Annotated in this window: 56 protein-coding genes, 1 tRNA gene and 1 pseudogene (1 of these 58 cut by a window edge); 49 read left to right on the top strand and 9 right to left on the bottom strand. The window is 62.9% G+C overall.

What is annotated here, in order from left to right:
* The 22 genes and pseudogenes from F3J15_RS37765 to tatC form a co-directional block, all read left to right on the top strand.
* Positions 1 to 163 (top strand): annotated as a pseudogene (locus F3J15_RS37765) (VacJ family lipoprotein); the annotation flags it as partial.
* Between the two features lie 111 nt (positions 164 to 274).
* A complete protein-coding gene (locus F3J15_RS15565) occupies positions 275 to 904 on the top strand; it encodes an ABC transporter substrate-binding protein (protein WP_050013177.1) in 630 nt (209 codons plus the stop codon).
* Positions 901 to 1176, top strand: a complete 276-nt coding sequence (locus F3J15_RS15570; protein ID WP_089424333.1) for an STAS domain-containing protein — start codon at positions 901 to 903, stop codon at positions 1174 to 1176. The genes F3J15_RS15565 and F3J15_RS15570 overlap by 4 nt, the downstream gene beginning before the upstream one ends.
* Before the next feature lie 192 nt (positions 1177 to 1368).
* Positions 1369 to 2295 (top strand): ABC transporter ATP-binding protein, encoded by a 927-nt coding sequence (locus tag F3J15_RS15575; protein WP_059522281.1) that lies wholly within the window; start codon positions 1369 to 1371, stop codon positions 2293 to 2295.
* Positions 2292 to 3047, top strand: a complete 756-nt coding sequence (locus F3J15_RS15580; protein ID WP_011350723.1) for an ABC transporter permease — start codon at positions 2292 to 2294, stop codon at positions 3045 to 3047. Before F3J15_RS15575 ends, F3J15_RS15580 begins: the two co-directional genes overlap by 4 nt.
* Positions 3048 to 3103: 56 nt before the next feature.
* Positions 3104 to 3343 (top strand): BolA family protein, encoded by a 240-nt coding sequence (locus F3J15_RS15585; RefSeq protein WP_006477131.1) that lies wholly within the window; start codon positions 3104 to 3106, stop codon positions 3341 to 3343.
* Between the two features lie 14 nt (positions 3344 to 3357).
* Positions 3358 to 4707 carry a UDP-N-acetylglucosamine 1-carboxyvinyltransferase gene (murA, locus tag F3J15_RS15590; protein WP_069246963.1) on the top strand — a complete coding sequence of 450 codons (1350 nt, stop codon included), beginning with the start codon at positions 3358 to 3360 and terminating at the stop codon, positions 4705 to 4707.
* Positions 4704 to 5357: an ATP phosphoribosyltransferase gene (gene hisG / locus F3J15_RS15595; RefSeq protein WP_011350725.1), complete on the top strand. Its 654-nt coding sequence runs from the start codon at positions 4704 to 4706 to the stop codon at positions 5355 to 5357. Before murA ends, hisG begins: the two co-directional genes overlap by 4 nt.
* Before the next feature lie 24 nt (positions 5358 to 5381).
* The gene (hisD, locus tag F3J15_RS15600; RefSeq protein ID WP_166892288.1) at positions 5382 to 6698 is read left to right on the top strand and encodes a histidinol dehydrogenase; all 1317 of its coding nucleotides are present in this window, start codon (positions 5382 to 5384) and stop codon (positions 6696 to 6698) included.
* Positions 6699 to 6841: 143 nt separating this feature from the next.
* Positions 6842 to 7915, top strand: coding sequence for a histidinol-phosphate transaminase (gene hisC / locus F3J15_RS15605; protein WP_089444828.1), 1074 nt, complete (start codon positions 6842 to 6844; stop codon positions 7913 to 7915).
* Positions 7916 to 7980: 65 nt separating this feature from the next.
* Positions 7981 to 8568, top strand: coding sequence for an imidazoleglycerol-phosphate dehydratase HisB (hisB, locus tag F3J15_RS15610; protein ID WP_006477126.1), 588 nt, complete (start codon positions 7981 to 7983; stop codon positions 8566 to 8568).
* A 66-nt stretch (positions 8569 to 8634) separates the two neighbouring features.
* Positions 8635 to 9255, top strand: coding sequence for a YchE family NAAT transporter (locus F3J15_RS15615; protein ID WP_089444829.1), 621 nt, complete (start codon positions 8635 to 8637; stop codon positions 9253 to 9255).
* Complete coding sequence (hisH, locus tag F3J15_RS15620; RefSeq protein WP_166892291.1) at positions 9252 to 9893, top strand: imidazole glycerol phosphate synthase subunit HisH; 642 nt, start codon at positions 9252 to 9254, stop codon at positions 9891 to 9893. The genes F3J15_RS15615 and hisH overlap by 4 nt, the downstream gene beginning before the upstream one ends.
* A 164-nt stretch (positions 9894 to 10057) precedes the next feature.
* Positions 10058 to 10813: a 1-(5-phosphoribosyl)-5-[(5-phosphoribosylamino)methylideneamino]imidazole-4-carboxamide isomerase gene (gene hisA / locus F3J15_RS15625; protein ID WP_069246967.1), complete on the top strand. Its 756-nt coding sequence runs from the start codon at positions 10058 to 10060 to the stop codon at positions 10811 to 10813.
* Between the two features lie 107 nt (positions 10814 to 10920).
* Positions 10921 to 11694, top strand: coding sequence for an imidazole glycerol phosphate synthase subunit HisF (hisF, locus tag F3J15_RS15630; protein ID WP_011350732.1), 774 nt, complete (start codon positions 10921 to 10923; stop codon positions 11692 to 11694).
* Positions 11694 to 12110 carry a phosphoribosyl-AMP cyclohydrolase gene (hisI, locus tag F3J15_RS15635; RefSeq protein WP_039366640.1) on the top strand — a complete coding sequence of 139 codons (417 nt, stop codon included), beginning with the start codon at positions 11694 to 11696 and terminating at the stop codon, positions 12108 to 12110. Before hisF ends, hisI begins: the two co-directional genes overlap by 1 nt.
* Positions 12107 to 12472, top strand: a complete 366-nt coding sequence (locus F3J15_RS15640; RefSeq protein ID WP_166892294.1) for a phosphoribosyl-ATP diphosphatase — start codon at positions 12107 to 12109, stop codon at positions 12470 to 12472. The genes hisI and F3J15_RS15640 overlap by 4 nt, the downstream gene beginning before the upstream one ends.
* 69 nt (positions 12473 to 12541) lie before the next feature.
* On the top strand, positions 12542 to 12934 hold the full coding sequence (locus F3J15_RS15645) for a membrane protein (protein ID WP_046544796.1): 393 nt from the start codon (positions 12542 to 12544) through the stop codon (positions 12932 to 12934).
* 31 nt (positions 12935 to 12965) lie between these two features.
* The gene (locus F3J15_RS15650; RefSeq protein ID WP_011350735.1) at positions 12966 to 13331 is read left to right on the top strand and encodes a histidine triad nucleotide-binding protein; all 366 of its coding nucleotides are present in this window, start codon (positions 12966 to 12968) and stop codon (positions 13329 to 13331) included.
* Between the two features lie 93 nt (positions 13332 to 13424).
* Complete coding sequence (gene tatA, locus F3J15_RS15655; RefSeq protein ID WP_021161850.1) at positions 13425 to 13655, top strand: Sec-independent protein translocase subunit TatA; 231 nt, start codon at positions 13425 to 13427, stop codon at positions 13653 to 13655.
* 26 nt (positions 13656 to 13681) lie between these two features.
* Positions 13682 to 14212 (top strand): Sec-independent protein translocase protein TatB, encoded by a 531-nt coding sequence (gene tatB / locus F3J15_RS15660; RefSeq protein ID WP_166892297.1) that lies wholly within the window; start codon positions 13682 to 13684, stop codon positions 14210 to 14212.
* A 41-nt stretch (positions 14213 to 14253) separates the two neighbouring features.
* Complete coding sequence (gene tatC, locus F3J15_RS15665; protein WP_046544799.1) at positions 14254 to 15042, top strand: twin-arginine translocase subunit TatC; 789 nt, start codon at positions 14254 to 14256, stop codon at positions 15040 to 15042.
* 209 nt (positions 15043 to 15251) lie between these two features.
* On the opposite strand, the gene F3J15_RS15670 is transcribed toward tatC, so the two are convergent.
* The gene (locus F3J15_RS15670; RefSeq protein ID WP_069246970.1) at positions 15252 to 16457 is read right to left on the bottom strand and encodes a Do family serine endopeptidase; all 1206 of its coding nucleotides are present in this window, start codon (positions 16455 to 16457) and stop codon (positions 15252 to 15254) included.
* 21 nt (positions 16458 to 16478) lie between these two features.
* Here F3J15_RS15670 and F3J15_RS15675 point away from each other — a divergent pair, with 21 nt between their 5' ends.
* From F3J15_RS15675 to F3J15_RS15705, 7 genes are all read left to right on the top strand, one after another.
* Complete coding sequence (locus F3J15_RS15675) at positions 16479 to 17225, top strand: Nif3-like dinuclear metal center hexameric protein (RefSeq protein WP_166892300.1); 747 nt, start codon at positions 16479 to 16481, stop codon at positions 17223 to 17225.
* A gap of 218 nt (positions 17226 to 17443) precedes the next feature.
* Positions 17444 to 18064 carry a ubiquinol-cytochrome c reductase iron-sulfur subunit gene (gene petA / locus F3J15_RS15680; protein ID WP_166892392.1) on the top strand — a complete coding sequence of 207 codons (621 nt, stop codon included), beginning with the start codon at positions 17444 to 17446 and terminating at the stop codon, positions 18062 to 18064.
* Complete coding sequence (locus tag F3J15_RS15685; protein ID WP_069246973.1) at positions 18064 to 19446, top strand: cytochrome bc complex cytochrome b subunit; 1383 nt, start codon at positions 18064 to 18066, stop codon at positions 19444 to 19446. Before petA ends, F3J15_RS15685 begins: the two co-directional genes overlap by 1 nt.
* A gap of 21 nt (positions 19447 to 19467) precedes the next feature.
* Positions 19468 to 20226, top strand: coding sequence for a cytochrome c1 (locus tag F3J15_RS15690; protein ID WP_069246974.1), 759 nt, complete (start codon positions 19468 to 19470; stop codon positions 20224 to 20226).
* A gap of 92 nt (positions 20227 to 20318) precedes the next feature.
* Positions 20319 to 20930 carry a glutathione S-transferase N-terminal domain-containing protein gene (locus F3J15_RS15695; protein WP_006400565.1) on the top strand — a complete coding sequence of 204 codons (612 nt, stop codon included), beginning with the start codon at positions 20319 to 20321 and terminating at the stop codon, positions 20928 to 20930.
* 71 nt (positions 20931 to 21001) lie between these two features.
* Positions 21002 to 21529 (top strand): ClpXP protease specificity-enhancing factor, encoded by a 528-nt coding sequence (locus F3J15_RS15700; RefSeq protein WP_069246975.1) that lies wholly within the window; start codon positions 21002 to 21004, stop codon positions 21527 to 21529.
* An 18-nt stretch (positions 21530 to 21547) separates the two neighbouring features.
* Positions 21548 to 21623: transfer RNA gene (locus F3J15_RS15705), tRNA-Thr, on the top strand.
* A gap of 205 nt (positions 21624 to 21828) precedes the next feature.
* Here the strand turns inward: F3J15_RS15705 and F3J15_RS15710 are convergent.
* From F3J15_RS15710 to F3J15_RS37770, 4 genes are all read right to left on the bottom strand, one after another.
* The gene (locus F3J15_RS15710) at positions 21829 to 22530 is read right to left on the bottom strand and encodes a hypothetical protein (protein WP_166892304.1); all 702 of its coding nucleotides are present in this window, start codon (positions 22528 to 22530) and stop codon (positions 21829 to 21831) included.
* A gap of 16 nt (positions 22531 to 22546) precedes the next feature.
* Entirely contained in the window at positions 22547 to 27226 is a 4680-nt protein-coding gene (locus tag F3J15_RS15715) for an RHS repeat-associated core domain-containing protein (RefSeq protein WP_166892307.1), read from the bottom strand.
* A gap of 38 nt (positions 27227 to 27264) precedes the next feature.
* Entirely contained in the window at positions 27265 to 30345 is a 3081-nt protein-coding gene (locus F3J15_RS15720) for a type VI secretion system Vgr family protein (RefSeq protein WP_166892395.1), read from the bottom strand.
* 522 nt (positions 30346 to 30867) lie between these two features.
* Positions 30868 to 31197 carry a hypothetical protein gene (locus tag F3J15_RS37770; RefSeq protein WP_240158821.1) on the bottom strand — a complete coding sequence of 110 codons (330 nt, stop codon included), beginning with the start codon at positions 31195 to 31197 and terminating at the stop codon, positions 30868 to 30870.
* Positions 31198 to 31463: 266 nt separating this feature from the next.
* Here F3J15_RS37770 and F3J15_RS15730 point away from each other — a divergent pair, with 266 nt between their 5' ends.
* Positions 31464 to 31667, top strand: a complete 204-nt coding sequence (locus F3J15_RS15730) for a hypothetical protein (RefSeq protein WP_011350748.1) — start codon at positions 31464 to 31466, stop codon at positions 31665 to 31667.
* Between the two features lie 59 nt (positions 31668 to 31726).
* Here F3J15_RS15730 and F3J15_RS15735 read toward each other — a convergent pair whose 3' ends face one another.
* Positions 31727 to 32527 (bottom strand): transporter substrate-binding domain-containing protein, encoded by an 801-nt coding sequence (locus F3J15_RS15735; RefSeq protein WP_166892310.1) that lies wholly within the window; start codon positions 32525 to 32527, stop codon positions 31727 to 31729.
* Positions 32528 to 32853: 326 nt separating this feature from the next.
* Here F3J15_RS15735 and tssI point away from each other — a divergent pair, with 326 nt between their 5' ends.
* The 13 genes from tssI (at position 32854) to F3J15_RS15800 (ending at position 47820) form a co-directional block, all read left to right on the top strand.
* Positions 32854 to 36033 carry a type VI secretion system Vgr family protein gene (gene tssI, locus F3J15_RS15740; protein WP_166892313.1) on the top strand — a complete coding sequence of 1060 codons (3180 nt, stop codon included), beginning with the start codon at positions 32854 to 32856 and terminating at the stop codon, positions 36031 to 36033.
* Positions 36034 to 36070: 37 nt separating this feature from the next.
* Positions 36071 to 40708 carry an RHS repeat-associated core domain-containing protein gene (locus F3J15_RS15745; protein WP_166892316.1) on the top strand — a complete coding sequence of 1546 codons (4638 nt, stop codon included), beginning with the start codon at positions 36071 to 36073 and terminating at the stop codon, positions 40706 to 40708.
* Between the two features lies 1 nt (position 40709).
* Positions 40710 to 41093 (top strand): Imm10 family immunity protein, encoded by a 384-nt coding sequence (locus F3J15_RS15750; protein ID WP_166892319.1) that lies wholly within the window; start codon positions 40710 to 40712, stop codon positions 41091 to 41093.
* 219 nt (positions 41094 to 41312) lie between these two features.
* On the top strand, positions 41313 to 41483 hold the full coding sequence (locus tag F3J15_RS37775; protein ID WP_345891515.1) for an RHS repeat-associated core domain-containing protein: 171 nt from the start codon (positions 41313 to 41315) through the stop codon (positions 41481 to 41483).
* Between the two features lie 1592 nt (positions 41484 to 43075).
* The gene (locus F3J15_RS15760; protein WP_166892322.1) at positions 43076 to 43414 is read left to right on the top strand and encodes a hypothetical protein; all 339 of its coding nucleotides are present in this window, start codon (positions 43076 to 43078) and stop codon (positions 43412 to 43414) included.
* A gap of 264 nt (positions 43415 to 43678) precedes the next feature.
* Positions 43679 to 43996, top strand: coding sequence for a hypothetical protein (locus F3J15_RS15765; protein WP_166892325.1), 318 nt, complete (start codon positions 43679 to 43681; stop codon positions 43994 to 43996).
* Positions 43997 to 44002: 6 nt separating this feature from the next.
* Positions 44003 to 44533, top strand: a complete 531-nt coding sequence (locus F3J15_RS15770) for a hypothetical protein (protein ID WP_166892285.1) — start codon at positions 44003 to 44005, stop codon at positions 44531 to 44533.
* Positions 44530 to 45207 carry an SUKH-4 family immunity protein gene (locus F3J15_RS38105; RefSeq protein WP_166892328.1) on the top strand — a complete coding sequence of 226 codons (678 nt, stop codon included), beginning with the start codon at positions 44530 to 44532 and terminating at the stop codon, positions 45205 to 45207. The genes F3J15_RS15770 and F3J15_RS38105 overlap by 4 nt, the downstream gene beginning before the upstream one ends.
* Before the next feature lie 102 nt (positions 45208 to 45309).
* Positions 45310 to 45798, top strand: a complete 489-nt coding sequence (locus F3J15_RS15780) for a DUF4265 domain-containing protein (protein ID WP_166892331.1) — start codon at positions 45310 to 45312, stop codon at positions 45796 to 45798.
* Positions 45799 to 45923: 125 nt separating this feature from the next.
* On the top strand, positions 45924 to 46238 hold the full coding sequence (locus F3J15_RS15785; protein ID WP_166892334.1) for a hypothetical protein: 315 nt from the start codon (positions 45924 to 45926) through the stop codon (positions 46236 to 46238).
* 82 nt (positions 46239 to 46320) lie between these two features.
* Positions 46321 to 46725, top strand: a complete 405-nt coding sequence (locus tag F3J15_RS15790; protein ID WP_166892337.1) for an Imm1 family immunity protein — start codon at positions 46321 to 46323, stop codon at positions 46723 to 46725.
* Positions 46726 to 46747: 22 nt separating this feature from the next.
* The gene (locus F3J15_RS15795; protein ID WP_231937740.1) at positions 46748 to 47116 is read left to right on the top strand and encodes a hypothetical protein; all 369 of its coding nucleotides are present in this window, start codon (positions 46748 to 46750) and stop codon (positions 47114 to 47116) included.
* A complete protein-coding gene (locus F3J15_RS15800) occupies positions 47113 to 47820 on the top strand; it encodes a hypothetical protein (RefSeq protein ID WP_166892340.1) in 708 nt (235 codons plus the stop codon). Before F3J15_RS15795 ends, F3J15_RS15800 begins: the two co-directional genes overlap by 4 nt.
* 72 nt (positions 47821 to 47892) lie before the next feature.
* Here the strand turns inward: F3J15_RS15800 and icmH are convergent, their stop codons facing one another.
* The 3 genes from icmH to tssJ form a co-directional block, all read right to left on the bottom strand.
* The gene (icmH, locus tag F3J15_RS15805; RefSeq protein ID WP_166892343.1) at positions 47893 to 48675 is read right to left on the bottom strand and encodes a type IVB secretion system protein IcmH/DotU; all 783 of its coding nucleotides are present in this window, start codon (positions 48673 to 48675) and stop codon (positions 47893 to 47895) included.
* Complete coding sequence (gene tssK / locus F3J15_RS15810) at positions 48672 to 50018, bottom strand: type VI secretion system baseplate subunit TssK (RefSeq protein ID WP_039352024.1); 1347 nt, start codon at positions 50016 to 50018, stop codon at positions 48672 to 48674. Before tssK ends, icmH begins: the two co-directional genes overlap by 4 nt.
* A gap of 103 nt (positions 50019 to 50121) precedes the next feature.
* The gene (gene tssJ, locus F3J15_RS15815) at positions 50122 to 50733 is read right to left on the bottom strand and encodes a type VI secretion system lipoprotein TssJ (RefSeq protein WP_089483343.1); all 612 of its coding nucleotides are present in this window, start codon (positions 50731 to 50733) and stop codon (positions 50122 to 50124) included.
* A 376-nt stretch (positions 50734 to 51109) separates the two neighbouring features.
* On the opposite strand from tssJ, the gene F3J15_RS15820 reads away from it, so the two are divergent.
* From F3J15_RS15820 to tssF, 6 genes are all read left to right on the top strand, one after another.
* Complete coding sequence (locus F3J15_RS15820) at positions 51110 to 51748, top strand: tetratricopeptide repeat protein (protein ID WP_069246990.1); 639 nt, start codon at positions 51110 to 51112, stop codon at positions 51746 to 51748.
* 46 nt (positions 51749 to 51794) lie between these two features.
* Positions 51795 to 52310 carry a type VI secretion system contractile sheath small subunit gene (gene tssB, locus F3J15_RS15825; protein ID WP_027783377.1) on the top strand — a complete coding sequence of 172 codons (516 nt, stop codon included), beginning with the start codon at positions 51795 to 51797 and terminating at the stop codon, positions 52308 to 52310.
* A gap of 15 nt (positions 52311 to 52325) precedes the next feature.
* On the top strand, positions 52326 to 53816 hold the full coding sequence (tssC, locus tag F3J15_RS15830; RefSeq protein ID WP_011350759.1) for a type VI secretion system contractile sheath large subunit: 1491 nt from the start codon (positions 52326 to 52328) through the stop codon (positions 53814 to 53816).
* 70 nt (positions 53817 to 53886) lie between these two features.
* Entirely contained in the window at positions 53887 to 54390 is a 504-nt protein-coding gene (locus tag F3J15_RS15835) for a type VI secretion system tube protein Hcp (protein ID WP_006477093.1), read from the top strand.
* Positions 54391 to 54453: 63 nt separating this feature from the next.
* A complete protein-coding gene (gene tssE / locus F3J15_RS15840) occupies positions 54454 to 54939 on the top strand; it encodes a type VI secretion system baseplate subunit TssE (RefSeq protein ID WP_006477092.1) in 486 nt (161 codons plus the stop codon).
* A gap of 77 nt (positions 54940 to 55016) precedes the next feature.
* Positions 55017 to 56428: the 5' portion of a type VI secretion system baseplate subunit TssF gene (gene tssF, locus F3J15_RS15845; RefSeq protein WP_089483345.1), read on the top strand. Its footprint extends 424 nt past the window's final position; 1412 of the gene's 1836 nt are visible here — the first part of the coding sequence; it begins with the start codon at positions 55017 to 55019; its stop codon lies beyond the right edge, outside the window.

Below are 56428 nucleotides of genomic sequence, written 5' to 3' on the forward strand. Positions count from 1 at the left end.
CGCAGCGCCGGCGCCCGCGCCGGCATCGGGCGCGGCGGTTGCTGCGCCGGCCTCGGGCACGGCCGAATCGCCGAACCCGGCCAGCGAGACGAACGTGCCGGCGATGCAGGTGGCGCCGCCGTCGCCGGGCGGGTTCCGGTTCCCGAGTATCCGCCTGCACTGACGGATTTACATTCGTTACAGCCGGAAACGATTCAGTCGGTAGCGTATGCGAACTTGCGCGTAAGCTACCTGCTCCAACCTTCGCATCGACTCATTCATGCAGGCCACTATGATGAAAAAACTGTTCCTGATCCCTGTTTTCGCAGCGCTGTTCTCGTTCGGCAGCGCAGCCCACGCGCAAGTCGACCAGTCGAACCCGCAGGCGCTGATCAAGACGGCGACGCAGCAGGTGCTCGACGAAGTCAAGCAGCAGACGATCAAGCAGGGCGACACCAACCGCATCATCACGATCGTCAACAAGGACATCCTGCCGTACACCGATTTCCGCCGCACCACGCAGCTCGCGATGGGCCGCAACTGGCGCACGGCGACGGCCGAGCAGCAACAACAGGTTCAGGAGCAGTTCAAGCTGCTGCTGATCCGCACGTATTCGGGCGCGCTCGCGCAGCTGAAGCCGGACCAGCAGATCCAGTACCCGCCGTTCCGCGCCGATCCGGCCGATACCGATGTCGTGGTCAAGACGGTCGCGATGAACAACGGCCAGCCGGTCCAGATCGATTACCGCCTGTACAAGACGGCCAATGGCTGGAAGGTGTATGACCTGAACGTGCTCGGCGCGTGGCTGATCCAGACGTACCAGCAGCAGTTCAACGAGAAGATCCAGCAAAGCGGCGTGGAAGGCCTGATCCAGTTCCTCACGCAGCGCAACCAGCAACTTGCCGCCGGCAAGCAAGCGTCGTGAGCGGCTTCGAAGCCGGCTCCTCGCTGACCGTCGCGAGCGCGAAGTCCGCGCTCGCGGACGGTCTTGCGCGCATCGGCGCGGGCGCAACCGCCGTCGATTGCGCGGCGCTGACGCAGTTCGACTCGTCCGCGCTCGCCGTGCTGCTCGCATGGCAACGTGCCGCCAAAGCGCGCGGCGCGACCCTCGACATCCACAATCTCCCCCCGAAGCTCGCCAGCCTCGCGCGCGCCTACGGCGTCGACGCGCTCATCGACGGCACCGGGCGACATTGACCCTGTCCGACCGGAGCCTGCCGCGCCGCCCGGCGCGCGCAAGCTTCAGACCGTGTGCCTCCGGCACCGGCTCCCCCAGCCGGTTTGCCCTATAATCAAGCGTTTTGCGGGGCAGCCAATCGGCGTCCGGCCCCCATTTTCATTCGCAGCAAGCACAGAATAGGCGTCGCGGCCCTGGCGTCGCGCACAGTCATGTCAGCCATAGAAATCCGTCACGTCAAGAAGCGCTACAAGTCGCTTCAGGCGCTCAAGGGCGTCAGCCTGTCGGTCGAGGAAGGCGAGTTTTTCGGTCTGCTCGGCCCCAACGGCGCAGGCAAGACCACGCTCATCAGTATCCTCGCCGGGCTCGCCCGGGCCGACGAAGGCAGTATCTCGGTGCGTGGTCACGACGTCGTCAAGGACTTCCGTGGCGCGCGCCGCGCACTCGGCGTCGTGCCGCAGGAACTCGTGTTCGATCCGTTCTTCACCGTCCGCGAGACGCTGCGGATCCAGTCCGGCTATTTCGGGCTGCGCCGCAACGACGACTGGATCGACGAAGTGATGGCCAATCTCGACCTCACCGAGAAGGCCGACGCGAACATGCGCGCGCTGTCGGGCGGGATGAAGCGCCGCGTGCTGGTCGCGCAGGCGCTCGTGCACCGGCCGCCCGTGATCGTGCTCGACGAACCGACCGCCGGCGTCGACGTCGAATTGCGCCAGACGCTGTGGAAATTCATCTCGCGCCTGAACCGCGAAGGCCACACGATCGTGCTGACCACCCATTACCTCGAGGAAGCCGAGTCGCTGTGCGACCGCATCGCGATGTTGCGCCGTGGCGAAGTGGTCGCGCTCGACCGCACCGATGCGCTGCTGCGCCGCTTCGCGGGGCTGCAGCTCTACCTGCGCCTCGCGACCGGCGCGCTGCCGTCCGAGCTGCGCGGGCTGGAGTCCGACCCGGCCGCCCGCGCGCCGGGCGAGCACCTGCTGCGCCTGACGAGCTACGACGATGTCGAGCGCATCCTTGCGCAATGCCGCGCCGCGGGCTGCACGTTCGACGAGATCGAGGTCCGCAAGGCCGACCTCGAAGATGTGTTCGTCCAGGTGATGAACGGGGCAGAGGTCATCGAGGGATTGGCATGAGCGGGTTTCAAACGCTGTTCTACAAGGAACTGCTGCGTTTCTGGAAAGTGTCGTTCCAGACGGTGTGCGCACCGATCGTCACGGCGCTGCTGTATCTGACGATCTTCGGCCACGCGCTGTCGGGCCGCGTCGAGGTCTATCCGGGCGTCGAGTACGTGAGCTTTCTCGTACCGGGCCTCGTGATGATGAGCGTGCTGCAGAACGCGTTCGCGAACAGCTCGTCGTCGCTGATCCAGTCGAAGATCACCGGCAACCTCGTGTTCATGCTGCTGCCGCCGCTGTCGTATCGCGACATCTTCGGCGCGTACGTGCTCGCGTCCGTGGTGCGCGGCCTCGCGGTCGGCACGGGCGTGTTCGTCGTGACGATCTGGTTTATCCCGATGCATTTCGCGGCGCCGCTGTTCATCATTGCATTCGCGTTGCTCGGCTCGGCGATCCTCGGCACGCTCGGCCTGATCGCCGGGATCTGGGCCGAGAAGTTCGACCAGCTCGCCGCGTTCCAGAACTTCCTGATCATGCCGCTGACGTTCCTGTCCGGCGTGTTCTACTCGACGCACTCGCTGCCGCCCGTGTGGCGCGAGATCTCGCGTCTCAATCCGTTTTTCTACATGATCGACGGCTTTCGTTTCGGGTTCTTCGGCGCGTCCGACATCAACCCGTTCGCGAGCCTCGCGATCGTCACCGGTTTCTTCGTGCTGCTCGCGCTGATCGCGATGCGGCTGCTCGCGACCGGCTACAAACTGCGTCATTGATATCGACAGGCAGCGGCCGCCATCCGGGCGGCGCGCGCCGACAGGAGCCTTACACCATGTTGCCGACTCCCGAACAGGTCAAGCAATACATCGCCGGCGGTCTCGCCTGCACGCATCTGGAAGTCGAAGGCGACGGCCAGCATTTTTTCGCGACGATCGTGTCGGCTGCCTTCGAAGGCAAGCGGCCGATCCAGCGGCACCAGCTCGTCTATGCGGCGCTCGGCGATCGCATGAAACAGGAAATTCACGCGCTCAGCATGAAAACGCTGACGCCCGCCGAATGGCAGAACGCATAAACGGAAATCACTGAGTGCAAGTCACCGTCAACGAGCGCGACGCCGTCCAGAGCGTCGCCACGGCACACCCGGCCGCCAACGGGGAAGCGCATGGCCATGGGATGGACAAGCTCGTGATCGAAGGCGGCCACCGCCTGTCGGGCGAGATCGTCGTGTCGGGCGCGAAGAATGCCGCGCTGCCGATCCTGTGCGCGGGGCTGCTCACCGGTGACCCGGTCGATCTCGACAACGTGCCGAATCTCAAGGACGTGCGGACCACGCTGAAGGTGCTGAACCAGATGGGCGTGAAGAGCGAGACCGACGGCTGCCGCGTGCAGCTCGACGCGTCGCGCGTCGACAACCTCGTCGCGCCGTACGAGCTCGTGAAGACGATGCGTGCGTCGATCCTCGTGCTCGGGCCGCTGCTCGCGCGCTTCGGCGAGGCGAAGGTGTCGCTGCCGGGCGGCTGCGCGATCGGCGCGCGTCCGGTCGACCAGCACATCAAGGGCCTGCAGGCGATGGGCGCCGAGATCAGCATCGAGCACGGCTTCATCGAAGCCCGCGCGAAGCGCCTGAAGGGTGCGCGCATCGTGACCGACATGATCACGGTGACGGGGACGGAAAACCTGCTGATGGCCGCGACGCTCGCGGACGGCGAGACGGTGATCGAAAACGCCGCGCGCGAGCCGGAAGTGAGCGATCTCGCACACTTGCTGGTCGCGATGGGCGCGAAAATCGACGGCATCGGCACCGATCGCCTCGTGATCCAGGGCGTCGAGCGGCTGCACGGCGCGCGCCATTCGGTGATCCCCGACCGCATCGAGGCCGGCACGTTCCTGTGCGCGGTCGCGGCGGCGGGCGGCGACGTGATGCTGACGGGCGTGCGCCCGCACATCCTCGACGCGGTGATCGACAAGCTGCGCGAAGCCGGCGTGTCGATCGAGGAAGGCGACAGCTGGCTGCGCGTGAAGATGGACCGCCGCCCGTCGGCGGTGACGATCCGCACGTCGGAATACCCGGCGTTCCCGACCGACATGCAGGCGCAGTTCATGGCCCTCAATACGGTCGCGACGGGCACCGCGCAGGTCGTCGAAACCATTTTCGAGAACCGTTTCATGCACGTGCAGGAGCTGAACCGGCTCGGCGCGAACATCACGATCGACGGCAATACCGCGCTCGTGACGGGGGTCGAGAAGCTGTCGGGCGCGAACGTGATGGCGACCGACCTGCGTGCGTCGGCGAGCCTCGTGATCGCCGGGCTGCGTGCCGACGGCGAAACGCTGGTCGACCGCATCTATCACCTGGACCGCGGCTACGACCGCATGGAAGCCAAACTGACCGCCGTCGGCGCGAACGTGCGCCGCCTTTCCGGGAGCCAAGCATGACCGCGCCGCTGACCCTTGCCCTGTCGAAGGGCCGGATTTTCGAGGAAACCCTGCCGCTGCTGGCCGCGGCCGGCGTGCAGGTGACCGAGGATCCGGAAACGTCGCGCAAGCTGATCCTGCCGACGACGAACCCCGACCTGCGCGTGATCATCGTGCGCGCGAGCGACGTGCCGACCTATGTCGAATACGGCGCGGCCGATTTCGGCGTGGCCGGCAAGGACGTGCTGGTCGAGCACGGCGGCTCGGGCCTGTACCAGCCGATCGATCTGAACATTGCGCGCTGCCGGATGTCGGTGGCCGTGTCGGCCGGTTTCGACTATGCGAGCGCCGTGCGGCAGGGCGCGCGACTGCGCGTCGCGACGAAGTACGTCGAAACCGCACGCGAACACTTTGCCGCGAAGGGCGTGCACGTCGACCTGATCAAGCTGTACGGCTCGATGGAGCTTGCGCCGCTGGTCGGGCTGGCCGACGCGATCGTCGACCTCGTCAGCTCGGGCGGCACGCTGAAGGCGAACAATCTGGTCGAGGTCGAGGAGATCATGGCGATCTCGTCGCGCCTCGTCGTGAACCAGGCTGCGCTCAAGTTGAAGCGCACGGCGCTCAAGCCGATCCTCGACGCGTTCGAACGCGCGTCGCAGAATGGCGGTTGAGCGCATCACCGTAACGGAATTCCCATGTCCATCACCATCCGCAAGCTCGATTCGACGAGCGAAGGCTTCGGCGCCGAGCTGCGCGCGCTGCTCGCATTCGAGGCGAGCGAAGACGCGGCGATCGAGCAATCGGTCGCGCAGATCCTCGCCGACGTGAAGTCGCGCGGCGACGCCGCGGTGCTCGAGTACACGAACCGCTTCGACCGGCTGAACGCGAACAGCGTCGCCGCGCTGGAGCTGCCGCAGGACGCGCTGCAGACGGCGCTCGACGGCCTCGCGCCGAAGGCGCGCGCGGCGCTGGAAGCCGCTGCGGCGCGGGTGCGTGCGTACCACGAGAAGCAGAAGATCGAGTGCGGCACGCATAGCTGGCAATACACGGAAGCGGACGGCACGGTGCTCGGCCAGAAGATCACGCCGCTCGACCGCGTCGGCCTGTACGTGCCGGGCGGCAAGGCCGCGTATCCGTCGTCGGTGCTGATGAACGCGATTCCCGCGCGCGTCGCGGGCGTCGGCGAGATCGTGATGGTCGTGCCGACGCCGGACGGCGTGAAGAACGACCTCGTGCTCGCCGCGGCGCTGCTCGGCGGCGTCGATCGCGTGTTCACGATCGGCGGTGCGCAGGCGGTCGGCGCGCTCGCCTACGGCACGGCGACGGTGCCGGCCGTCGACAAGATCTGCGGCCCCGGCAACGCGTACGTCGCGTCGGCGAAGCGCCGCGTGTTCGGCACGGTCGGCATCGACATGATCGCCGGGCCGTCGGAAATCCTCGTGCTGTGCGACGGCACGACCGACCCGAACTGGGTCGCGATGGACCTGTTCTCGCAGGCCGAGCACGACGAACTCGCGCAATCGATCCTGCTGTGCCCGGACGGTGCGTTCCTCGAGCGCGTCGAAAAGGCGATCGACGAGTTGCTGCCGTCGATGCCGCGCCAGGACGTGATTCGCGCGTCGCTCGAAGGCCGCGGCGCGCTGATCAAGGTGCGCGACATGGCCGAGGCCTGCCGGATCGCGAACGACATCGCGCCCGAGCACCTGGAAATTTCCGCGCTGGAGCCGCAGCAATGGGGCCAGCAGATCCGCCATGCGGGCGCGATCTTCCTCGGCCGCTACACGAGCGAGAGCCTCGGCGACTACTGCGCGGGCCCGAACCACGTGCTGCCGACGTCGCGCACCGCACGCTTCTCGTCGCCGCTCGGCGTGTACGACTTCATCAAGCGCTCGAGCGTGATCGAGGTCAGCGCGGAAGGCGCGCAGACGCTCGGCGAGATCGCATCCGAGCTCGCGTACGGCGAAGGGCTGCAGGCGCACGCGAAGAGCGCCGAGTTCCGGATGAAGCACTGACCGCACGCTGCGCGGGGCCGCGGCGGCGCTGATGTGCGGCCCGGCCTGCCCCCGAAGGCCGGGGCTGGAGACACCTGTGCAGGGCGGCAGCCGCCGCCCTGCCGACCCATTGACGCCGGCGCGACGTACGCCGGCTTGAGACCATGACGACGCCACAAGACATCATCCGCCGCGACGTGCTCGCGATGACGAGCTACCCGGTGCCGGACGCGAGCGGGTTCGTGAAACTCGACGCGATGGAGAACCCGTACCCGCTGCCCGAACCGCTCGCCGCGGCGCTCGGCGAGCGTCTCGCGCAGGTCGCGCTGAACCGCTACCCGGCGCCGCGCCCGGCCGCGCTGCTCGACAAGCTGCGCCATGCGATGGGCGTGCCGGCCGGCTGCGACGTGCTGCTCGGCAACGGCTCGGACGAAATCATCAGCATGATGTCGATGGCCTGCGCGAAGCCGGGCGCGAAGGTGCTCGCGCCAGTGCCGGGCTTCGTGATGTACGAACTGTCCGCGAAGCTCGCACAGCTCGAATTCGTCGGCGTGCCGCTGAAGGCCGACCTGACGCTCGACGTCGACGCGATGCTCGCGGCTGTCGCCGAGCATCGTCCGGCGCTCGTCTATCTCGCGTACCCGAACAACCCGACCGGCACGCTGTACGACGATGCCGACATCGAACGGATCGTCGCGGCCGCGCGGCACAGCCTGGTCGTGATCGACGAGGCGTACCAGCCGTTCGCCGTTCGCTCGTGGCTGCCGCGCGCCGCCGAATTCGACAACGTCGTCGTGATGCGCACGGTGTCGAAGCTCGGCCTCGCGGGCATCCGCCTCGGCTATCTGGTCGGTTCGCCCGCGTGGCTGACCGAATTCGACAAGGTGCGCCCGCCGTACAACATCAACGTGCTGACCCAGGCGACCGCCGATTTCCTGCTCGACCACCTCGACGTGCTCGACGCGCAGGCGGCCGACCTGCGAGCGGAACGCACGCGTCTCGCCCAGGAAGTGGCCGCGCTGCCGGGCACGACGGTGTTCCCGAGCGCCGGCAATTTCCTGCTGGTGCGCGTGCCGGACGCGGCCGCCGTGTTCGACGCGCTGCTCACCGAGCGGGTTTTGGTCAAAAACGTGAGTAAAATGCATCCGTTGCTGGCTGAATGCGTGCGGCTGACCGTCGGTTCTCCCGACGAAAACGCGCGCCTGCTGGCCGCTTTGAAACTCGCGCTGCCCGGTTGAGCCTCTGGGCGCCGCAGCGCGAAACGATCAATCCCCATTTACATCGACTCAGTCAAGGAATTGCCATGCGTGTGGCGGAAGTCGTTCGCAATACCAGCGAAACGCAGATCCGTGTGAAGCTCGATCTCGACGGCACGGGCCAGCAGAAGCTGGCCACCGGCGTGCCGTTCCTCGACCATATGCTTGACCAGATCGCTCGACACGGTCTGGTCGATCTCGAGGTTGAAGCGCATGGCGATACGCATATCGACGACCACCACACGGTCGAAGATGTCGGCATCACGCTCGGCCAGGCCGTCGCGAAGGCGATCGGCGACCGCAAGGGCATCCGCCGCTACGGCCATTCGTACGTGCCGCTCGACGAGGCGCTGTCGCGTGTCGTGATCGACTTCTCCGGCCGGCCGGGCCTCGAATTCCACGTGCCGTTCACGCGGGCGCGGATCGGCACGTTCGACGTCGACCTGTCGATCGAATTCTTCCGCGGTTTCGTGAACCACGCGGGCGTCACGCTGCACATCGACAACCTGCGCGGGATCAACGCGCACCATCAGCTCGAAACGGTGTTCAAGGCCTTCGGCCGTGCGCTGCGTGCGGCGGTGGAACTGGACGAGCGGGCGGCGGGGCAGATCCCGTCGACGAAGGGCAGTCTCTGAACCTGAACTGACCGGACGGAGCGTCAAGGACAACCTCACGGCTTCGGCGCGCGGCGCCGGCTTGCGATGGATCTGCTCAAATCGTTCATTTCGCTGCTGGCGCTGATCAACCCGGTCGGCGCGGTGCCGTTCTTCCTGAGCCTGACGGCGCAGCAGACGGATGCCGAGCGGCGGCGCACGATCCGGATCGCGTCGGTATCGGTGTTCTGCGTGATCACGGTGACGACGCTGCTCGGGCAGCAGATCATCAACTTCTTCGGCATTTCGGTCGGGTCGCTCGAAGTGGGCGGCGGGATCATCATGCTGCTGATGGCGATCAACATGCTGAACGCGCAGATCGGCAACACGCGATCGACGCCGGAGGAGCGCCACGAGGCCGAGCTGAAGGACAACATCGCGGTCGTGCCGCTGGCGATTCCGCTGCTCACGGGCCCCGGCTCGATCAGCACGGTGATCATCTATGCGGCGAACTCGCATCACTGGTATGAGCGGGCCGGGCTGGTCGCGATCGGCGCGGCCCTGGCTTTTCTGTGTTTCGTCGCGATGCGGCTCGCCGAGCCGATCGCGAACTGGATCGGCCGCACGGGCATCAACATCGCCACGCGGCTGATGGGTCTGATGCTGTCGGCGCTGGCGGTGGAATTCATCGTCAATGGACTGAGGGCGCTACTGCCTGCACTGAGATGAAAACTTCGATTGCGATTGTGGATTATGGGATGGGCAACCTGCGCTCGGTCGCGCAGGCGCTCAAGAAGGCCGAACCGGCCGCCGACGTGGCGATCGTCGACACGCCGGCCGCGATCCGCGCGGCCGACCGGGTCGTGCTGCCCGGCCAGGGCGCGATGCCCGACTGCATGCGCAGCCTCGGCGATTCGGGCCTGCAGGAGGCCGTGATCGAGGCCTCGCGCACGAAGCCGCTGCTCGGCGTGTGCGTCGGCGAGCAGATGCTGTTCGACTGGAGCGCGGAAGGCGACACGAAGGGCCTCGGCCTGTTGCCCGGCAAGGTCGTGCGTTTCGCGCTCGACGGCCGCCTGCAGGACGACGGCTCGCGCTTCAAGGTGCCGCAGATGGGCTGGAACCGCGTGCGCCAGTCGCAGCCGCACCCGCTGTGGGACGGCGTGCCCGACGACGCGTATTTCTACTTCGTGCACAGTTATTACGTGACGCCGGACAACCCGGCGCATACGGTTGGCGAAACGGCCTACGGCGCGCCGTTTACGTCCGCGGTCGCGCGGGACAACATCTTCGCGACCCAATTCCACCCGGAGAAAAGCGCGGAGGTCGGGTTGCGTCTGTATCGCAACTTCGTACACTGGAAACCGTAAAACGTGGTGCGCGAGCCACAGTCGATCTGGCCGAACGGCCTGTCGCGCGGCGCGCTCGCGCTTAAGCGCCGAAAGAGTTGTACTAAACTAGCGAGACGGCGCGGCACCGGTTTGGCCGGTACGCGCCTGATTCTTTTCATTTTCCACGACGACACCCGATTGCTATGTTGCTGATTCCGGCCATCGACCTCAAAGACGGTCAGTGTGTGCGCCTCAAACAGGGCGATATGGACCAGGCCACGATTTTTTCCGAGGACCCGGCGGCGATGGCCCGCAAGTGGGTCGATCTCGGCGCCCGGCGGCTCCATCTCGTCGACCTGAACGGCGCATTCGCCGGCAAGCCGAAGAATCTCGAGGCGATCGAAGCGATCCTCGACGAAGTCGGCGACGAAATCCCCGTACAGCTCGGGGGCGGCATCCGCAGCCTCGAGACGATCGAGAAGTATCTCGACGCCGGCCTGTCCTACGTGATCATCGGCACGGCGGCCGTCAAGAACCCGGGCTTCCTGCAGGACGCATGCACCGCGTTCTCCGGCAACATCATCGTCGGGCTGGACGCGAAGGACGGCAAGGTCGCGACCGACGGCTGGAGCAAGCTGACCGGCCACGAAGTGATCGATCTCGCGAAGAAGTTCGAGGACTACGGCGTCGAATCGATCGTCTACACGGACATCGGCCGCGACGGGATGCTGCAGGGCATCAACATCGACGCGACCGTGAAGCTCGCGCAGGCGGTCGGCATCCCGGTGATCGCGAGCGGCGGCCTGTCGAACCTCACGGACATCGAGAGCCTGTGCGAAGTGGAAGAGCACGGCGTCGAAGGCGTGATCTGCGGCCGGGCGATCTACTCCGGCGATCTCGATTTCGCGGCCGCGCAAAAGCGCGCGGATGAACTGAACGGCGAACTCGACAACGCGTAAGCGCGGTTGTCCCGCTCGCCGGGGCTGCCTGCAGGCGGCCCCGACCGGAAGCCTCGCGCGAGGCTTTCCGCAACCGGCCGTCCCATCGCGGCATTTGGCGCAACATCATGGCTCTAGCTAAACGCATCATCCCCTGCCTGGACGTGACTGCCGGGCGTGTCGTCAAGGGCGTCAATTTCGTCGAGCTGCGCGACGCCGGCGACCCCGTCGAAATCGCCCGCCGCTACGACGACCAGGGTGCCGACGAACTGACCTTCCTCGACATCACCGCGACGTCCGACCAGCGCGACCTGATCCTGCCGATCATCGAAGCCGTCGCGTCGCAGGTGTTCATTCCGCTGACCGTCGGCGGCGGCGTGCGCGCCGTCGAGGACGTGCGGCGCCTGCTGAACGCGGGCGCGGACAAGGTCAGCATGAATTCGTCGGCGGTCGCGAACCCGCAGCTCGTGCGCGACGCGGCCGACAAGTACGGCTCGCAGTGCATCGTCGTCGCGATCGACGCGAAGCGCGTGTCGGCCGATGGCGAGACGCCGCGCTGGGAAGTGTTCACGCACGGCGGCCGCAAGAACACGGGCCTCGACGCGATCGAATGGGCGCGCAAGATGGCCGAGCTCGGCGCCGGCGAGATCCTGCTCACGAGCATGGACCGCGACGGCACCAAGTCGGGCTTCGACCTCGCGCTCACGCGCGGTGTGTCGGATGCCGTGCCGGTGCCGGTGATCGCGTCGGGCGGTGTCGGCTCGCTGCAGCACCTGGCTGACGGCATCAAGGACGGCCGCGCCGATGCGGTGCTGGCCGCGAGTATCTTCCACTACGGCGAGCACACGGTCGGCGAGGCGAAGCGCTTCATGGCCGACCAGGGCATCCCGGTGAGGCTGTGATGAATACGGAAACGAATGCATTGCCCGCGTGGCTCGACAAGGTCCGCTGGGACGACAACGGCCTCGTGCCGGTGATCGCGCAGGAGGCGTCGACGAACGACGTGCTGATGTTCGCGTGGATGAACCGCGAGGCGCTGGCGAAGACGATCGAGACGCAGCGCGCGGTCTACTATTCGCGCTCGCGCAAGCGCCTGTGGTTCAAAGGCGAGGAGTCGGGCCACGTGCAGCACGTGCACGAGGTGCGGCTCGACTGCGACGAGGACGTCGTGCTGCTGAAGGTCGAGCAGGTGTCGGGCATCGCGTGCCACACCGGCCGGCATTCGTGCTTCTTCCAGAAATTCGAAGGCACCGTCGACAGCGGCGACTGGGTCGCGGTCGAACCGGTGCTGAAAGATCCCGAACACATCTACAAATGACGCAATTGACCGAAGACACGCTGCTGCGCCTCGCGGCCGTGATCGATAGCCGCAAGGGCGGCGATCCCGATCAATCGTACGTATCGCGCCTGTTCCACAAGGGCGACGACGCGGTGCTGAAGAAGATCGGCGAAGAGGCGACGGAAGTCGTGCTGGCCGCGAAGGACGTGCGCCAGGGCGGCGCGCCGACCGCGCTCGTCGGCGAGGTGGCCGACCTGTGGTTCCACTGCCTCGTGATGCTGTCGCATTTCGACCTGAGCCCGGCCGACGTGATCGGCGAGCTCGAGCGCCGCGAAGGGCTGTCGGGTATCGAGGAGAAGGCTCTGCGCAAGCGTCGCGAGCGCGAGGAAAACGGCGGGTGACAGGCCCTTGTCGCGGGATGGCCACAGTGCGGTAAGCTGTAAGAATTGTCATCTAACGGGGGTAGCATCATGACCGATACGCCAAGCCAGTTTCCGCCGCCGTCGGTGCCGGGGGCCGCGGACGCCGAGCGCCTGAACGGGCTGCGCACGCTGACTCACGTGCTCTACGGCCTCTATGCGTTTCATTGGCTGACGGGCGGCGTCACGGGCATCATCGCGATCATCATCAACTACGTGAAGCGCGACGATGTGGCCGGCACGCCGTATGCGGCCCACTTCGAGTGGCAGATCCGCACGTTCTGGCGCGCACTGATCGCGTATGTGATCGGGTTCGCGCTGATGTTCGTGGTGGTCGGATTCGCAGTGATGTTTGTCACATGGATCTGGACGCTGTACCGTATCATCAAGGGTTGGCTGTACCTGAACGACAACAAGCCGCTCGATCCGCAGGCCTGGTTCTGACCGGCCGCGGGCGGGCGTCTGCAGGAGCAACATGAGTCACGATCCGAATTGCCTGTTCTGCAAGATCGCGGCAGGCGAGATCCCGAGCACGAAGGTGCACGAGGATGAAGAATTCGTCGCGTTCCGCGACATCCGCCCGGCGGCCGAGACACACGTGCTCGTGATTCCGCGCCAGCATCTGCCGACGTTGTCGGCGGCGAGCGACGCCGATGCACCGATGCTCGGCCGGCTGATGCTGCTCGTGTCGCGTCTCGCCAGCCAGCTCGGCGTCGCGTATACGGGGGGCGAAACTGGTTTCCGTACGGTGATCAACACGGGCCCGGGCGGCGGGCAGGAGGTCTACCACCTGCACGCGCATATCCTGGCCGGCCCGCGCCCCTGGCAGCGGATGGGTTGACGGCGCGGGGCGTTTCCCCGCATCGATTGTCGAAGCCGGCGCGTTGCCGGCGATTTACGCCGCATCGCGGCGTGGTTGAGGAGAGGTTTCATCATGGGTGGATTGAGCATTTGGCACTGGCTGATCGTGCTGCTGATCGTCGCGCTGGTTTTCGGTACGAAGAAGCTGCGCAACATCGGCAACGATCTCGGCAGCGCCGTGAAGGGTTTCAAGGACGGCATGAAGGACGGCGAAGCACCGGCGGACGCGCAGCAACTGCCGCGCTCGGGCTCGGTCGACGTCAACGCGAAGGAAACGACGCGTTCCGACTCGAACAAGGCGTAACGCCGGTACGCTGACAGGCATTCGCGATGCTGGATCTCGGTCTTTCGAAGATGGCGCTGATCGGCGTCGTCGCGCTCGTGGTGCTCGGCCCCGAGCGCCTGCCGCGCGTTGCGCGTACGGCAGGCGCGCTGTTCGGCCGTGCGCAGCGGTACATCAACGACGTGAAGGCCGAGGTCTCGCGCGAAATCGAACTCGACGCGTTGCGCACGATGAAGACCGATTTCGAGGCGGCCGCGCGCAATGTCGAGACGACGATTCACGATAACCTGCGTGAGCACGAGAAGGACCTGAACGACACGTGGCATTCCGCGGTCGGCGGTCTCAACGAAGCGGCGGGCGACGCCGGTTCGACGGGTTCCGACACGCCTGCCACGCCGTCGTGGCGCGGCAGTACGGCCGCGCTCGCGCCGAAGCGCCGCAACTGGCGCGTCAAGCAGGCGGCTGCGCCTGCCTGGTACAAGCGCGCGACCACCCGCCGTATGCACGTGCAGTCGGGCGCCGCGCGTGTCGCGCGCCACCAGCCGGCCAGCCTGCGCCGGCCGACGCGCTTCTTCTGAGCCGAGCGCATGCTCGCTCGTCAATCCTACCGAGGGCCGGTGTGAGCGACCCCCAGCAGAACCCGGGCGACGCCCCGGAAGAAACCTTCATTTCCCATCTCGTCGAGCTTCGCGATCGCATCATTCGCGCGGGCGCGGCGGTGATCGTCGTGTTCCTCGGGCTCGTCTACTGGGCGCCCGACATCTTCCGGCTGCTCGCGCGGCCGCTGATGGAGAACCTGCCGAAGGACGGCAAGATGATCGTCACCGACGTCACCGGCTCGTTCTTCGTGCCGATGAAGGTCACGATGCTCGTCGCGCTGGTGATCGCGCTGCCGATCGTGCTGTACCAGATCTGGGCGTTCGTCGCGCCGGGGCTGTACCAGCACGAGAAGAAGCTCGTCGCGCCGCTCGTCGGCAGCAGCTACCTGCTGTTCCTGTGCGGGATGGCGTTCGCGTACTTCCTCGTGTTCCCGACGATCTTCCGCGTGATGGCGCACTACAACGCGCCGCTCGGCGCGGAAATGACCACCGACATCGACAATTACCTGAGCTTCGTGCTCGGGATGTTCATCGCGTTCGGGGTCACGTTCGAGGTGCCGATCGTCGTCGTGCTGCTCGTCCGGATGGGCGTGCTGTCGCTGAAGAAGCTGAAGGAGATGCGTCCGTACGTGATCGTCGGCGCGTTCGTCGTCGCGGCGGTCGTCACGCCGCCGGACGTGTTCTCGCAACTGATGCTCGCACTGCCGCTGGTCGTGCTGTTCGAGATCGGGCTGCTGGCGGCGCGGTTCTTCGTGCCGAAGAAGCCGGCCGAGGAAGGCGAGGCGGAGAACGGCGAAGCCGCCAGTTGATGGTGGCGACCGGGCGGTGCGCGGCGGCCGGACTTCCGGACGCCGGGCTTGAGCGAAATCCGGTGGCGTAGTCGGTCGAAAAGCGGATGGCGGGGGCCGTCTGCCCGGCGACAAGGGTCTTTCGATATAAAACAAAGGGCAGCCAACCGGCTGCCCTTTTTCATTTCCGACGGTGTCCCGGCATGCGGCCGTGCGCCGCTCGCCCGACATCACTCGCTATCGCTGTCCTGCTCGTCGAGCGCCTGCTTCGGCGGCGGCGGGCGCTTGCCGATCACCACGTTCAGGTCGAACGCCTTGCCCTTGCGCACGACGTGCACCTTGGTCGACGTGCCCGGCTTGATTTGCGCGACGGTGTTCAGCAGCTTCGTGGTGTCGGTGATCTCGTCGCCGTTGACCGAGATCAGGATGTCGCCCGGCTTGATGCCGGCCTTGTCGGCCGGGCCGCCCTGCAGCACGCCGGCGACGATCGCGCCCGATTTCTGCGTCAGCCCGAACGACTCGGCGATCTCCGGCGTGACGTCCTGCGGCTCGACGCCGATCCAGCCGCGCGTGACCGAGCCCGTCGTGATGATGCTTTCCAGCACCGTGCGCGCGGTCGACACGGGGATCGCGAAGCCGATGCCGAGCGAGCCGCCCGAGCGCGAGTAGATCGCGGTGTTGATGCCGAGCAGGTTACCGTTCACGTCGACCAGCGCGCCGCCCGAGTTGCCGGGGTTGATCGGTGCATCGGTCTGGATGAAGTTCTCGAACGTGTTGATGCCGAGATGGTTGCGGCCCAGCGCGCTGATGATCCCCATCGTGACCGTCTGGCCGACACCGAACGGGTTGCCGATCGCGAGCACGACGTCGCCGACCCGCGACTGGTCGGAGCGGCCGAGCGTGATCGTCGGCAGGTTCGTCATGTTGATCTTCAGCACGGCGAGATCGGTTTCGGGATCGCTGCCGATCACCTTCGCGGTGCCCGTGCGGCCGTCGGCGAGCGCGACTTCGATCTGGTCGGCGCCGTCCACGACGTGCTGGTTCGTTAGAATGTAACCTTCAGGGCTCACGATAACGCCCGAGCCAAGGTTGGCGGCCGGTTCGTCCTGCTGCTTGCGGGCGTTGCGGTCACCGAAGAAGTAGCGGAACAGCGGATCTTTCGCGCGCGGGTCGGGCGGCAGCGAGCCGTCCTTGCTGGAGAACACGTTGACGACGGCCGGCATCGCCTTCTGCGCGGCTTCGGCGTACGACGTGGTCGCCGGTGCGCCGCCGATGCCCGGCGCGACTTCGCGCAGCGCGACGATCGGCGTGGCGAGCTGCTTGCCGAGCTGTCCTTGCCGTTGCAGCCATTGCGGCTTGAGCGTCACGACGATGAACATCAGCGCGAGCAGCACGGTAACCGCCTGCGCGAAGAACAGCCAGAAGCGTCTAAGCATCTGAATGGATTAGAGGTTTATATGGATCGGATCGAACTCGAATTGTACTTGAACAATACCCTTGAAACCGCGCGCTTCAAGGACTATTGCCCGAACGGCCTCCAGGTCGAGGGGCGCCGCAAGATCGAGAAGATCGCTACCGGCGTAACGGCGTCGGTCGCGTTTCTCGAAGCCGCGCTCGAATGGGGGGCAGATGCCGTGCTCGTCCATCACGGCTATTTCTGGCGCAACGAGCCGCCGCAGATCACGGGCCGCAAGTACCAGCGCCTGAAGCTGCTGCTCGCGAACGACCTGAACCTGTTCGCGTTCCACCTGCCGCTCGACGCGCATCCCGAATTCGGCAACAACGCGCAGCTCGGCGACCGGCTCGGCCTGATCGGCGAGCAGCGGTTCGGCGAAGGCGACCTCGGCTGGATGGCGACGCTGCCGATGCCTGTCACGCTTGAGCACTTCGTCGCGAAGGTCGAGCGCACGCTTGGCCGCACGCCGCTCGTGCTCGGCGATCCGGACATGCAGCTGCGCCGCATCGCGTGGTGCACGGGCGCCGCGCAAAGCTATTTCGACGCGGCGATCGACGCCGGCGCGGACGTGTTCCTGACCGGCGAGGTGTCCGAATACGTGACGCACACGGCCGCCGAGAGCGGTGTCGCGTTTGTTGCGGCAGGGCACCATGCGACCGAGCGCTACGGAATCCAGGCACTTGGCGCCCACTTGTCCGAAGAATTCGATATCGAACACCTTTTTATCGACATCCATAACCCGGTCTGAATGCCGGATTTGCGGCAGCGCATCGAAATTTCGTAATGTAGCAAATGCTTAAAAGTGAAATGATTTAATCGCTCCGATAGTGGGGGAAAACCCTTAACTATCAATCACTTCGAAGGGATTTTCATCTCCGGGCCTTGTAAATGGCGGCTCCATTCGAGCAAACTAGCGGCGGAATGGAAAGTCGTGACGGAAAATCCAACTCAGAAGTGGGGCGTGTGATGCGAGACAAGGAAGAGAAACGCGTCGACAGCGGCCGCCGTACCTGGCTGATTGCGACATCCGTAGCAGGTGGCGTGGGAGGCGTAGCCACCGTCATACCTTTCGCGGCGTCGCTTGCGCCGTCCGCGAAAGCGAAAGCGGCCGGTGCACCGGTCGAAGTCGACATCAGCGGGCTGAAGCCCGGTGAAATGGTGACCGTGCCGTGGCGCGGCAAGCCGGTGTGGATCCTGAACCGCACCGACTCGATGCTGGCCGATGTGGTCAAGGCCGACAAGGAAGTGGCCGATCCGACTTCCGAAAAGCCCTATACGATGCCGTTGCCCGCGTATTGCGCGAACGAATATCGCGCGCGGGCCGATCGCAAGAACATTCTCGTCGTGATGGCCGTGTGTACGCACCTCGGCTGCACGCCAAGCCAACGCTTCACGCCGGGTCCGCAGCCGAACCTGCCGGACGACTGGCCGGGCGGCTTCCTCTGCCCGTGCCATGGTTCGACCTACGACCTCGCCGGCCGTGTGTTCAAGAACAAACCGGCGCCTCAGAATCTCGACATCCCGCCCTACATGTTCACGTCGGCGACGACCCTCGTGATCGGCAAGGACGAGAAAGGAGAAGCGTGATGGCCGCCGACAACAAGGAAGTCTCCACGACAGGTTTTACCGGCTGGATCGACCAGCGCTTCCCGCTCACGTCCACCTGGAAGAAGCACGTTTCCGAGTACTACGCGCCGAAGAACTTCAACTTCTGGTATTTCTTCGGCTCCCTCGCGCTGCTGGTGCTCGTCAACCAGATCGTCACCGGCATCTTCCTGACGATGAACTACAAGCCCGACTCGACGCTCGCGTTCGCGTCGGTCGAGTACATCATGCGCGAGGTGCCGTGGGGCTGGCTGATCCGCTACATGCACTCCACGGGCGCATCGATGTTCTTCGTGGTCGTCTACCTGCACATGTTCCGCGGGCTGCTTTACGGGTCGTACCGCAAGCCGCGTGAACTCGTGTGGATCTTCGGCTGCGCGATCTTCCTGTGCCTGATGGCCGAGGCGTTCTTCGGCTACCTGCTGCCGTGGGGCCAGATGTCGTTCTGGGGCGCGCAGGTGATCGTGAACCTGTTCTCGGCGATCCCGTTCGTCGGCCCCGACCTGTCGCTGTGGATTCGTGGCGACTACGTGGTGTCGGACGTCACGCTGAACCGCTTCTTCGCGTTCCACGTGATCGCGATCCCGCTCGTGCTGGTCGGCCTCGTGATCGCGCACCTCGTCGCGCTGCACGAAGTGGGGTCGAACAACCCGGACGGCATCGAGATCAAGGCGAAGAAGGACGAGAACGGCGTGCCGCTCGACGGCATCCCGTTCCACCCGTACTACTCGGTGCACGATTTCCTCGGCGTGTGCGGGTTCCTGATGGTGTTCGCGCTGATCGTGTTCTTCTCGCCGGAGATGGGCGGCTACTTCCTCGAGGCGAACAACTTCGTCCCGGCGAACCCGCTGCAGACGCCGCCCGAGATCGCGCCGGTTTGGTACTTCACCGCGTTCTACGCGATGCTGCGCGCGACCACCGACCCGTTCAAGATCGTGCTGATGATCGTGATCGCGTTGCTCGGCGTGCTCGCGCTGATCCGCGCGCGCGGCAAGTGGAAAGTCGGCCTGCCGGTGCTGGCCGCGGCGATCGTCGTGTTCATGTACCTGACGGAGTCGAAGTTCTGGGGCGTCGTCGTGATGGGGTCGGCGGTGATCTCGCTGTTCTTCCTGCCGTGGCTCGACCGCAGCCCGGTGAAGTCGATCCGCTACCGGCCGCTGTTCCACAAGGTGTTCCTCGGGATCTTCGTCGTGGCGTTCCTGACCCTCGGGTTCCTCGGCACGCGGCCGCCATCCCCCGCCTCGACCCTGATCGCGCAGGCCTGTGCGCTGATCTACTTCGCGTTCTTCCTCGGCATGCCCGTCTGGACGCCGCTTGGCACGTTCAAGCAGCCGCCGGAGCGGGTGCGCTTCAAGCCCCATTAACGTGAGCGAGGAGAGAACGACATGAAGAAACTGCTTTCGACACTCGCGCTGATCGGGGCGACCGCGTGTGCGCTGCTGGTGGCGCCGGCGGTTCGGGCGGAAGGTAATTTTCCGCTCGACCGGGCGCCCGATAACACGGAAAATCTCGTTTCGCTTCAGCACGGCGCGCAATTGTTTGTAAACTATTGCCTGAACTGCCACAGCGCGAACCTGATGCGCTACAACCGTCTGACGGATCTGGGCATATCCCAGAAGGAGATCGAAAAGAATCTCCTGTTCACGACCGACAAGGTCGGCAACACGATGTCCGTCGCGATGCGGCCCGAAGACGCGAAGAACTGGCTCGGCACCTCGCCGCCCGACCTGTCGGTCGAGGAGCGCGCGCGCGGCCGCGACTGGCTGTATACGTATCTGCGGAGTTTCTACCGCGACGATACACGGCCGAGCGGCTGGAACAACGCGGTGTTCGAGAACGTTGGCATGCCTCATGTACTGTGGCAGCTGCAGGGGCAGCGCGCCGCCAAATTCGAAGACAAGACGGACGAGGAGACGGGCGAGAAGGTCCATACGCTCATCGGCTTCCAGCAGGTCACACCGGGGACACTGTCCGCGGTGGATTATGATTCTGCGGTTGCCGACCTGGTGGCGTACATGACCTGGATGTCCGAGCCGGCTCAGCAGACCCGCAAACGCCTCGGCGTATGGGTGCTGATCTTTCTCGGTGTCCTGACTTTCCTGGCCTGGCGGCTCAATGCCGCGTACTGGAAAGATATCAAGTAATCACGCCTGACCGGCGTGGGGCCGGCGCAAGGTGGAACCCCGGAAGGGGTTCGCCGCGTGCCGGCCCTCGGCTTTTTTGAGGAAACGCAAACATGATGGTTCTGTATTCCGGCACAACTTGCCCGTTCTCCCAGCGTTGCCGGCTGGTGCTGTTCGAGAAGGGCATGGACTTCGAAATCCGTGACGTCGACCTGTTCAACAAGCCGGAAGACATTTCGGTGATGAACCCGTACGGTCAGGTGCCGATCCTGGTCGAGCGCGACCTGATCCTGTACGAATCGAACATCATCAACGAGTACATCGACGAGCGCTTTCCGCATCCGCAACTGATGCCGGCCGACCCCGTGCAGCGCGCACGTGCACGCCTGTTCCTGCTCAACTTCGAGAAGGAACTGTTCGTCCACGTCAGCACGCTCGAGAACGAGAAGGGCAAGGCAGCGGAGAAGAACCACGAGAAGGCACGCCTCGCGATCCGCGATCGCCTGACGCAGCTCGCGCCGATCTTCGTGAAGAACAAGTACATGCTTGGCGAGGAGTTCTCGATGCTCGACGTCGCGATCGCGCCGCTGCTGTGGCGTCTGGATCACTACGGCATCGAGCTGTCGAAGAACGCGGCGCCGCTGATGAAGTACGCCGAGCGGATCTTCAGCCGTCCGGCCTACATCGAAGCACTGACGCCGTCCGAAAAGGTCATGCGTCGCTGATGGTGCAATGAGTGCATGACGGAGAGGGCGGCGCGGCGTGCCGCGCCCCCGCTCCGGGTTCGAGGATTGTGATGCAAGAGATTTCAACGAAGCCTTATCTGCTGCGCGCGTTGTACGAGTGGTGCACCGATAACGGTTACACGCCGCATATCGCGGTGAGGGTCGACAACTCGACGCGCGTACCGCGTCAGTTCGTGCGTGACGGCGAGATCGTGCTCAACATCAGCTTCGAGGCGACGAGCCAGTTGCAGATGGGCAACGAGTGGATCGAGTTCACGGCCCGGTTCTCCGGGAAGGCGCACAAGATCGAGATTCCGGTTGCCAACGTGCTCGCGATCTATGCGCGCGAGAACGGGCAGGGCATGGCGTTCCAGGTCGATGCGGTCGCGGGCGAAGGCGCGGATTCGGGTGCGTTCGACGAAGATGCTGCACCGACGGATGATGCGCAACGCGACGAGTCGCCTGCTGGGTTGACGCCGGTTGCCGACAGCGGCGCGAACGAGGAACCCTCCGAAGGCGCCGACGAGCCGCCGAAAACCGACGGTGATGGCGACGGTTCAAAAGGTGGCAGCAGACCTCGCCTCAAGATCGTGAAATGAGGTAGAATCTCGCGCTACGCCGGCTTAGCTCATCTGGTAGAGCAGTTGATTTGTAATCATCAGGTGGCGGGTTCGAGTCCTGCAGCCGGCACCATATTGAACGAAGGGCCGGGAGGTTTTCCTCCCGGCCCTTTGTCGTTTCTGTCCCGCAAGGCGACAAACCCGACGCGGGTCGCGTGGCATACCCGCTTCCACCGCATCGCATGTTCCGACGCAAGCATGCGGAATCTCTTTCACGACTCCGTGCCGTAGGATTTCCGGTCGGGACGACGGTGTCGCCTGTCAGGAGCGGTGTATCGCTAAGCGATGTCGTTGCGACGAAGCCAGTCTTTCAGGCAGTGCTTGCATACCGACTTCCCGCTTTCGAGCAGGTGGAGGCTGCGCTCGCCCGATTCCATTCGATAGATGCCAGTAGCAAGATCGATATCCGGTCCCAGCACACGAAGAAGGAAGGCTTCGTCGAACCAGAATTTGTTTTCTGCTTTCGGTGAAGTCACGACTACATTGATTAGCCGACCGTGCGGCACCGCATCACGCCGATCGATCAACGCTGCCATGGCTGGCGATGTGCGCGAACCGACCGCAATCCCGTGGATGTCACATTTGACTAGCGGACCGTCCAACGTCGCATTGTCTGCGACGATCGCCGTGTCGAACGCGCGTGATACGGGCGTCGGCGAGTGCGGTTGTTCGCCCGAACGTACGAGCAGTTCGTCCAGGCAATCCGGGCAAACATGCTCGCATGCCCGGTCGAGCAACGCGAACTTTCGCAGCTCGGTGACATGCGCGACGCCGTCGACATGGTTGGCGGTTACCGCATGCTCGTCCAGATCCGCGCGCGTCATCCATACGACGTGGCTGCGCTTGGGCCGATCCAGCGATACCCGCACCAATTCATCGGGCTCGAATCGTCCGCGCTCGCGAATTCGGTCGCCGATGCGCTTCGCCGCTACGGTGAATGGGCGCACGCCGTGCCTGGCGCACAACGTTGGAGACATCATCTGTCGTTACCTCCGGTTACCTTACACGTGGGCCGACGCCATGTCGGTTGAGGAATGCCCATGCACGCTTGCCTTTCGCCGGAACGTCGGCTCCCCCGGCGTTGAGCACGTCCATCACGTGCGTCATGCAGCTGTTGTTGGACACGTCGTAGGCACCGTCTGGTTCAGCCCGAGTGGCGCGCACCTTGTCGCGCTGATATTTCTGTGCGGCACCGACGTCCGGGATGTCGAAGGTCGCGCTGTTGATCGGTTCGGCGGACGTGGTACTACTGACGCGTGCGATCCAGGTTTCGTCGCCCGAGGTCTTCTGTTCGGTATGCATGCTGCCGGTACCGGCGATGGTCTTGACGGTGTAATGCCCGGTCGCATCCTCGAGGGGGTTGGACCAGTAGATCACGCATTTGCCTCTCGCCAGCCCGAGCGGGTCGATGTAGGCGACGGGATTGGGCGCGTACTGGTACGTATTCACACCGCCGTGCAGTGCGATCGGGTCTTCGCTGATGAAGCGCCCGAGCTGCGGATCATAGTACCGGAGGCGATTGTAGTGCAGCCCAGTTTCGTCGTCGAACTGCTGGCCCTGGAATCGCAGCGGGTTGCGGGGCGTCGCACCGGCAGCCCGTGATGCGCGCGCAATGACTTCCTGTGCATGGCCCCAGGCTCGATAGGAAGCCTCCCATACCACTTCGCCGGCTTCGTCCGTGAGCATCAACGGCGTGCCGATCTGGTCGCAGTGATAGTAAAACACGCTGGCGTCGCCTTCACGGCGAGGATGACGCTGCAGCGCGTCGCTTTCCGGCGCGTATCGATTGGTCTCGTCGTGCGTCGGCGTGGGCATGCCGATGCTCGAGCCTGAGAGGAACTGGACGAGTGGCACCGACGTCCCCGGTTCGTATACGTAGTGCGTGCTGCGATTGCCGTCGGTCTCGTAGGCGAGCTGGTCGCCTTCCCAGCCGAATATGATGCGTTCGCCGTCGACTTCCTTCGCGATCCGGCGCCCGAGCGCGTCGTAGTAGTAACGCGCGTGGCTCTGACGGTTCTGCGTCGAGATGCGGGCCGCCGTCAGGCGGCCGAACGCGTCCCATTCATAGTGCCGTTCACCGCTCGGTGAGCGGGCATGAACGAGGTTGCCGCGTGGGTCGTACGCGAAGCGTGTGCCGGCGTACTCGGTCAGCAGGTTGCCCAGCGCACGCGGTACGTTCGCCGGTAGCGTGTTGTCCGGCCGTACGGGGCTGGCACCTGGCGACGGGCGGGACGTGGCCGACTGATCCGGATTGGCGAAATTTCCGGCCGCGTCGAACGCGAAGCGCTCCGAACCGGCCGGGCCGGATGATTCGACAAGGCGTCCGGCCGGATCGTAACGATAGCCGATGATGCCCTTGAGGCTGTCCTCGATCTCGACCGCCTGCCCCGCGGCGTCGTAGCGATAGCTGCGGGCGGCGAACGGGGCCGGTGCCTGGTTGCGCTGCACCGATCGTCGGGCCAGTCGGCCGGCCGGATCAAATGCCGTGAATTGACTGACGCGGCTCGACAGCGTGCGTACCGTTTCGCGATGCAGGTCGTCGCGCTCGAACTGCAAGTGCTCCTTGCCGTCGAGCAGCATCCCGTGTACGTGTCCCGAACCATAGGTGAGCCAGTCGATCGAATGACCGTCCGGGCGAATGGTCCGCACGCGGTTGCCCAGCTCGTCATATTCGTGATGCCACACGTAACTGCGCGCTTCGCCGAACAACGTGTACGCATGGTGCTCGCGAACCAGATTGCCGACCGGATCAAAGAAGCGCTGCACGCGGCTATGGCGGTTGGTTGCGTCGATCCATCTGCCGCTCGCATCGAAGACGAAGCGCTCGGAATCGTCGCCGGCCGCGCGGGCATTCGGCCGGCCGGCGCGATCGTGTTCGAGCGTCACGACTTGCCCGGCATCGTCGATAGACTGCAGCAGGCCGTCCGTTTCTCCGTACGTGTAACGGATCGTTCGTCCGTCGAATCCCGTTTCCCGAACGATCCGGCCCAGCGCGTCGTACTCGAAACCGTACGTTGCGGATTGCGCGTTGACGACGGCAGTGACGTGCCCCAGTCCGTCATAGCGGTACGTAGTCGCGTGCCCCAATGGATCGGTCCGACGTACGATCCGGCCCGCGGCGTCATAGTCGAAACGAGTCTCGTTGTTCAGGGGATCGACATGAGCAAGCAACCGTCCTTCGGCGTCGTAGCTGACGCGCTCGATTCCCGCTGGCGTCCTGATCTCGATCGGTCGGCCGTTTTCGCCATAAGCAAATGTCGTCACGGCGCCTGACGCATCCTGCTCGGAGGCCAGCCGTCCGTCGGCATCGTAGGTCAACGCGGTGGATTTGCCGGAACAGTCCGTCCGAGACGTCAGGCGACCCGCGGCGTCGTAGGTGAGCGAAACGACGCCGCCCTTCGCATCCTTGATTGCCGTGACGTTGCCTTGCCCGTCGTAGCTGTATTCGGTTCGGTGACCGAGCGGATCGATGCGAGCGGCGACCTGTCCGGCCGCATCGTGCTCCTGTTTCCAGACATGGCCGTGCGGATCGGTTACGCCGACGAGACGCGTGTCGTCGTCATAGGTCATGGCGATCGTGCTGCCGTCCGCCCGCACGTGCTCGACGAGATTGCCGCGTGCGTCGTAACGCATGTGCTCGACGCTGCCGTCGCGATGGATGTATTGCGTCAGGTTGTCATGCTCGTCGCGATACAGCCATTCCTCGCTGCCGTCGGGGTGAATGACCCGGAACGTGTAGCCCTTGATGTCGTAGTAATGGCGCGACACGTTGCCGAGCGCATCGGTGACGGACACCATCCGGAAGTCGGGGTGCCAGGCAAGCGAGACCGCGTGACTTCCGTCGTCCGCCCGCTCGCGGATGCATTTCGCCTTGGGTCCCGATCCGTCCCATTCGAGATGCATGCCGCGTCCGGTTCGATCCGTATAGTACGTGACCAGATGATTGGCGTAGCGATACGAGCGGGTATTGCCATAGCGATCGGCGGCCGCGACGAGGTCGCCTTCCCGGTCGTACGTGTACGTCGCCAGCGTGCCCAGTCGCACGCCGTCTGCGTCGTGGTGGACGATCTCCACGATGCGGCCGTGTGCGTCATGCCGGAATGCGACGAGGGCATGCGGCGCAATGATTCGGGACAGGCGTCCCGGTGCATCGTAGTCGAGGGTGAGTTGATTGCCGGTCAGGTCCTTGACGAATGCGAGTCGGAACCTGTCGCCGTGCCTTTCGTACACTTCGACGAGTTCGGGGCCGCGCGTGAGTGTCAGCCATTGGTCGTCGACGCGAAGCAGGGTGAGGCTTTCGGCGAGGTCGTCCTTCGCCTCACCCGGGGCCAGCAGCGGGTAATCGAGACTCCGGCCGTCGGCGCCGTGGTAGACGAGCTTCGTGGCGTGAATGTCGAAGCGCGATGTGTAGGGCGTGATCCAGCGCGCACCGAGTTCGCCCCGATCGTCGTAGGCGTCGAAGAAAGACCGGTAGGTCCGTTGCCAGGTGATCGATAACGGGCCATCGAGCACGAAATCGTCATGCTCGATCCGTTCATCGCCGAGCGCGAATCCAATCGAGCCCACGCTGCGCTCTCGTGTCGTCGGCACGGGGCACCCGCGCTTGCAGTCGCCGGCACCGGGATGCTCCGCCGGTGCCGAGTGATTCATGACTTCGTTGCGGGCTTGCGGTCGCTGTGCCACGACACGGGCCTGTCCGCGGGACGGGATGCCCGTCATGTGCTTCTTCGGATTGACCTGACGCCAGCGCATGACGCCCTGTTCGCCGACCTCGATCAACCAGCCGATCTTGCCGATCTCGTTGCCGTCGAGGCTGCGAACATACTTCATCGTGGCCGGGATTTTTGCCCGCAGATCGTTCGAGATCTTCAGCAGATCCTTGCTGGCGGCCGGATCGATGAATTTGGCGGTTTTGGTCGCGACGTTGGCGACGCCCTTTACTTCGATCTTCGCGAAGTCGATGATGAACTGGCCTGCACCATGGAACACCTTCTTCGCGTCGTACGACGTGAATCCGGCCTTGATGTCCTTTGCGTGGCGCTCGGCTGCTCGCAGGTTCCCGTCCACCTCGAAGCCTTTTTCGCCGGCGGCCTGAGCGAAGAGATCGGCAAAAGCGGTCATCAATTTGCCGATGTATTCCGCGCATTTGTGGAGCAGATCCGAGAGCCCCGCTTTCAGGTGCTTGATGAAGTTTTCGATCTCGCCGGCGAAGCGTTCGTTCAGGCTCGTCGCAATCGCGCCGATTACGGCGTCCCGCAACATGTACGCGGATGATTCGAGCACGGCCTTGCCGCTTTTCGCGACTTCCTGGCGAATGATCTTCAGCAGCGGCCGGGCGGCAACCCGTATTTCCGCGGTGCCGGGTGGCAACGGCACGACGCCGATCAGATCCAGTCCGAGATTGGTCCAGTCGAATACGTCGACAGGTTTGCTGCCATGCTCGATCATCGCCTTGATATCGAGCACGACGTCGACCGCGGCAAAGATGTTGGCAAGAATCGGTATGCCGGATGCCACCATCTTGAGGCGTTCGGCATTGACCAGTCCGCCACTGATGTTGACCAGCCATGCATCGATCACCTTGATCGATGCATCGACGTCAATGGGTTGGATTCTGTTGAGCGGCGACACGAAAACGTCGGTCGGCTTGGGAAGAAGGGCGCCCGAATCGGCCATGATGTATTTTTTTCCGAAGGAGTTGGACGAGACGGTGCTTACGTCAGTTTGAGCGCGGGGGCTGCATTGCGCGCCGTCTGCGCCAGACTGCTGAGCTGCCGGGCGGTTGCCGTGAGCCGGCTCGCCTGTGACAACGCGGCTTGCGCGGCGGCCGGCAGCTGCCCGACGATGGCCTGCTGCGCGATGCCGGAGGCCTGACCGGCGATGGCGCTGGCCAGGGTGGGGGCGCCTTGCATGGCCTGGCTGGCGAATCCTGCCAATGGGCCGGCGGCGTTCGCTACGCCCGCTGCATTCGTCAACGCGCCGGCACCGGCTGCACTTGCTGCCGCGGGCAGCAAGCCGCCCAGCTGATCTTTGGCAATCGTCGCATCGGCGGCGCCGTTCTGCTGCGGCTGCGCTGGCCAGCGTTCGACGGGGAAGAGGCTGGCGTCCTGGTCCTGATCGCGTGGATCATGACCGAACTTCACTTGAGCTGCACCGGCTGGTAGTCCACTCACGATCATATGACCGCTGTTGTCGAGCGCGCCGCTCCTGAGCAAGCCGCCGCTTGCATCGAATACGGAGAACGTGCCGCCTTTCACTGGCTGGCCGTTGGCGTAACGATGCAGCAACTCCAACTGCCCCGGCTGATCCGGCCGCGGGCTCGGCAGCGGATACCCCATGCTTGCCGGCCCCGCGAACGTATGCGATGCACCCTTGATATCGATCTTCCCGGGTGCATGAACCTCGACGTTGCCATCCTTGATCCGGATATAGGCGCCACCGCTCGTCAGCAGAATCCCCTGATCGGCTGCGATCTCGATCTGCCCCGTCGCCGACACCACCTTCACCGCCTTCTGCGCGGTCACCTCGATATTGTCCGACTGCGCCTGGATCTCCACCTTGCCCTTGCCCGCGAACAGCTTCATCCCCGCGTTCTGCACGAACAGGCTCAGCTTCTGCCCGATGCTCCCGATCAGCGACTTGCCCGCCGCAACGTGCACGCTCTGCCCACTCGCCACGTTCACGTGATCGTTCGCGACCACATGCACCGACTGCTGCGTCGACATCCCGATCCCCGACGGGCTGCCGAACAGCATCACCGGCTCCTTGAACGCGTTCGCGTTACCCGTGCCGCCGCCTGCCGTGCGTCCGCCGGACGCGCTGCCCGATGCGCTGTCCTGCGTCGCATCCGTGAACGCGCGCATCGTGTCCTGCGCGTCCTTCAGGCTTTCCGCCTGATGCTGCTCGCTCACGCCCGACATCGCCTCGACGAGGCTCTCGCCCGTCACGAGCTGCTGCTGCGCCTCCTTCACGTCGAGCGGCTGGCTGTTCGCCGCCTTCGGGTGCGTCGTCACGTACAGGCCCTGGCTTGCCCGCACCGCGCCATACGCATCCGAGCGCAGGTCGAAGCCGCTGCCGAGATACGACCCGCGCGAGTTGCCGCTCTGGTCGATGATGTAGCCCAGATGCAGCAGGCTGTTCGCGCTGCTGCTCATCAGCTGCACGCGGTTCTGCCCGGTCGCGTCGTCCATCACGAGTTGGTTGTAGCCGCTGCCGGAATACTCCTTCGACCGATACCCGGACAGGATCCCGTCGGTATGCCATTGCGGCTGGTTCGCGCCGTTGTACACGCGACCGACCGCGAGCGGCCGGTCGCAGTCGCCGCCGACGTAGTCGATCAGCACTTCCTCGCCGATACGCGGCACGTGCACGCCGCCGTAGCCGCCGCCCGTATCCGACTGCACGACGCGCACCCAGCACGACGCGTTCTCGTTGCCCGGATTCAACCGGTCCCACACGAACTGCACGCGGATCCGGTTCAACTCGTCGGTATAGACTTCCTCACCCTGCGGCCCGACGACGATCGCCGTCTCGAGGTGCATCTCCGGCTTGTGATGCTCGAACGGGCTGCGATACGGCACGCTCACACGTTGCGCTTCGACTTCGACGAGATAGAAACCGGCCGAATCGTCATCGTGCGACGGGGTGGTCGGCGTGTTGCCCGACCGATTCGTCCGCGCCTTGTCGATGTCGCGGTGCAGACTGTGCGGAAAGTCCTGCATGCGATTGGCAGGCAGGTTGTTTTCGATCCACCACGTCACCGAAATCGTCGCGAATTCGCGTTGGTCCGCCGGGTCGCGATCATGCACGGGATGACCCGACAGCACGAAACGCCGCCCTGCATCGATGGCCCGTGCGCCGCCGACGCCGTGGAACCGTTTGGCGCGCGATTCCCATTCTTCCATGCGGATGTGGGAAAGCCGGTCGCCATGCTGTTGTTGCTGGAAGGTGTACGCGCCGGTGTACTCGTAGATCTCGAGCTGATCGGGCAGTTCGCCCTGTCCGCCCATCGTCGGCAGCGACGTGCCCTTCGGATTCGACGGCTGCGAAGGATTCTTGTAGTCGAACGTGCGTGTCGTGTGTGTGACGCTTTGCAGGGTGCGTGTACCCGACCATTGCGTCAACCCGTCTGCTTCGATGCGGGTTCCGCCTCGGTAAAATGGAACCGTCGTTGGCGACAGCTCCGGACATGCTGCCAGCCTGTCGGTGATCACGAACGTGTGCGATTGTCCGTCGTCGGCCTGTTCCCAGTAACCGAACAGGCCTTCGCTCTCAAGCAGGCGGTGCACGAAATGCCAGTCAGTTTCGCTCTGCCGGGTGTACGACCGGTTCGGCAGTGTTTGCGACAGTGCGAACCGAAAACGGCCGCGCGCTTCCGAGTGTTGGTTCAGCACGTCGGATACGATGTCGTCGGCCGTCTTATCGATCCAGATCTTCTGATCGCGGCGGAATTTCAGCACGTGCATCCATGCTTGCAGCGTGATCTGATACGTCGTCAGCCCGCCATCCACGCCCAGCTGGCGTGCCGTGTAGACATAGCCATGGATGGGGCGATACTGCCCGTTTACCTGCGAAAGCCAGAGTGTGACGGGTTGCGCGATGAGCTTTTTCAGCTCGATGGCGTTGTCGGGCGATACCACGTCGAGCGTGAAAGCATAGTCGCGACCGATTGTCGATCGGCCGACGGCCCGGAGTACCGTCAGCGCGTTTGCACCAAGCGGTGTATCAAGCTTCAACAGCCGGTCCTGCTGAATCAGGCCGCCACGTAGCGCGGCAGCAAGGTTCTGCACGTTCATCGTAAGCCTTTCGTTATATTTGCAGCGCTCTCGGATAGCGTCTGAGGAATGCCCGCGCGATTTTACATCGGTTGCCGTGAGGTGCTTTAGCGAAATGCTGGCGCTGCTCCGGCCTGAGTTTTCTCGGACCACGGCATGCAACACACGATGGCACGTGCAACATCCCCATCGAACCGGATAGTCATCTCGTATCGGTGTCGAGATATGTGTCGACGGATCTCTGCAAGGGCTTGTTATGCCGAGAGCGTAGCGTTTCACCGAACATCTTCCCCCATCGCCGCACCGCACTTCTTCGCGAGACTGTCCGAATCGAGGCACATCTCCCCATCGGCACGTGCCCTATAGATCGGCTTCATCGTGTAGCGGGTACCGCCGGGCTTGTCGCCGGTCGCGGGGACAAGGACCGTCGTCACATTCGATACCTCTATTTGCCACGTCGCGCTGATGGGCGTGCCGTAGCGCACCGTCGAGGACTCCGTGAGCAGGCGGAAATCGTGTTACCCGGCAGCAAGCAAACATCCATCACATCTGCCTGAACAACCCTGCATACGCACGACTGACCGGCAGCATCTCCTGCTGCCCGTGCACGCGAATCCGCAACCGCCCAAGCAGATCGCGCTCGACACGAATCACGATCACGCCACCGTCGATCGTATGGGGCGTGCTCGTCGGGATGACGCTCGGGCGCGCGGTGCACGTGGTCGTGCGCTGCATGCGCCATGCGAACGGATCGAAGCATGGGAGTTTCCCGTATTCGGTCGATTCGCGATGAAGGGGTGCGAAACGGCCGGCGAGCGGGCAACTGACGGCCTGACGGGCGACACGGCCCGTCTTCGCCAATCGTGGGGGCATCGAACCGAAAGCGGTGTGTGACGCGCCCCGTTTTCCTGTCACGGTCGCGTCATGGTGCGCCCATAACGTTGCACGTTCCCGTCGCGGCGGCACCGCCGGACCGGGAACGTGCGCAACCCGCTCGCGACGACGTGCCCGCGTCGCAGGTGGGGGCCGACCGGGATCTCGCTCCCGGCGGCGCAGCGGTCATGCATCGCGCCATTTCATTCGAAAATACGATCGACGACGGTTCGAACCGGACTGCGGACGATCAGGAGACAGGGACCATGCTGAGTCCGCATGAATTCTCGATGCTGTTGCGCGTCGCGCGTGCGCCGGACAGCGTCGATCCGTCGAATCCGGCCTTCGCCGTGCTGGTCGAGAAGCGGCTGGTCGACGATACGCAGGTACGCATGAATGCCGTGGCCGCGCGCCCGGCGCTGACACCGATCGGCCAGATGCTGCTGGCGCGCTTCGACGAAGCGGCTTGAGGGAAGGCGTCACGCCTTCATCGAGACGAAGGGCGTGACGCGTTGAAGCACCGGGCCGCTTACTGTGCGACCGGCACGGTCACGTCGCTGCCGAACCAGTGCGTCGAGATCTTCTTCAGCGTGCCGTCCTTGCGCAGCGAATCGAGCGCGTCGTTGATCGCTTTCTCGAACTTCGGATTGCCCTTGCGGAACGGGATCGCCATTTCCTGCTTGCCGCCGTTCAGCACCGCGCCCGCGCGCAGCGGCAGGTTCGACGTCTTGATCATGTACGGCAGCATCAGGCGATCGTCGAGCGTCGCCTCGATCCGGCCGGCGGCGAGGTCGCGCAGCTTTTCCGGCGCACCCGGATACGTCTGCACCTCGATGCCCGGCACGGTGCGTGCCATCTGGTCGTAGTTGGTGCCGAGCGTCACGCCGAGCTTCTTGCCCTTGAAGTCGTCGAGCGACTTGAAGTTGCGCGTGTCGTCCTTGCGCTGGATCAGCTGGGCGGCCGAATACGTGTACGGCTCGCTGAAGTCGAGCACTTCCTTGCGCTGCGGCGTGATCGTGACCTGATTGACGATCACGTCGAACTTGCCGGCCTGCAGGCCCGCGATGATGCCGCTCCATTCGGTCGGGATGAACTGCGTCTTCACGCCGAGCTTGCCGGCGACCGCGTTCGCGATGTCGACGTCGAAACCCTCCAGTTGCCCCGACGTGCCGCGCGAGTTGAACGGCGGATACGTGCCTTCGAGGCCGACGCGCAGCACGCCGGCTTTCTTCACTGAATCGAGCAGGTCGTCCGCGTGCGCGGAGACGGCCGTAAAGCCGAGGGCCGACGCGAGCAGCAGGCCCGACAGCAGGAACTTCGAACGTTTCATCGCAGATCTCCAGTGGTCAGCGTGGTGTGAGGTGAGCGCCGGCGCCGGGTGGGCGCGGCGGGCCGCAAGACGGGCACGTAGACACTACTCGCAACCGGGCTGCGCCGGAAGTCGAATTGGCCCTGATTGAAAGCGATTTCATGAACGGGTCACGGCTGGCGGTCGACCGGTGAAACCGGTGTGTAGAGCGTTCGATCGCACTCGAAAAAATGCATTTTCAAATCAACCCATTTTTCTATTTGTGCAAGATTTTGTCTGTAAAATCGCGCCAGCGAAGTTCAGTGCTCGCGCCATCCGAGGGCGCGTCAAAAGAAAAAAGGCCGTTCATGAACATGCAGAATTCAATCGCCGCCCTGCGCGGCGGATTGCTTCAGCAGGACCGGTTGCTGAAGCTCGATACGCCATTGGGGCCCAACGTCCTGACCGTTCAGCGGGCAGTCGGCCGCTCGCGTATCGGGCGCGCATATGAGTTCACGCTCGATGTGCTGTCGACCGATGGCGATCTGGAACTTAAAAAACTGATCGCACAGCCCGTCACGTTGTGGATCCAGCAAGGCGATCTCCGTTACCGGCCGATCAACGGGTACGTGCATACCGCGCGCCGGCTCGGTGCCGACGGCGGGCTCACGACCTATCAGCTCGCGTTCGCCGATTTCACCCACTTCCTGAAGTTTCGTCGCGATCAGCGGCTCTGGAACGACACGACCGTCGACCAGATCATCAGCGACGTGCTGAACCAGCATCCCCAGGCGCAGGGCCATTTTCGCTTCGCGCTGACCAAGCCGCTGCCGAACCGCTCGTACACGCGACAGCACGATACCGACTGGCATTTCGTGCATCGGCTGATGGAGAACGAAGGGCTCTACAGCGCATGGCAGCAGGCTGACGACGGCAAGTCGCATACGCTCGTAATCACAGACAACCTGCAGGCCTTCGCGCCGCTGTCGCCGGAAACCGTGCGGTTTTATCGCAGCGGCACGGTCAGCGAAGCCGACGCGTTCACGCAATGGTCGGGCACGCGCACGCTGCAGAGCGTTACGCGATCGACGCGGACATTCGACTACAAGAATCCTTCGCAGCCGTCGAACCCGAAAGGCACGTCGTTGCCGACGATGGGCGGTCAGGGCGAGTTGCCGGATCAACTCGAAGTCTACGAGTACACAGGCGCTTACACGTATCTCGACCAGACGCGCGGCGACCATCTGACGAAGGTCAAGATGGAGGAGTGGGAGTCGCGGGCGAAGCGTTTCCATGCCGCGGGCGGGGTGCGCGCGATCGACGCCGGCCGGCGCTTCACGCTGGCCGATCATCCCGCGCATGACCGTGATCCGGCCGATCAGCGCGAGTTCGCCGCGATCGAGGTGGCGTGGTGGATCGAGAACAACCTGCCCGTCGCGAGCGATGCCGCGGACTTTCCATACAGTCTGCGCGAAGCGTTGGCGCAGGTGCAGGATGGCCACGGCGCCGATCCCGCGTTTCGCGTGCCGCACCATGACGGTTCGGTCGGCTTCTATCTCGCCGAAGTCGAAGCGCAACGTGTGAGCGTGCCGTATCGCAGCCCGTTCGAGCATCCCAAGCCGGAGATGCACCTCGAGACGGCGATCGTCGTCGGGCCGCAGGGTGAGGAAGTCTATACCGACGAGTTGAACCGGATCCGCGTGCAGTTCGTGTGGGACCGGTTGAATCCGGGCAACGAGAACGCGTCGTGCTGGGTGCGCGTCGTGCAGTCGGATACGGGCGGCGGCTACGGCGGCGTGCACGTGCCGCGTATCGGCGAGGAAGTGCTGATCGACTACGTCGGCGGCGACTGCGACCGACCGCTCGCGGTCGGTCGCGTGTACAACGGCGCGAACCAGCCGCAGTGGCATACCGACGGGATCCTGTCCGGGTATCGCTCGAAGGAGTATTCGGGCAGCGGCTACAACCAGCTCGTGATGGACGACGCGACCGGGCAGAACCGCGTGCAGCTGATGAGCAGCAGCGCGAACAGCCTGCTGCATCTCGGCTACATCATCGACCAGAGCGGCAATTCGCGCGGGTCGTATCTCGGCAGCGGCTTCGACCTGCGCTCGGATGCGTATGGCGCGGTGCGGGCGAGCCAGGGCCTGTACGTGACGACGCATCCGAAGGCGGCGAACAGCCAGCCGCTCGACGTGAAGGAAGCGCAGCAGCAGCTCGTGACGGGCGAAAGCCTCGTCGAGGCGATGTCGGGTGTGAGCGAGCAGCATCAGGCTGAAAGCATGAAGGACGCGCAGGACACGATGCGCGCGTTCACGGATGCGACGCAGGACAGCGCATCGGGCAGCGCGTCGGGCGGGCGCACGGCAGGCGGTGGCACGGGTAACGCAAACGCGTTCAAGGAGCCGGTGATGCTGTTCGGCAGCCCGTCGGGGATCGGGATGTCGACGCAGCAGTCGGTGCATGTGGTCGCGAACGATCACGTGAATGTGGCGAGCGGGCAGAGCGTGCACGTCGCGGCGGGCAAGTCGCTGATCGGGAGCATCGGGCAGAAGCTGAGCCTGTTCGTGCAGAACGCGGGGATGAAGCTGTTCGCGGGCAAGGGCAAGGTGGAGATCCAGGCGCAGTCGGACAATATCGAGGTGACCGCGCAGAAGGCGGTGAAGGTGGTGTCGGCGACGGGGCAGATCGAGATCGCAGCCGATCAGGGGATTCTGCTGACGAGCGGTGGCGGATATATCCGCATTCAAGGCGGGAACATCGAGATTCATACGCCGGGTGCGGTGGACGTGAAGGGTGCGTCGCATACCTTTGCGGGGCCGGCGAGCATGGGGTATCCGTTGCCGAGTCCACGGTCGGATCAGCCGGGGCAGTTGGAGTTGTTGCATACGTACGGGAACGGCCAACCGGTGAAGGGCGGTTTGTTCTCGGTGTTCGATGCGAATGGCGGGCTGTTGAAGAAAGGAGCGCTCGACAACAACGGGCACATGATCGTGAGCGGCCTGCCACCGGGGGCGGTGCAGGTGAAGTTCGGGGAGGATCCCCGCTCGCAGGATCAGCAGTCGAGCCGTTTCGACGTGGCGTCATGGCCGGCCAATCCGGCGCCGGCGGCAGGCGCCGCGGAAACCGCGCAGGCGCAGCTCGGCTCGTTTCTGCCGGCGGCAGGTGGTGCCGCCGGCGCGCTGACGGGCCTGGCCGGTGCGGCGACGCAGGGTGGCGCGGCGCTGGCGAAGGCCGCCGTTGGTCAAGGCATGGGCATGGCGCAGCAAGCGGTAGGCGGCATGTTGCCGGCGGGTGCGTCGAATGCACTGGGTGCGGCGAAAACGGTCGCGGGATTGGCGAGCTCGGCGTCGCAGGGCGGAGCCGCGTTGGCGAAGGCGGTGGCAGGCCAGGGCCTCGGTGTCGCGCAGCAGGCTGCGGCCAATATGCTGCCGGCGGGGGCGCAGGCGGCGCTGTCGCAAGCGGGCCAGTTGAGTGCCGCCGCTCAGCAGGTCAGCGGTCTCGCGCAGACGGCGCGCAGCGCCGCAGCCGTGCTGAAAATGAGCTGAGCGTCGCCCCTTTTACCTATTCGAGAACAGAAAAATCATGACCGCTGCGGGCGTCCTTCAACCCAAACCTACCGATGTGTTCGTGTCTCCGATCATGAAGATCACGGAGGCCGATGTACAAGCCGGCATCGATTCATTCGACAAGTGGCTGATCAAGGTCAGCGGCGGCGTCGTCAACGTCGGCCGGCTGAAGACGGTCGCGGAGAACGTGCCGGTCCTGGCCAATATCTTTGCGGCAGTCGATGCGGTGCTCGATATCAAGGCGATGATCGAGCATGGCGACAAACCGATCGACATGTTCGACTGGGTCAACCTCGGTCTCGATCTGATCGGGGTCGTGCCGCTGCCGCCGGCTACCGCCGAGCTTCGGCTCGGCGCGCGGCCGGTGTTGAAGCTGATTCGACAGAAGGTCGTCGAGAGCGGCAAGGCAGCGGGGGAGGCTGCCATGCTGGCGCTGCGCGATTCGATCATCTCGGCGATGGTGGCGAACGTGCAGGAGCGTTACGCGGGCGAGATCGAGAAATTCCTGAAGGTGATACGTGACGGGCTGAAGGAGCTGCTCGACCACTGCGCCAAATTCATCGGCGATCTGATGAAGGCGATCGCCGACGTGTTCGCACACGCGGCGGGGAAGAAGTACGAAGTGGGGCACAACGTGAAGTCGGCCGGGTCGCATCTGAAGGGTGTCGGGGCGGCTATCGTTGCGTATGACGGCAGGAGGATCCTCGACAATTTAGGTGGATTCCTCTCGGATATTCGCAAGGTCGAGGGGAAGATCGCTATCAACACGGTGACCTCGGCCGCTGATTTGATCGACCCGAATTCGACGAAGAAGCTGCAGCTCTTCGCTGAAGATATCTACAAGCGGATTCCGACGGTCCAGAAGTGCATTCGCGAGCTCGATGGGAACGACGCGGGCAAGATCGGGTGGATCATCACGATCGGTGAAGACGGCATGCGGAGCTGGCGCAAGCGCAATCCGAAGCCGCAGACGACGGGGATTCAGGAACACAAGACGGCGAAGGTCAATGAGACGCGTGCGCAGCATCGAATTGACGAGGTTCAAAAAACCACTGAAGCGCATCATCCGGGGCCGAATTGCTGCCTTACTCATAGCCCGGTGAAGACGCCACCTGTCGCCACCCCGCGATCAATCGGATTCGCGCTCGGCGACGAGCAAATCAATCACGAAGATTTCACGATCGACGGGCCGTTGCCCATTGCCTGGCAGCGTACCTATCGATCGTTCTTCGACGCGAACGACGAGCATGGCGAACTGGGCGCACGCTGGATTACGCCATATACGACTCGTTTCGATATTGCTGCGGAAAAGCTCGTCTATCACGACGCCGCTGGACGAAGTATCGAATACCCGCTGCTCCGCGTCGGAAGTGCGCACGATGATCTTTCCGAGGGGCAAACGTTGTTGCGGCTGGACGAGCAGTGGCTGACGGTGACGCGCGGGCATGTGCTGCTCGAGGCGTACGAACGGCACGGCAACGTGTTCCGTCTCGCATTCGTCAAGGACCGTGCCGGCAATCAGGTGACGCTCGACTACGATGCGGAAGGGCGGTTGCATCGCCTGATTGCACCGCACGTTCAGGTTGCACTCCGACATGACGTGCGTGGGCGGATCGTAGGCGTTACTCATCATGATGCGCAGGGCGAATACATCGGCACACTTGCGAGCTACGAGTACGACGACCAGAACGATCTGATCGGGGCGACGGACCGCTACGGTAATCGCCGCGAATACCGTTATCGACACCACCTCGTGACGCGATATACCGATCGCACCGGCCGAGGTGTGAACCTCGAGTGGAACGGTGACGGGCCGAAGGCAAAATGCTTCCGCGAATACGCCGACGACGGCAGCGACGAGGTTCGCCTCGCGTGGCATCCGGACTTCCGGATGGTCAGCGTGACCGACGCGCTTGGCAATGTCACGCATCACTATTACGACAGCAAGGGTTATTCGTTCCGTGTGATTCATCCGGACGGTAGCGAAGAGTGGATGTACCGGGACGCGAACGACAAACTCGTTCAGTACGTCCATCGTGACGGTACCGTCGAGCGCATGGAATACGATGCGCGCGGCAACTTCGTCCGCCATCAACGTACCGACGGCAGCGTGGTCGAGATGGCGTATGACCAGAAGGACCAGCTCGTCCGCGTGACCGATCCGCTTGGGCACCCGTGGCTGCGTGAATATGACGATGCGGGGAACATGGTTGCGGAGGTCGATCCGCTCGGCCACAAGACCGAGTATGCGTACGACGAGCGAGGGCTGCTTACCCGGATCAAGGATGCCAAGGGGGGCGCAAAAGCGCTGAAGTATGACAACGTCGGCCAGTTGATCAGCTATACCGACTGCTCGGGCAAGACATCGCAGTGGGCGTATGACGCCCAGGGTCGCCTCTCGGAAGCGAAAGATGCAGAGGGTGGGGTAACGGCATACCGTTATGGCGCGAATGGCCAGTTGATCGAAGTCGTGTCGCCGGCGGGGCGCGAGCAGTTGAGCTACGACGCGGAAGGGCGTCTGCTGACCCATATTGATCCGCTGAACCGCAACACGCGTTACGGCTACGACGCGAGCGGGCGTATCAATATCCGCACCGATGCGTTGGGGCAATCGCTGTCGTATCGCTATGACCGGCTCGGGCGGATCGTCGGGCTGACCGACCAGAATCACGCGAATTACACGTTCCGCTATGACGTAGCAGGCCGATTGATCGAGGAGATCGATTTCGACGGGAAGGCCACGCGCTATTCGTATGACGAGGCGAGCAGCCGTCTCGAGTCGGTCGACGAGGCGGGACAAGTCATGACGATGTCCCACGATCGCGGTGGACGGCTTGATGGCCGTTCGGTCGGCGAAGAGGCGGAGCGTTTCGCCTACGATCCGCTGGGACGATTGATCGAGGCCAGCAATGGATATAGCCGCGTTCAACGGTTCTTCGACCCGGTCGGCAATCTGGTGCGCGAGCATCACGCTTACGACCTGTTCGGCGCGAGCCGGAGTTTCGTGTGGCATCACCAGTACGACGAAATCGGCAACCGCATCAGAACGGTCCGGCCGGACGGCCATGCTGTCGACTGGCTCACGTACGGCTCGGGACATGTTCACGGGCTGATGCTGGACGGCAAGGAACTCGTTCAGATCGAGCGGGACGATCTGCATCGCGAGACATTACGTACCCTGCCGAGCAAGATCGATCAACACACGGCATACGATCGCGCAGGCAGGTTGGCGCAGCGCACGGTACAGCGTGCGAATGCACCCGCGCCGCTGGCAGAGCGCCGGTATCGCTACGACGCGGCCGGCCAGCTCGTGCAGATTGAAGATAATCGCAGAGGGTTGACGGACTATCGTTACGATCCGGTCGGACGGTTGCTGGAGTCGATTGGTCCGGCGGGCAAGGAGCGGTTCGCGTTCGATCCGGCGAGCAACATCATCGACCCCGCACGTGTTGAGCCGCCTCGCACGGAGAGTCGGCCGAGTCCGGTACGTGCTACGGAGAGCACGTTCCCCGCGGAAGTGCCCAAGGTGTTGGGCAACTTGTTGAAGCAATACGCGGGGGAGCATTTCGCGTACGACGCGCGCGGCAATCTCGTTCATCGCAGATCGCCAGCGGGTGAGCAGCGTTACGAGTGGAACGCGTTCAATCGGATGACCGCAGCGACGGTTGACGAGGTCGCTCGCAGGAGCGAGTCGCGGTACTACTACGATGCGCTGGGCCGTCGGATTGCGAAAGAGGTGAATGGCGAGCGCACGGTGTTCGGGTGGGATGGCGATACGCTGGCGTATGAGAGCGGGGAGCAGGGCAGCACGCATTACCTTTACGAAGCGGGTTCGTTCGTGCCGATGGTGCAATACGTAAGTGCATCGGTAGACGGGTTCGAGACGCCGTCACGCCGTGAGACCGATCGCTATGTACCGGAAGACGATCCGTTGCAACGGTTGCCGGAGCGGGTTGGTGAGGCGCACGCGTTCTATTACCATTGTGACCAGATCGGCACACCGCAATTGCTGACGGATGACGAAGGCGATGTGGTGTGGGAGGCGTCGTATAAGGCGTGGGGGGAGGCGCGGGAGGTGATCGCGCGGGCGTCGAAGGCGGCGGGGATTACTCCTAGAAGTCCACTGCGGTTCCAGGGGCAGCAATATGATGACGAAACGGGGCTGCACTATAACCGATATCGGTATTACGATCCGAGTAGCGGGCGGTTCGTCAGCAAGGATCCCATCGGGCTCGCCGGTGGCCTGAATCGATGGCAGTACGCGCCCAATTCTGTGAATTGGATTGATCCGCTAGGGTTGGCTCGTTTCGGATCAGGGAAAGGGACGCATACGGCTCAAGTTACCGTTCGCAGTGCGGAGGGCTCCCAAAGGCACTGTGGTGTATTTCAAAGCGGTAACATGACGCCAGAGGAAAAGGCTTTAGGATTTCCGCAGAATACTCTTGCTACCCATACTGAGGCGCGTGCGGTTTCGCAAGTTCCGCTAGCGCCTGGAGATCATATGATCATTGACGGACAGTACCCACCATGTACATCTTGCAAGGGCAAGATGAACGCACGTGCTTTGCAGTCAGGTGCGACGATCCAATATAACTGGCAAGAAGACGGGCAGCAAAAGACGTGGATGGCCAATCCTTCCAAGGGGTGCAAATAGAATGAAATTTGAATTTGTCGCAAATGACGTGACCTATACGTACGAGGATGGGGTTCATGTTCTGGGGCTGGTTGATAGCGGAAATGAGCCGCACGACTACGTTATCCTGCAGCGCGGGACTGAATTCGACGAGCAAGATCGGAAGTTGGGCCAAGATACGTATTACGTAGAGGTTTGCGCCGACGGGGTCGCAGGATATGGGGGGATCAAGTCCGTTTCACTCAATGCTGGCAAGTTGAACATCGAACTTGAAGATGGTGCCAAGTGGAGAGAAGATTTGTCGTCGATACAGATCGATGTACAAGCAGCGAAGGACCTCGAGGGTTTGAAAGCATGGCTGTTGGCTATATTCTCTGGTACGAGTACCTCGATTGCACTTGATTAGACGAGCCGGCTGTGGTTTGTGATTCACTCAAAGGTCGAGCAGTATCTGGCAACGGTTTCTGGTGAGGTAACTAGGGCCGATCCAAAGGCGGCCGAAGACCAGATCGGCACACCATGATTGCTGACGAATGATGAGGGCGACGTGGTGTGGGAGGCGTCGTTATAAGGCGTGGGGGAAGCGCGGGAGGTGATCGCGCGGGCGTCGAAGGCGGCGGGGATCGTGCCGCAGAATCCGTTGCGGTTCCAGGGGCGGCAGGTTGATGACGAAACGGGGTTGCACTATAACCGGTATTGGTACAACTCTCCACAGAGCGGTAGATTTGTATCGAAAGACACGATCAGATTGAAGGGGGGTATCAACGTATATCAGTATGCGTCCAATCCGATATAGTGGATCGATCCATTGAGGTTGTCAGGATACGACGTTTCTGCTGATACCGCCGAGCGGGGGGGCATATTACGTTGACACCTAACGCAGACGGAACTCATGTGGAGCTAGGGCCGGCTGACAAAGCCACACCCGATATGTCTGAATCTCAATGGAGGAAAGTATGTAGCTGTGTCGTCAAATACTTCGACAAAGCGAAGAACGTTGATCGCTTGGTCAAGTCTGCACAGGTGGGTGGAGATGCGTATCCAAATTCAAATCGAGCGTCAGGACTCAAAAAGGTTGTAGAGATTCGCGGCAATCATCGTGCATCTGAAGCGAATCACATTTCTAATTAAAAAGTGATGGCAGTTTATTTTTCTGAAATTGTCGATGCGCTGCTGCAATCTAATGGTGATACTTCAGGTCGATTGATTCGCGGTGAGGGTGGAGATAAGTCGCGGCTCGAGGATCGAGGCTACGATGTTGTGGGGAGGTTTCTGATTTCCATTTGTACGAGAAGTATATAAATATAAATCATAGGGATGGGGAAATTAATTCACTATATAAGTTGTATTGTCTCGGCGAAAATTATGTTGGCAGTTCCATCGATTTTGGGCGGGGCGTTGGGTTGATGGCTTTGCTCAAGCGAATTTGGGATGGGGTTCAATTTAGCCCTCTGAAGGGCGATATTCATCTTTATTTTTCCGATGACAAAAAAGATGGTGCAATTCTATTGGGTCAGCACTCTGTTATCCGGTTTGGCCGCAGAAGCGTAAGGTCTGGGTATGCCGTCTTGGGAGTGGATTATGCGGCCGTTGGATATGGAAAATTGATAAGGGGGTATAGTGGCGGCAATGGATAGACTCGATGAGAAGCCGTTGGATAGTTTGAGGAAATATTCCTCAGAATACGAAAAATTGATCAATTTATGCTTCGGTTGATTATTCTGATTGGCAACATCGTCTGTGGTAAATCGTCTGCAGTAACGTTGGCAAAGTGCGTGCCGATGGCGCTTTGCTCGGCTTGCGATGCTGCCTAAGCGGAGAAAATGAAACATGCAACCATTTGATCGGGAGGGGGCATATCTGCTTATGAACAGTCTTTTAAAAGGAATTCGAGGCGGATTGTCGGGCGAACTGATTAAATTTGGGGTTGCTATTTGGGGTTGCTCAAGGTGCTTTTGAAGAGATTGAAGATGGGCTGCAAATATCAGGGGAGCCGATTGAGGAGTTGACGTTGCCACCTCGTGACTTGGAATTTTTCCCGGATCAAATCGGGAGAATCCCGTTCGATATCTTCGAAACAGATTCCGACCCAGAATCCCGGCGCATTGCATGTCAATTGTGGGTAGGTGGCAAGAAGACTGACCTTGCTTTGGTGGCTGATCTGTCAATAAATCAGGGGGCGCCGGCATCTCTTGCTTTTAGATTGCTGCAATAGTTTTATCTTATTCGGCGGGTAAAAACGAGGGTCGCGAGAGATTGTGCGACTGTGGCAAGGGGGGGCTGCGTAGTCCTCTCGTCCAGATCGGCAGCAAACGAAAGCATCGCGGACCAAGGCATGGCCAAGATCTACGAAACGATCCGATACGAACCCTGATTTCGACATCGGTGATGATCCACTATTCCTCTCTCGACGCCGCGTTTCAGGCACACCCGGTCAGGATCGCCGACTGGGGGTACATGCGCTGTCGGGAAGTCGACCTGACTCCATCCGGCGTCGTGTTTTTCGACGATATCGAGGATCCCGGAGCCTGTCGACGTGCCGTATTCGCGGCGGAAAGCGGTGGTCTGATCGTGCTGACCATTCACGCTACTTCGATGGGAGACGTCGTCTTGTTTGCGTCCGACAGACGCATCGATTCCGCTCGGCATTGGCGTGCCGTGGCGCCGAACGAGTTCGCGCACTGGATTGAAGTTTTTGACTTCGTGTATTTCGGGGAGCCGATATAAGGTCGCTTTGCCAGGGGCATTCGGTCCGTCGCATTACCCGCGCCACCGGCTTCGTCAACCGAGAAATTCGACCACGAGCAACTTGACCAGCAACAACCGCCGGCAGATCTCACCAATACGAAATTGGCATAATCACGGCTCGCTGCACGAGCGCGACAGTAACCACGCGCGTGCGCCGTTACGTGATCGGAGGCGGAGAAGGCGGCGATTCGCCCCTTCTATCTAGCCCTCGACGCATTTGCCCCAGCTATAACCGCACCACCCATGTTGACCACTTCCGTGACTGAAGCATCGCTGAAACACATTCTCGAACGCCCGGGCGACTTCGCCGGTTGGCTCTACTTGCCACCCATGCCGTGGACGCTCGATACCGAAGGTGTGTTCTCCGAAGACACCAAGGATGCCGAGGACGATGCTGTACCTGCCATCGCGAATCAACCCGGCTGGCGGATCACCTTGGACAGCGCGACGATCGAGGACATCGTGATCAACGCCCACGACCAGGTTGACGAACCGAGCGTTGTGCAATTGCTCGACGCGTTCGTCTTCTACGTAGAGAACGATGCATTTATCCTGTTCTGACGAGACGTGAACAGAACGACGGGGCGGCACTCCGCTCCCGTACTTCGTCCGACATGCCGTCACCCGATGGGAATCGGTGACGTGCGGTTTTTTGGCGAGAAAGCGATGACGATCCCCGACGACGTGAGCATCTATTTGTCGAAACAGAGCGGTAACGTCGAACGTGACGACCCGCGGGGCGTCCTCAACGCGCTCGACCGTCTCGGGATCGAACACGACACCGAATTCGCGGCTTTCTATCTCGCGTACCAGGGCCCATTCATCAGCCCGCGTCCAGTTGCCGAGTTGTGGGATCTGCTCGATTACTCGGGTATCGTCGCGTCGCTCGATTACGTGCGGGATCGATACGGGTTTCCCGATCACCTGTTGCCGCTGACGTCGGATGAAAGCGAGGGCATGTACTTGTACGATGCGCTGTCCGGTGCGGTTCACGATTACGATTTGGCCGCACATTCGCACTTCATGGCCGGCAAAATCGACGCACGCTGGGCCTCGTTCTCGGCATTCCTGAAGTGGTATTTTGACGATGCGGCGTGAACGTCGGATCGGCGAGCATCGATGCGTATTCGATGCGATACCGGCATCGTTCGCAATCGATTCGGCAAGGCGCGAAGTCAACAGGAGGCACGATGCACGATCGGGATCTGAAGCAGTTCATCGTCGAAATTCGTGACACGGTCGATGCGCACGCAAGCATTGGCGCACGTGCGCCCGACAATGCAACGCACGCGAGATCCCTCTCCGTCAGCTCTGAAACGGCCGCATGGTTCAACGCCCTCGACAATGTCGACCTGTCGATTCCCTGGACCGCTGATGACCTCCTGTTATACGGCAACCAGGCGAGCCTCACGATCGGGCAGACCGGTTATCGTGTCGACGCGTCGGGCCGTCGGCTGTCCGGATGGCACGACGACTGGATCGTGCTGGGTCAGATGGGCGGCGATCCCGTTATCGTCGTGCCGAACGGCGATGTGCTGTTCGACCGCCACGGCGCGGGCGCTTGGGCACCATTGCGCGTCGCTCCATCCGTCACGCATTTCGCGCACGCGTTGTGGATCTGGTGCGATCTGTACGTCGGAAAGTATTCGCGCGATATCTTCGACAACTCGTATGAGATCCGGCCAGCATTCCTTGAGCAGATCCAGTCGAGGATAGGTGAGGCACTGCAGGATGCGGACGCGGCGGCTTTTATGAAGATGATCGAGGGGTGACTGCAGGCGAGTAGTGCCAGGAAATTAGATGGCCACGACACCGATAGCCTTGCGGACACCAGTTGTTGACCGTAACCCGGCCCCACGCGCGGCGAGAATGAGATGCACAACTTCGACCAAGAGTACGACCTGATCTACGTCTACGCAAGCAGCTCCGGCGACGCACCTGTTCACGAAGAGCTTCCCGCGCGCCAGGTCGAGCCGGGTGTCTACAAACTCCTAGCGTCACCCGGTCTCACGTTGAATCTCGCGAAGGGCGATCTCGTCCGCATTGACGCGCCCAATCGTCCTGCCACGGTACTGAAACGAGGCGGAAACTACTGCATCCAGATCTACGGCGACGCGATCCCGGATCACGAGACCGATCGGCTTGCGAGCGAGGTCGCATCCGAACTGAACGGCACGCTCGACGGTCGCCATGGTGGCTCGCTTGCGCTATCGGTGCCGTCCGGTGCGGGTGGCGAGAGAATTCGCACCGTATTCGACGGCTTTACGGAACGAACCGGCCTCGGTTGGTATTACGCCAACATCTACCGGAACTTCGAGGATCAGCAGGACGAAACGCTGCTCGACTGGTGGCTCGATCGATAGCGAGGTCGGGCATCAACACGTGCTCCTCGCCGAACGTGACTACAAGCGCTCGTTGCCAAGCATGTGCTTACGCACGATTTGAGGTATGGGATGCAACGAACTGTAGTCACAAAGGTCCGTCGACGATGAACAAGACCCGTGTTTGGCCCAGTGGAGATGGCAAGCCCGTCTGCATGCTCGGATTCGACCATTCTGAATTCTCGGTGCGGACCGGGCTTCCATTCGAAAAGGGCGCCGACGATCTGGACGAATACTTTGCCGGCATGCTGCTCGACGACAGAGTCGGGCCCATGCAGTTCATGTATTACGTCAAGGCCCCGATAAAAGGCGTGGTCGTCAGTGTCGATTCGCAGGTGAAAACGGCGCATGCCGTAGACGTTGTGAAGAAGCGGTTCGGTTTGACTGATTCCGATTTCCAGTGGATTGCGAGTAATGAGTAGCGGATCGGGTCGAGGGCAACGCGCCGAACGTCGCTCGGCCAACGTAATCCGTCCGCTTGAGCAAGCGGTGGAAGGCCATCGAATGCGAACCACGAAAGTGATCGAGGAAACCTACATCGGCAACCGTTCGCATGTGACGGAAGCGCGATGCGACAGTGTTGCGCAAGCCATCACGGCAGTCGACAGGCTGAACGGTCGCGATCGCTCGACAGTCGCATTCGAGTCGAGCGATGGAGTGGTGATGACGATTGGCGGAGGTAACGACGGGCGGTATGTCGTATTTATCGCATCGAGCCTCGATGCCGTGTTGCTGAACCTGACGACACCCGAGGCACCGATGGAAGAAACGATCGAACTCGTTGCCGGCGGCCAGTGCGGCAGCTACCCGGCGCGGGAATGTGTGGATCGCGTGAAGGCAGCGAAAGCGGTCGCCTATTTCGTATCGTCCGGCCGGGCCGATCCACAGCTATGCTGGCAAGCTGGTTAGTGCCCCACAGGACGGGAAGAGCATGACGAACATGACAGACGATCCGGTTGGCCTGCGTGCCCGTCAGGAAGCCATTTGTGCGCGATACAACCTGCCTGTCGTCGAACCTGAGGACATGGTTGCCGTCGCCATGTCGACGCTCGGGAAAGCACCCGTCCATGGCACGCGCATCACGCTGTCCGAAGGACGGAACGTGAGCTGGTTTTTTCATTGTGGCGAATACTCGGATGCCGACGATTTTTATCAGCCGCTGCATGCCACGCATTTGCCTCAATTCCTGCCGCTGGTCTTGCCTTATTTGATGCTGCCGGCCGGCGTACGTTTCATCATCGACGACACCGGCTATGAGGACATCTGGATGGATCATCCCGGCAACGAGGCGTCGCAGTGAGTGCGCGGCAAACCCTCCGCAAGGCATTGATGCTGCTCGATCGTGGCATGACAGATCGCGGCGAAGCGGCACTGTGTCTCGCGCTGGCCGAGGCCGAGCAGGAAGGCGATCGCGTTGCGCTCGCGCAGTCGCTCGTCGCCCTTGGAGAGCTGTTGTGTGAAACGTCACGTGGTGTATCGGCACGGCCGTTCCTGGAGCGGGCGCTTGCGGCAGCAAGCGATACCGATGTCGGCACGCTGGCGATCGAGCGTGACAAGGCAGAACAGCTGCTGGCGCGTATCGAGTGCGAACGTATCGGATGGCGGATTCGTCGCCCGGAGGATTTCAAGAATAGAACTTTCCAGCTAGCCGAATTCATTGCCGTTGTCCGCGCGAAGGCGGAGCGGCGGGCGGGCTACGATCCCGCGTGGCTATATGATGTTTACGGAAAGGACGGTGACGCGGAGCTGTGTCCGCAACAGACGATTTTCATCGGCGATACGGTACAGGTCGACGATGAGGATCGCGAGATCTACCCCGAGAAGGTCACCGAGCTTGATTACGTATTCCAGTACGCGTGCGGGCACTTTCAGGACGTCGTCGATCTGGCCTATCGTCAGAAACCGGACGCATCGATCGAGGAGGTCGTTCGCTGCTTCAATCATTTCGATCGCTACGATGACTTCCTCGATCTGTGCCCGAACGGCATGCAGTCACAAGCATGACTAAACCGGATGCCGGAATAAAAAAGGACCGCTTGGCGGTCCTTTTTCATCGTGAAGCGTTGCCCCAGCCCCTCAAGGCAACGAAATCGTCAAATTAGCCGACTCCGGCCCGACCTTGATGACTTGCGAATAAGGCGCCAGCGCCTGCAGCGTCTTGTCCTTGAGATAGGTGTTGAGCCCGAGATATCCGAGCAGTGCGACAAGAGCAAAAACCGCCCCAATCGCCCAAACCGGCACTTCACGTTTGAGTCGATGCGCGATCTGATCCGGCAGCGGCCAATGCGGCGCAAACGCCGCCCGCTTGCCCTTCATATGCGCGATCTCATCCCCCAGCCGCGCGGTGAGGTAAGCCAGCTTCTCCGGCCCTTCCAGCAGATACTTCCCCTGGAACCCGAGCAGCAGGCACATATGAAACACCTCGAGCGACTGCAGCCGCGCCGCACCCTGCGCGCGACATTCCTCGAGATACTGGAAGAACTTCTCGCCCGCGAGCTGCTCGCCGAACAGCACGAGCTGCAGCGGCCGGCGTTCCCAGTCCGTGCGGATCTTGAACTGCGACGACAGCACCATCTCGTCGATCGCCGCGCAGAACGCGAACTTCGCGCCGTACACGTCTTCAGCGGCGATATTCAGCTTCTTCGCGCCGCGCTCGAAGTCCGACAGGAATTCCTGGATGCGCGTGCTGAACTCGCCCGCGCTCTCCGGCTCCCGCCCGTTCTTGAGCAGGAACAGCATGAAGAACCCGTCGTACAGCAGGTCGAGCAGCGAACGGGCCTGGAACGAGGCGTCGGTCGACGCCGGCGTATGCAGGGGGGCCGGCGCGTTGTCGCCGAACAGGGAAGGCGCGTAGCTCATGATGTGACCGCGATCAGTTCGAATTTCAGGTCATTGATGCCAGTCGGCGCGTAGATCATCGCGGACTGGGCCTGCAGCATGCGCTCGTACAGCGGGCTACGCGAATCGAGCGCGAAGTAGCATGCGCCGGGGCGCACCGGAATCGCGGGCGGCACCTGCGGCGTGTACGAGAGCCGCACGCCTGGCATGGCCGACAGCACGAGCTTGTCGACGTCGTCGGGCGCGCCGACCTTGAAGCGGGCCGGCACCGCATCGACGAGCTCGACGCTCGGCATGTCCGCGGACACCGCCAGGTAGAACTCGGTCTTGTCGTCGATCTTGCCGGAATCGAGGCGGCCGAGGTGGAACGACGGGCGCACCTCGTCGAGCGTGATCGCGAAGTAGCGCGTCGAGATCACGGTGTCGAGCAGCTCGCGCAGCATCAGGTCGAGACGCGCGAAGCTCGGGCCTGGATCGTCATGGCGGTACACCGGCAAATCAGCCAGCGTATAGCCCTTCGAGAACGTCATCAGCTGGCCTGCGAGGCGCAGCAGTTCCTGGAACAGCCGCTCCGGATGCAGCGCCGAATGCTGGTGCAGGTGCGCGAGCGTCGCGAACGCGGCGTTCGCGGTGTGCAGCAGCCAGAACGACGCGATGTCGCCCGAGCGGAATTCGATGATGTTCTTCGACGGCTCGCGGTGGAAGCCGTACAGCGCGTTCACCTTCGCCTGCAGCGCGTCGACGAGCTGACGCAGCCGCTGGTGGAGGATCGGCGACGCGTCGATCGCGAGGCACGGCGGCACGAAGCTGTCGTCGATCTCGAAACCGGACGTCGCAGTGCGGCGCACGCGCACGAGCGGCACCGACAGCAGCTGGTCGCGCGGTTCGCTATGCGCGATCAGCTTGACCTGCGTCTTCAGGAACGTGATGTCGGCTTCGGCGGCGTCGGTGAAGTTGTCGCCGACGCTCGTCTGCTCGCTGACGAAGCGCGTCATGAAGCCGGCGGCCGGATCGTCGCTGTAGTTGGTGCCGTTCTCGCGCAGCGGGTGCAGCGCGAGATAGAACACGAATTCGTTGATGCCGTCAGGCAGCGTGTCCAGCGCGATCGGCGGCGGCAGGTCGTCGGCCTGCGGCGCGGCATACAGCGCGCCGTCCGGGAACACGAGCGCAAGCTCGGCCACCCGCAGCACGTTGCTGCCGAGCGCATCGCGGTCGATGCGCACCGAGCGCACGCCCCAGTTGTACGGCTGGATCGCCTGGATCGATTCGAACAGACGCGCTTCGTGGTACGCGTCCTGTCGCTGAAAGTGTTGAGGCCGGAGGAACAGCCCTTCCCCCCACAGCACCTTGGCCGAATAACTCATGTCAAATCCGGTTAATGTCGCGTTGCGATGTAATCGATTTGTTCGTGCCCGAATTAAATCGCCAATTGTTAACTCTTGTTAATTGACATTCGTGCGTCATTGTTTAACCGCAGGAGACCGAAGAAAGCAAATTCAGCGGTTGTGAAGGCGCACCCTGTTGCGGTGCGATGACAGTGCCGTCGGTGACCGTCATCGCGCAATTATGCAGGCCGATGATTATGCCGGATTTCTCCGACTTCGCCGGGTCGAACGTCAGTTTCCATCGTTGGATTGCGGGATCGCGGAACAGGGCGACGATGCCGAATGCCTGCGCCTCGCGCGAAACCTTCTCGGTCGCCGTATAGCGCTGGCCCGGAATCAGCGTGATTTCACGCACGTTCAGCAGATCGGCACCCAATGCGGCCTTTTCCTTGGTCGGATCCGTAAATGCGTCGAACGGCGCCTGCTGGAACGACGTCGGGTCCTTCAGCGTATAGAGCCGCACGACGAGCGCGAGCGGCTTGTGGTCGGTCGCGGCATTCAGGTTCGGCGCGGCGGCCAGCGTAATGCCGAGGTTGCGCGGCGGCTTCTGCGCGTCGGGCACCTCGGGCTTGCCGATACCGGCCGCGGACATCACGGCGCTCGCGGCCGAGCCGAGCAGCGGGGCGGCCGCGCATCCGGCCAGGAGGGCGCAGGCAACCAGTGGCAGCGCGTAGCGAATCATCAACGATCTCATCGTATTTCCGGCGGGCTGCCTTTTATCCCTGTCAAATCTGCCGGGTATTTCCGCGTTCGCTGCGTGTCCCCGGCATTGCACTGTTCAACTATTAAGCACGCCCGCGTCGAGGCAGGCGTCCGGAAATTTTTTCCGCCATCCGGGCGGCGTGTCGTGGAGCCAGTAAAACTTGCCCATTCCGGCCACCAGAAAAAATCGCTGCGAGCCCGCTGCGAGAGGCCATTGGAGGGGGTAGCGCCCGGTTTTAAAAGGAATTACTCTTCACACGACGATTGAATTATGAAAAATTGATCGGTACTATACCCGCGCGCTTCTTGCAAAGCAAAAGAACCAGATTCTCAACGATTTTAAAACTCACGCGCCGGTGGATATAACGATGAAAGACCGTCTCTTCGCAAAACTGTCTGGGGTAGTAGTGGCTTGCGGCGTGATCGCCGGTTGTGCGAGCCAGCCTCCGGCGCCGCCGACTGCCGAAGTGTTCAACAAGTCGCTGGCGGATGCGGACGCAGTTGCGAAGGCGGGGGACCAGGACAAGGCCCTCGGCCTGTACCAGCAGCTCGCGAAGTCGGATCCGACGCGCGAAGAGCCGTGGTCGCGCATCGCGCAAATCCAGTTCGCCCAGAACCATTACGGCCAGGCAATCGTTGCCGCGCAGGAAGCGCTGCAGCGCGACGCGACCGACCGTCAGGCGAAGAGCGTGCTGGCCGTGGCCGGCCTGCGGATCGCGACGCAGTCGCTCGGCGAGCTGCGCCAGGATTCGTCGCTCGCGGGTGACGCGAAGTCGGATGCGCAGGCGCTCGCGAAGCAGCTGCGCGACACGCTGGGCGAATCGGCGCTGTTCCCGCCGGAAACGACGACCCGCGCCACGGGCCGAGTCAAGAAGGGTCGTACGGTCGTCCATACGAAGAAGGCCCAGACGCAGACCGCCGAATCCAACGTTGCGCCGCCGCCGACCAACACGTCGTCGGGCGGCGGGGCGAAGGGCGGTGACCCGTTCGGCGCACTGCGCAACTGACCGCAAGACTGACGCGATAACCACAACTAACCTGGGAGCCGTCGAGATGGCCAAGAAAGAAAGCATTCAGAAAAGCTTGCAGAAAATACGGCCGCCGCGCGTCCAATTGACCTATGAGGTCGAGAAGGGCGATGCGATCGAGGTGAAGGAACTGCCGTTCGTCGTCGGGGTCGTCGGCGATCTGGCGGGCCAGTCCGAAATCGAGCAGCCGAAGCTGCGCGACCGTAAATTCGTCAACATCGATCGCGACAATTTCGACGACGTGATGAAGGCGATCGAGCCGCGTGCCGCGTTCCAGGTGGAAAACCGCCTGAGCCCGGAAGGCGGCAAGTTCGCGGTCGACCTGAAGTTCCGTTCGCTGTCGGATTTCAGCCCGGACGAAGTCGTCGAACAGGTCGAGCCGCTGCGCCGCCTGCTCGAGGCGCGCTCGAAGCTCGCCGACCTGCGCAACAAGCTCGCCGGCAACGACAAGCTCGAGGATCTGCTGTCCGAGGTGCTGAAGAACACGCAGCAGCTGCAGGAGCTCGCGAAGGGCACGGGCAGCGACAAAGACGGCGAATGACGACGGAGTGTTGAGATGAACCAGCAAACGGCTGCGGCCCAAGCGAGCGGCGCGGACTACGCCGCCGGGACCTCGCTGCTCGACGACATCGTCGAGAAGAGCAAGGTCGCGAAATCCGATTCCGAGCATGCGCGTGCGAAGGACCTGATCGGCGAACTCGTGCACCAGGTGCTCGACGGCACGGTGATCGTGTCGGACAACCTGTCGGCCACGATCGACGCGCGCGTCGCGGAACTGGACCGCCTGATTTCCACGCAGCTTTCCGCGGTGATGCACGCGCCGGAATTCCAGCGCCTTGAAAGCACGTGGCGCGGGATGGACTACCTGGTCAAGGAAAGCAACACCGGCCAGACGATCAAGATCAAGGCGCTGCACGCACCGAAGCGCGACCTCGTGCGCGATTTCAAGGGTGCGAGCGAGTTCGACCAGAGCGCGCTGTTCAAGAAGGTCTACGAAGAGGAATTCGGCACGTTCGGCGGCTCGCCGTTCGGTGCGCTGATCGGCGATTACGAGATCTCGCGCCAGCCGGAAGACATGTACTTCATCGAGCAGATGTCGCACGTCGCGGCGGCCGCGCATGCGCCGTTCATCGCGTCGGCATCGCCCGAGCTGCTCGGCCTCGAGTCGTTCTCCGACCTCGGCAAGCCGCGCGACCTGGGCAAGGTGTTCGATACGGTCGAATATGCGAAGTGGAAGTCGTTCCGCGACGCCGAAGATTCGCGCTACGTCGGCCTGACGCTGCCGCGCTTCCTCGGCCGCCTGCCGTTCAATCCGAAGGACGGCCAGACCGCGGAGAACTTCAACTTCGTCGAGGACGTCGACGGCACCGACCACGACAAGTACCTGTGGTGCAACGCCGCGTGGGCGTTCGCTGCACGCCTGACGGCCGCATTCGACGACTTCGGCTGGTGCGCGGCGATCCGCGGCGTCGAAGGCGGCGGCCTCGTCGAGGACCTGCCGACCCACACGTTCAAGACCGACGACGGTGAAGTCGCGCTGAAGTGCCCGACCGAAATCGCGATCACCGATCGCCGCGAGAAGGAGCTGAGCGACCTCGGCTTCATCCCGCTCGTCCATTGCAAGAACTCAGATTACGCCGCGTTCTTCGCTGCGCAGTCGGTGCAGAAACCCAAGAAATACAGCACCGACAGCGCGAATGCGAACGCCGTCCTGTCCGCCCAGCTTCAGTACATCTTCTCGGTATCGCGCGTCGCGCACTACCTGAAGGCGATGATGCGGGACAAGATCGGCAGCTTCGCATCGGCGCAGAACGTGGAGACTTTCCTCAACCGGTGGATTTCGCAATACGTCCTGCTCGACGACAACGCCTCGCAGGAACAGAAAGCGCAATTTCCGCTGCGCGAGGCATCCATACAAGTGTCAGAGATTCCGGGCAAGCCGGGCTCGTATCGTTCGGTCGCGTTCCTGCGCCCGCACTTTCAGCTCGACGAACTCTCGATTTCTCTGCGACTTGTCGCTGATCTGCCCAAACCGGCAAATTCATAAGCGAGTAAATCGCCCGGGCGGGCCGCCTGGGTAGGACGTTAAAACCACCTCTTTGGGGAGTCGAAGGGCCATGTTACATATGCACTTGCAGTTTGGTAGTCCCGCGGTGAAGGGCGAATCCGCGGATAAGGACCACCAGGGCTGGATCGAGCTGAAATCGTGGGATCACTCGATCGTTCAGCCGCGTTCGGCAACCGCATCGACCGCTGGCGGTCACACGATGACGCGTTGCGAACACGGCGACATGATCTTCACGAAGGAGATCGATTCGTCGAGCCCGCTGCTGTACCAACACGCTTCGGGCGGCACCACGTTCGACGAGGTGACGGTTCATTTCTCGCGCGCTGACGGTGAAGGCAAGCGCGTGCAGTATCTGGAAGTCAAGCTCAAGTACGTGATCATCTCGAGCATCGCCCCGAGCGTTCGCGAAGAAGGTCTGCCGCTCGAGACGTTCTCGCTGAAGTACGCAGCTGTGCAGTGGAAGCAAACCCAGCAGAAGATCGGCGGCAACCAGGGCGGTAACACGCAAGGCGCCTGGAGTCTGACGAAGAACGACAAGACCTACGCGGTCTAAGGTCGGTTGCGGCAACGGGGCGCACGGCGTCCCCGTTGCCGTTTTCGCTGTGAATCCCGGCCGATGAAACGATTCGAACCCAGTTTTCTCGACAAGCTGTTCGACGACGAACCGCACCTGCCGGCCTCGGCAGCGATGCGGCAATTGTCGCTGGACGAGCTCAAGAACACGGTCGCCCGCGACGTCGAGGCGATCCTCAATACCCGTATCGCCCACACCGAGAACGAGCTGGCCGCGCTGCCGGAGTGCCAGAAGTCGGTGCTGACCTACGGGCTGAACGATTTCGCGGGGCTGAGCCTGGCGAGTCACTACGATCGCGCGTTCATCTGCAAGTCGATCCAGCAGGCCATCGCACGCCACGAGCCGCGCCTGCAGCAGGTGCAGGTGACGTTCGAGCTGAACGAGCAGGCCACCAACGCGCTTTACTTCGCGATCCAGGCGCTGCTCGTCGTGCACCCGGCCGAGGAGCCGGTGAGTTTCGACGCGATGCTGCAGCCTTCGACGCTGCAGTATTCGGTCACGCGCGCACGCGCCGCAAGAATGCAGTAAATCAAGCCGCCGAGCGGGCCGGACCGCCCGGTGGTGGAACAGGGTCCGGCAGGAAATATTGAGGTTCGGGGTCGTCGATGGAAGAATTGCTGCCGTATTACGAGCGCGAATTATCGTTTTTGCGGCGCTATTCGCGAGATTTCGCCGAACGCTATCCGAAGATCGCGGCGCGGCTCGCGCTATCCGGCGAGCATTGCGAGGATCCGCACGTCGAGCGGATGATCGAGTCGTTCGCGCTGCTCGGCGCGCGCATCAACAAGAAACTCGACGACGATTACCCGGAATTCACCGAAGCGCTGCTGGAAGTGCTGTATCCGCACTACCTGCGGCCGTTCCCGTCGTGCTCGATCGCGCAGTTCACGCCGGCGTCGCCCGGCCAGCAGACCGAGCCGGTCGTGATCGATCGCGGCACCGAGCTGAAGAGCCGCCCGATCCGCGGCGTGCAGTGCCGGTTCCGCACCGCCTATGACGTGACGCTCGCGCCGATCCGCATCTCGGAAGCCCGCTATACGCCGGTCGCGCTCGCGCCGAGCGCGACGGTGCTGCCGTCGAACGCCACGGGCGTGATCTCGATCACGTTCGAGTCGCTCGCCGCGCAGCTCGATCTCGGCGCGCTGAAGCTGCCGACGCTGCGCGCGCACCTGCACGGCGAGCAGTCGTTCGTCGCCGCGCTGACCGACTGCCTGTTCGTCAACGTGCTCGGCGCGTATGTCGAACCCGAGCGCAACGGCCGCTGGACTGCGCTGCGCAAGCTGCCGATCGCGCACGCCGGCTTCGACGAGGACGACGCGCTGATCGACTACCCGGCGAAATCGCATCCCGCGTATCGCCTGCTCACCGAATACTTCGCGTTCCCCGACAAGTTCGATTTCGTCGACTTCGACATCGCGGCGATCGCGCGCGCGAGCGGCCGCTGCCAGCGCGCGACGCTGCATCTCGTGCTGCAGGACGTGCGCAGCGATTCGCATGTCGCGCGGCTGCTCGAACTGCTGACGGCGAGCCACTTCCGGCTGTTCTGCACGCCGATCGTCAACCTGTTCCGCCAGCACGGCGAACCGATCCGCATCACGCACCGCGCGGTGTCCTATCCGGTGATCGCCGAGGCGCGGCGCGCGTTCGCGTACGAGGTGTATTCGATCGATTCGGTGAAACTCGTGAGGCAGCAGGCGCACGAGGAGTCGGTGATCGAGTTCCGGCCGTTCTATTCGCTGCATCACGGTGAATCGGCGCGGATCGGCCATTACTGGTTCGCACGCCGCAACGACTGGGTCGCGCAGAAGAGCCCCGGCTACGAAACCGAGATCTCGATCGTCGACATCGATTTCGAGCCGACGTCGCCGCAGACCGACACGCTGAGCCTCGACCTCACCTGCACGAACCGCGACCTGCCGGCGATGCTCGCGTTCGGGCTCGAAGGCGGCGACCTGTTCCAGGAAGGCGGCGCGCAGACGAGCGGCATTTCACTGCTGCGCCGCCCGACGCAGAGCGT

Origin of the sequence: Burkholderia sp. Ap-955 (assembly GCF_011753045.1) — a bacterium.
Classification (GTDB): Bacteria; Pseudomonadota; Gammaproteobacteria; order Burkholderiales; family Burkholderiaceae; genus Burkholderia; species Burkholderia lata_D.

What these genes read in the sequence shown, in the direction of transcription:
- F3J15_RS15565 (WP_050013177.1), top strand. Translation starts at nt 275, where the DNA reads ATGAAAAAACTGTTCCTGATCCCTGTTTTCGCAGCGCTGTTCTCGTTC.
- F3J15_RS15575 (WP_059522281.1), top strand. Translation starts at nt 1,369, where the DNA reads ATGTCAGCCATAGAAATCCGTCACGTCAAGAAGCGCTACAAGTCGCTT.
- F3J15_RS15580 (WP_011350723.1), top strand. Translation starts at nt 2,292, where the DNA reads ATGAGCGGGTTTCAAACGCTGTTCTACAAGGAACTGCTGCGTTTCTGG.
- F3J15_RS15585 (WP_006477131.1), top strand. Translation starts at nt 3,104, where the DNA reads ATGTTGCCGACTCCCGAACAGGTCAAGCAATACATCGCCGGCGGTCTC.
- hisG (WP_011350725.1), top strand. Translation starts at nt 4,704, where the DNA reads ATGACCGCGCCGCTGACCCTTGCCCTGTCGAAGGGCCGGATTTTCGAG.
- hisD (WP_166892288.1), top strand. Translation starts at nt 5,382, where the DNA reads ATGTCCATCACCATCCGCAAGCTCGATTCGACGAGCGAAGGCTTCGGC.
- hisC (WP_089444828.1), top strand. Translation starts at nt 6,842, where the DNA reads ATGACGACGCCACAAGACATCATCCGCCGCGACGTGCTCGCGATGACG.
- hisB (WP_006477126.1), top strand. Translation starts at nt 7,981, where the DNA reads ATGCGTGTGGCGGAAGTCGTTCGCAATACCAGCGAAACGCAGATCCGT.
- F3J15_RS15615 (WP_089444829.1), top strand. Translation starts at nt 8,635, where the DNA reads ATGGATCTGCTCAAATCGTTCATTTCGCTGCTGGCGCTGATCAACCCG.
- hisH (WP_166892291.1), top strand. Translation starts at nt 9,252, where the DNA reads ATGAAAACTTCGATTGCGATTGTGGATTATGGGATGGGCAACCTGCGC.
- hisA (WP_069246967.1), top strand. Translation starts at nt 10,058, where the DNA reads ATGTTGCTGATTCCGGCCATCGACCTCAAAGACGGTCAGTGTGTGCGC.
- hisF (WP_011350732.1), top strand. Translation starts at nt 10,921, where the DNA reads ATGGCTCTAGCTAAACGCATCATCCCCTGCCTGGACGTGACTGCCGGG.
- hisI (WP_039366640.1), top strand. Translation starts at nt 11,694, where the DNA reads ATGAATACGGAAACGAATGCATTGCCCGCGTGGCTCGACAAGGTCCGC.
- F3J15_RS15640 (WP_166892294.1), top strand. Translation starts at nt 12,107, where the DNA reads ATGACGCAATTGACCGAAGACACGCTGCTGCGCCTCGCGGCCGTGATC.
- F3J15_RS15645 (WP_046544796.1), top strand. Translation starts at nt 12,542, where the DNA reads ATGACCGATACGCCAAGCCAGTTTCCGCCGCCGTCGGTGCCGGGGGCC.
- F3J15_RS15650 (WP_011350735.1), top strand. Translation starts at nt 12,966, where the DNA reads ATGAGTCACGATCCGAATTGCCTGTTCTGCAAGATCGCGGCAGGCGAG.
- tatA (WP_021161850.1), top strand. Translation starts at nt 13,425, where the DNA reads ATGGGTGGATTGAGCATTTGGCACTGGCTGATCGTGCTGCTGATCGTC.
- tatB (WP_166892297.1), top strand. Translation starts at nt 13,682, where the DNA reads ATGCTGGATCTCGGTCTTTCGAAGATGGCGCTGATCGGCGTCGTCGCG.
- F3J15_RS15670 (WP_069246970.1), bottom strand. Translation starts at nt 16,457, where the DNA reads ATGCTTAGACGCTTCTGGCTGTTCTTCGCGCAGGCGGTTACCGTGCTG.
- F3J15_RS15675 (WP_166892300.1), top strand. Translation starts at nt 16,479, where the DNA reads ATGGATCGGATCGAACTCGAATTGTACTTGAACAATACCCTTGAAACC.
- petA (WP_166892392.1), top strand. Translation starts at nt 17,444, where the DNA reads ATGCGAGACAAGGAAGAGAAACGCGTCGACAGCGGCCGCCGTACCTGG.
- F3J15_RS15685 (WP_069246973.1), top strand. Translation starts at nt 18,064, where the DNA reads ATGGCCGCCGACAACAAGGAAGTCTCCACGACAGGTTTTACCGGCTGG.
- F3J15_RS15690 (WP_069246974.1), top strand. Translation starts at nt 19,468, where the DNA reads ATGAAGAAACTGCTTTCGACACTCGCGCTGATCGGGGCGACCGCGTGT.
- F3J15_RS15695 (WP_006400565.1), top strand. Translation starts at nt 20,319, where the DNA reads ATGATGGTTCTGTATTCCGGCACAACTTGCCCGTTCTCCCAGCGTTGC.
- F3J15_RS15700 (WP_069246975.1), top strand. Translation starts at nt 21,002, where the DNA reads ATGCAAGAGATTTCAACGAAGCCTTATCTGCTGCGCGCGTTGTACGAG.
- F3J15_RS15710 (WP_166892304.1), bottom strand. Translation starts at nt 22,530, where the DNA reads ATGATGTCTCCAACGTTGTGCGCCAGGCACGGCGTGCGCCCATTCACC.
- F3J15_RS15715 (WP_166892307.1), bottom strand. Translation starts at nt 27,226, where the DNA reads ATGGCCGATTCGGGCGCCCTTCTTCCCAAGCCGACCGACGTTTTCGTG.
- F3J15_RS15720 (WP_166892395.1), bottom strand. Translation starts at nt 30,345, where the DNA reads ATGAACGTGCAGAACCTTGCTGCCGCGCTACGTGGCGGCCTGATTCAG.
- F3J15_RS37770 (WP_240158821.1), bottom strand. Translation starts at nt 31,197, where the DNA reads ATGCCCCCACGATTGGCGAAGACGGGCCGTGTCGCCCGTCAGGCCGTC.
- F3J15_RS15730 (WP_011350748.1), top strand. Translation starts at nt 31,464, where the DNA reads ATGCTGAGTCCGCATGAATTCTCGATGCTGTTGCGCGTCGCGCGTGCG.
- F3J15_RS15735 (WP_166892310.1), bottom strand. Translation starts at nt 32,527, where the DNA reads ATGAAACGTTCGAAGTTCCTGCTGTCGGGCCTGCTGCTCGCGTCGGCC.
- tssI (WP_166892313.1), top strand. Translation starts at nt 32,854, where the DNA reads ATGAACATGCAGAATTCAATCGCCGCCCTGCGCGGCGGATTGCTTCAG.
- F3J15_RS15745 (WP_166892316.1), top strand. Translation starts at nt 36,071, where the DNA reads ATGACCGCTGCGGGCGTCCTTCAACCCAAACCTACCGATGTGTTCGTG.
- F3J15_RS15750 (WP_166892319.1), top strand. Translation starts at nt 40,710, where the DNA reads ATGAAATTTGAATTTGTCGCAAATGACGTGACCTATACGTACGAGGAT.
- F3J15_RS15760 (WP_166892322.1), top strand. Translation starts at nt 43,076, where the DNA reads ATGATCCACTATTCCTCTCTCGACGCCGCGTTTCAGGCACACCCGGTC.
- F3J15_RS15765 (WP_166892325.1), top strand. Translation starts at nt 43,679, where the DNA reads ATGTTGACCACTTCCGTGACTGAAGCATCGCTGAAACACATTCTCGAA.
- F3J15_RS15780 (WP_166892331.1), top strand. Translation starts at nt 45,310, where the DNA reads ATGCACAACTTCGACCAAGAGTACGACCTGATCTACGTCTACGCAAGC.
- F3J15_RS15785 (WP_166892334.1), top strand. Translation starts at nt 45,924, where the DNA reads ATGAACAAGACCCGTGTTTGGCCCAGTGGAGATGGCAAGCCCGTCTGC.
- F3J15_RS15790 (WP_166892337.1), top strand. Translation starts at nt 46,321, where the DNA reads ATGCGAACCACGAAAGTGATCGAGGAAACCTACATCGGCAACCGTTCG.
- F3J15_RS15795 (WP_231937740.1), top strand. Translation starts at nt 46,748, where the DNA reads ATGACGAACATGACAGACGATCCGGTTGGCCTGCGTGCCCGTCAGGAA.
- icmH (WP_166892343.1), bottom strand. Translation starts at nt 48,675, where the DNA reads ATGAGCTACGCGCCTTCCCTGTTCGGCGACAACGCGCCGGCCCCCCTG.
- tssK (WP_039352024.1), bottom strand. Translation starts at nt 50,018, where the DNA reads ATGAGTTATTCGGCCAAGGTGCTGTGGGGGGAAGGGCTGTTCCTCCGG.
- tssJ (WP_089483343.1), bottom strand. Translation starts at nt 50,733, where the DNA reads ATGAGATCGTTGATGATTCGCTACGCGCTGCCACTGGTTGCCTGCGCC.
- F3J15_RS15820 (WP_069246990.1), top strand. Translation starts at nt 51,110, where the DNA reads ATGAAAGACCGTCTCTTCGCAAAACTGTCTGGGGTAGTAGTGGCTTGC.
- tssB (WP_027783377.1), top strand. Translation starts at nt 51,795, where the DNA reads ATGGCCAAGAAAGAAAGCATTCAGAAAAGCTTGCAGAAAATACGGCCG.
- tssC (WP_011350759.1), top strand. Translation starts at nt 52,326, where the DNA reads ATGAACCAGCAAACGGCTGCGGCCCAAGCGAGCGGCGCGGACTACGCC.
- F3J15_RS15835 (WP_006477093.1), top strand. Translation starts at nt 53,887, where the DNA reads ATGTTACATATGCACTTGCAGTTTGGTAGTCCCGCGGTGAAGGGCGAA.
- tssE (WP_006477092.1), top strand. Translation starts at nt 54,454, where the DNA reads ATGAAACGATTCGAACCCAGTTTTCTCGACAAGCTGTTCGACGACGAA.